The organism is Rahnella sp. PD12R (assembly GCF_019200965.1).
Lineage (GTDB): Bacteria > Pseudomonadota > Gammaproteobacteria > Enterobacterales > Enterobacteriaceae > Rahnella > Rahnella laticis.
The window spans coordinates 346,029-389,840 of the sequence record NZ_JAHTMS010000006.1 but is presented as its reverse complement, the minus strand read 5'-3'; the positions used below and the strand labels follow the sequence as shown (position 1 = coordinate 389,840).

Genomic DNA, 43,812 nt, shown 5'->3' with positions numbered 1-43,812 from the left:
CTGCTGGATCAGGCCAGTGGCTTAACCGGTCAGCTGGGAGGTCTGCTGTGATTACAGATATGACCATCGGCGCCGGTGCGCAGTTTGCGCCGGACTTCACGGTGACCGTCGGCGGTAAAGACATCACCCGGGACGTCAGCAACCGGCTGATTTCGCTGACGCTCACGGATAACCGTGGCTTTGAGGCTGACCAGCTCGACATCGAACTGAGCGACACCGACGGCCTGCTGGACATGCCGCCACGCGGCGCGGTGATTAATATCGCGCTCGGCTGGAAAGGTCAGGCGCTGACGAACAAAGGCGATTTCACGGTGGACGAGGTGGAGCATCGCGGAACGCCGGACACGCTGACTATCCGCGCCCGCAGTGCGGACTATCGCGGCAGCCTGAATTCCCGCCGCGACAACTCCTATCACGACACGACGCTGGAAGCGGTGGTGTCGGCAGTGGCGGCGCGCAATAACCTCAAGTCCGCCGTTGCGGAGCCGTTCAGGAATGTGCCGGTGTCGCATATCGATCAGACCCAGGAAACCGACGCGAAATTTATCACCCGCCTGGCGGAGCTGAACGGCGCGGTTGTTGCCATCAAGGCCGGTAATTTGCTGTTTATCAAACCAGGGGCGGCCAGGACGGCAAGCGGGAAGCCGATCCCACAGATGACGATTGTCCGCAGCGACGGCGACGGGCACACGTTTAATATTGCTGACCGTGGCGCGTATACCGGCGTGTCGGCAAGCTGGCTGCATACCAAAGACCCGAAGCCGAAAAAGGTTAAGGTTCAGCGGAAACCGAAAGTGCAGTACCTGCGCGCCCTGCAACACCCGAAGGCGAAGAAGGTCAGTACAAAGGCACAGAAAACGCCGGAGGCTAAGCAAGGGGATTATCTGGCGGGCAGCGATGAAAACGTATTTAACCTCACTACCATCTACGCTACGCAAAAGGCAGCCATGCGGGCAGCTCAGGCAAAATGGGACAAACTCCAGCGCGGGGTCGCCGAGTTTTCGATTTCCCTGGCGCGCGGGCGGGCTGATTTATTTCCTGAGACGCCGGTGGCCGTGTCGGGATTTAAATCCGTGATCGACGCGCAGCACTGGATAATCAGTAAGGTCACACACAGCCTGGGCGGCAGCGGATTTGTGACGACGCTGAATCTGGAAGTGTTGCTGTCGGATGTGAGTTATGAGGCGACGGAAAGTGGCGAAGTAAGCCAGTGAGAAGGGAGCCCCTGCTTTCTAATGCAGTATGCTCATAAATGCGAAAAGTATAAGTAAGCCACCACCCGCGACATTCACATATTTCTTCAAAGTCATGGTGTTCATCTTATTGGCAGAGAAAATGAGAACTTTGCTAATCGCGATTAGCCAAAGAGTCATAATAGCAATATGCACCGTGGCAAGGATCATGTAATGCCCGATCTCACCTTTGCTGCCAGCAAATTGTGAAACAACTGTGAGGTAAAACATGATGGCTTTTGGATTCAAAACATTAGCCAGCCATGCATCTTTCATGGTGACAGGAGCCCCACCAGAATCGAATACCATTTCACGCGCTTTCAGGCCACTTCGGATGAGCTGTATCCCCAACCAAAGCAGATAGGCTGTCCCGGCAATTTTCAATATATGAAAAAGTGCAGGCGATGCCACAAGCAAAGAAGTGATCCCAAGCCCGATAAGGATTGCATGTGTATAAATGCCAAGCGCCGTGCCGGTGAGTGTTTTTAGTAGCCCTCTTTGCCCGCCTGACAGCGCACTGTTCATCGCGAGCGTAAAGCTGGCTCCTGGGGAAAGTGCGATGGGAAGTAATGCAGGGATGAAACCTGATAAATTTATGTCCATATTTCAGATAATAATGCACATGAATGGTTGTTACTAGCGCATCGACAGCGTGGGAGAGAAGGCTCTGTAAATCAATGTAATACAGCGTGTATGATTTTCGAAATAACATACAATGACTGCATCTGATTAAAAATGATTACATGGTGATTATTATGATGCACTGCCCCAAATGCCAGCACGCCGCACACGCACGTTCCAGTCGTTATCTGAGCATCAATACCAAAGAGCGTTATCACCAGTGTCAGAACATCAATTGCAGTTGCACGTTTAAAACTCATGAGTCGATTGCTGACATCATTGTTGAGCCAGGAACAGTTCACGCTGTGCAGTTGCATCCTGACAAGCATCAGCAACAATCATTCCAGATGCACTGAAAATCATTAAAAACTAAAGCCCGCGAAAGCGGGTTTTTTGTTCTGATTTCTGTATAAATCTTTTTAAGAAAAAGTGGCAAAAAATCAACTCAATCAATTGATTTATAAGAATAATAAACTATTACTGATAGAGGGGCTCAGCAAAGGCGATCTTTAATAGCTGGAGACTTATCGGTACGCTAAGCGGAAGGGCTGGTGTCATTTTTATTGAGGAACATGTTTACTGGCTTCGGGTATGGGACATGGTTTGAATTTAAGTTGTCATGATAAGAGCACTCATAAAGATAATATTAGAAGAGGGTAATAATGTACTACTCAAGAAAAGGTATTGCTGCGATTTTTCTCGCTGGGATAGCAAGTATGATTTGGATAATGCCTACTGAGGTTCGTGCTGGTATAAAGACAGACAACAATAATGAATCAGGAATTTCCAAATATTTAAAAGCAGCCGAACAAGGTGATGCCAGCGCGCAGTTTAATTTAGGAGATGCATACGAAAACGGAAAGGGTGTGCGTAAAGATTATCAACAAGCGGCGAATTGGTATCTTAAAGCATCTGAGCAAGGATATGCCCCTGGTCAATATGCGCTTGGTCAAATGTACTCTTCAGGAAACGGTGTTCCTCAAAATGACATGATTGCATTGGAATTAGAACGAAAAGCGGCGGATCAGGGATATATTCCAGCACAATTAACCTTAGGGCTTAACTACGAACTTGGTTTTGGTACGACTGTTTTCCAAAAGGACTATCAACAAGCTTTTAATTGGTTCCAAAAGGCTGCTGAACAAGGTAGTGCTGATGGGCAATGCTCGTTGGGAGTCATGTATAAAGATGGAGAAGGTATGCTCCCTGACTATCAACAAGCAGTTAATTGGTACCAGAAGTCTGCTGAACAAGGCAATCCTTGTGGTCAAAATGGTTTAGCAACTATGTACGAAAATGGGAATGGCGTTCCGCAAAACTACAAAAAAGCGTTTGATTTATATAAAAAATCCGCTGAACAAGGTACTAACAATGCTCAATATAGGTTAGCTCTGATGTACAAGATGGGACATGGAACGGCGTCCGATTATAAGCAGGCTTATGCTTGGTTTTCTGTGGCAGCGGCTAGTGCCTATCCTATTGCGGATGCGAGTGTTCAAAGGGATGTGCTTGGTAGATTTTTGAAGCCAGAGGATCTTTCTAGCGCACAAGCATTGGCAGATGATTACTTCAAAAGCACAAAGAAGTAAAACGTACCGACACTTTATTGCCACTTGTAGGCCAAATGCAGCCGCTCATCCCTCCAGATGCACTAAAGAAAAAGCCCCGAATTAACGGGGCTTTTTTTGTCGATGTGGTCAATGCGTGGACACTGAAATGAAAAAATCCATTTAATTCATATAGTTAACATCGTTTTCAAAGGCACAAAAATGTGCCTTTTTTAGTGCTTTTTTCTGTACCCACTGACTTCAGAAAATGGCGAAAGCGGAAAGCCTGTTTCTATTCGTCCAGCATAACCACTTTGCCGACATACGGCAGATGGCGATAACGCTGGGCGTAGTCGATGCCGAAACCGACGACGAATTCGTCCGGGATCGCAAAACCGACGTATTCCACTTTAACTTCAACTTCACGGCGTTCTGGTTTATCGAGCAGGGTACAAATTGCCAGTGATTTCGGGCCGCGCAGTTGCAGGATTTCACGCACTTTGCTCAGCGTGTTGCCGGAGTCAATGATGTCTTCGACGATCAAAACGTCTTTGCCGCGGATGTCTTCGTCGAGATCTTTCAGGATTTTGACGTCACGGGTGGTGGACATACCGTTGCCGTAACTTGAGGCGGTCATGAAATCGACTTCATGCGGCACATCAATGGCGCGGCATAAATCGGCCATGAACATAAAGGAACCGCGCAGCAGCCCGACCAGTACCATTTCGCTGCCGCTGTCACGGTAGTGCCCGGTAATTTTACGGCCCAGCTCTTCAATTCGGTTTTTGATTTCCTGTTCGGAAATCATGACATCAACGCGATGTTTCATATAAAGACTAACCACCTGATTTAAGAATATTTATCGCCGTTTTTAGAAGAAACGGCGACCATATAGTGGAAGGGATTATATCAAAGAACCCGCCGATGAGTAACGCCGGTGCAGTTCAGCCATAAGCAACACGCGATAAAAGGCGGCTTACGCCGAAACCGTAAAGCCGAGCATCATGCCGGTGTCTTCGTGTTCCAGCAGATGACAGTGCGCCATGTACGCGTGCTGTTTGTCAGCCAGATGGCTGAAGCGGACGAGCACTTCGCTGCGGGCACCTTCGACGCGGACAATATCTTTCCAGCCCTGACGGTGCGGCGCGACCGGCTGGCCGTTTTCAGAAAGAATACGGAACTGTGTGCCGTGGATATGGAACGGATGCAGCATCATGTCGCCTTCGCCGGAAATCGTCCATTTCTCGTATTGCCCTTGTTTCACATCGAACGCAGGAACGTTCATGTCGTAGGCTTTGCCGTTGATTTTATTGCCCTGCATAAAATCGTAACTTCCGGCCGCTTTGCCCATATCCATTCCGGCCATACTGCCGTGGCCGTCATGACCTGAACCGGACATCCCCGGCATCGCCGCCATATCCATGTCACCGCCGCCGTGATCCATGCTCATTCCGGCCATCGCGTTGTGCCCGTAGCGTTTCATCAGCGCGGCCATGCCCTGCTGATCCAGCTGCGGATCCATCATCAGTTGCAACCAGCGCGCAGGCAAATTATCGACAGAAACCAGCGCGGGCAATTTGATCAGGGAATCCGGCAGCGTGCCGCCACTTTGCGTGAGCGTCGGCTGGATACGCAGCACCGGCAACGGTTTATCGAACGGTGCCAGCGTCATGCCCATTTGTTTCACCGGCAATGTGACCAGATCAAACGCTTTACCGTCGCTGCAATCAATCAGCACTTCAAAACGTTCACCCATCAGCAACGGTAAATCACTGACTTTTACCGGCTCGGAAAGAAAACCGCCGTCGCTGGCAATCACGTACATCGGCCGCTGGTCGCTGGTGGCGATGTGCAGCGAGCGCGCATTGCAGCCGTTGAGCAGACGAAAACGCACCCAGCCGCGCGAAATACCGTGCTGCGGATAAATCGCGCCGTTAGTCAGCATGTGCTCGCCGAACCAACCGATGGCGGCGGTCATCACGTCCATCTGGTAATCAATCTGTCCGGCGGCGTTGAGGCGTTTATCCTGCAAAATGACCGGAATATCATCCACGCCCCAACGTTTTGGGATCTGTAATGCATCGCTGCCTTCATCTTCAATCAGGACTAATCCGGCCAGGCCCATTGCCACCTGATAGCCGCTGGTCTGATGCGGATGCGGGTGAAACCAGCAGGTCGCGGCGGGCTGATCGAGCTGCAAACTCACGCTGCGGCTCTGGCCCGGCGCGATCAGCCCTTGCGGGCCGCCGTCAATGTCACCGGGAATTTCCAGCCCGTGCCAGTGAACGGTGCTCGCAACGTTCAGATTGTTTTTGACCGTGACATTGAGCGGTTTGCCCCGCCGCACGCGCAGCGCAGGCCCCAGCAGATTGCCGTTCACGCCCCAAGTTTGTGTATTCACCCCGGGCAAAAACTGGCTCTGACCACGTTGCAGGGAAAGCGAAATCGCGCTGCGGGCATCCGGTTCAAGCAGTGCGGGAATGGGCAACGCCGGGCGGTCAGCGGCCAGCGCAAACCGGCTCCAGCCAGGTAACGTACTGGCGGCGCCCAGGAGCGTTGTCCACTTCACGAAATCGCGACGGTTCATGTTCAGTCCTTATGATGGAAAATTGCCAGACGAACGGCATAAAACTGCCATAATAGTACGACAGCCTAAACCCTCCACTAAGGGGAAGGTCAAGTGGCGGGCACGCAGAAAAGAAATTTGGTGCCACTCATCGCAAATATGGTAACGTCATTTCGATTCGCTTTGAGCCAGGTTTTTCTAATCTTTCAATCTAAAAGAACAAGAACACTTCCATGAAAAGAACAACATTGTGTTTGCTGTTACTGTCGCTGCTCGGCTTCTCCTCCGCCAGTCAGGCGTTGAGTGAGTCAGAAGCGGAAGATCTGGCGGATCTGACCGCAGTCTTCGTCTATTTGAAAAATAACTGCGGCTACGAACAGCTGCCTAATACCCAAATCAAACGGGCGATTGTCTTTTTCGCACAGCAAAATCGCTGGGATCTGAGCAATTACAACAGCTTCAATATGCAGGCAATGGGCGAAGACAGCTATCGCGACCTGAGCGGCATCGCAGTACCGAAACCGACCAAATGCAAATCTCTGGCACGTGATTCACTGAGTCTGCTGGCTTATACCAACTAAATTTCCCCCGCAGTGCTCCGTCAGTCTGATGCCGGAGCGTTTCATTTCCCCTCTCCGGATCCGCGTCACACCTCACTCAGCTACAATTAAGCTAAATTTATCTGTTTGAAATTCAACCGTGCATGCGCAGGCAGAGTTAGCTATCATGTGCGCCCATTTTTATGGCTGCGAATGCTCAGGAGAAACAAAGACATGTCCCGGAACTCGTCACCCAAAGAAATATGGTATGAGACGCTGCACGCCCATTTTGGCCAGTACTTCAGCGTCGAAAAAGAGTTGTACCGTGAGAAAACTGAACACCAGGATCTGGTGATTTTTGAAAATGCGGCGCTGGGCCGCGTGATGGCGCTCGACGGCGTGGTGCAAACCACCGAACGTGATGAATTTATCTATCACGAGATGCTGACACACGTTCCGTTACTGGCGCACGGCGATGCCAAAAAAGTGCTGATCATCGGCGGTGGCGACGGCGGAATGCTGCGTGAGGTCTGCCGTCATAAAGGCGTGGAATCGGTCACGATGGTGGAAATTGATGCCGGCGTGGTGGAGTTTTGCCGCCAGTATCTGCCCAACCATAATGCCGGTGCTTACGACGATGCCCGTTTTAATCTGGTGATTGAAGACGGCGTGAATTTCGTGAATCAGACCGCTGAAACGTTTGATGTGATCATCTCAGACTGCACCGATCCGATCGGTCCGGGAGAAAGCCTGTTCACCTCGGCCTTCTACGAAGGTTGCGCGCGTTGCCTGAATCCGGGCGGCATTTTCGTGGCGCAAAACGGCGTCTGCTTCCTTCAGCAGGATGAAGCGGTCAACAGCCACACCAAACTGAGCCACTATTTCAGTGATGTCAGTTTCTATCAGGCCGCGATCCCGACCTATTACGGCGGCATCATGACCTTCGCCTGGGCGACCAATAACCCGGCTTACCGCCAGATCGACAGCCAGACATTGCAGGCGCGCTTCGACGCCGCTGGCATTACCTGTCGTTATTACAATCCGGCGATTCATCACGGCAGCTTTGCCTTGCCGCAGTATTTACTGAATGCCCTGTCAGCTGCGCGCTGATACTGCATCCGTAAGGGGGTGAACTAAATTGCAAAAACTAAAACTGCATGGCTTCAATAACCTGACCAAAAGCCTGAGTTTTTGTATCTACGATATCTGCTACGCCAAAAGCGCAGCCGATCGTGACGGCTATATTGCCTACATTGACAAAGAATATAACGCCAACCGCTTAACCGAGATCCTCACCGAAACCTGTTCGATTATTGGTGCAAACATTCTTAACGTTGCGCGGCAGGATTACGAACCACAGGGCGCCAGCGTCACGATTCTGGTGAGTGAAGAACCGATTGACCCCAGTGATGTCGATACCACCGAACATCCGGGCCCGCTGCCGAATTCCGTGGTCGCGCACCTCGATAAAAGCCACATCTGCGTGCATACCTATCCGGAAAGCCATCCTGAAGGCGGCCTGTGTACGTTCCGCGCCGACATCGAAGTCTCCACCTGTGGCGTGATTTCACCGCTGAAAGCGCTGAACTACCTCATCCACCAGCTGGAATCTGACATCGTCACCATCGATTATCGCGTCCGCGGTTTTACCCGTGACGTGAACGGCGTGAAGCACTACATCGACCACTCGATCAACTCAATTCAGAACTTTATGTCGCAGGACATGAAAGGGTTGTACAAGATGATGGACGTCAACGTGTATCAGGAAAATATCTTCCATACCAAGATGTTGCTGAAAGAATTCGATCTCAAGCATTACCTGTTTAATGCAAATCCGGAAGAACTGAGCGAGCAGGAACGCAAGGAAATCACCGATTTGCTGTACAAAGAAATGCAGGAAATTTACTACGGCCGGAATCTCCCTGCCGTCTGACCGGCGCATAAAAGAAAAGGCCGGGCATCGCGGGATGTCCGGCCTTTTTTGTTTTATCATATGTCATATTAACCCTGGTTATATAATGGAATTAAAACTCAATAAGCATTACTTAAGTAAAATATATTTACCGGATTAAAAACCGGCTATACTTCTTAAGGCAAATTAATAGTTAAACCACAATAAAATCCTTACTTAAACAAAATTATTCGATCAACGATCTGCGAATTAAGCTAAATTATAAAACTAATATACAGACTATAAATCAAATCAAACTTATATATCTCCATTAATTTGACTTACCGCAGATCAAAAGATCGCTATTTTCTTAAAAATCGATAAATTCCTTTATCTATCCCCCTCCGTTTATTAGCATCCCCCTATTGCTTACTAAGCAACCAGCTCCATCCACCAGAAAGCAGAAATAAAAAATGACAATGAGTAAATTAAAGACCGTATCCAGCCTGCTGGTCACGAGTTCTTTATTGGTTTCCGGGGTTTCCCGGGCCGGGGAAAGTTTGTTAAGCAATAATACTGAAGGGATGCGGCACTATGTCAGTTATGGTGCTGAATATTATAAGTGGGACGAATCCGTCGATAATATGGACGGTAAATATGTTGCTGAACATGGCCCGCGCCTGCGCGTTAATTTCGGATCCAATAATTATCTCGATGCCAGAGAAGGTTTATTAAAAGCCTGGGACATGAGTGTTATGTTCGGGATCGTTAATTACAGAGGCAGTACTCTGGACGATCAGGCCAATGTGCCGAACGGATCGCTCAAGGGGAAAACCTATTACACAGGCTACAGTGCGGATCTGACGCGCGGTTACCGTTACCGGGCGTCAGAGAACGTGTCTTTCGATATGAAAGGTGCGCTTGGCGGCCAGGTATGGTTGCGTAACATCCGCTCTGACAATGTCTACATCGCCAGCGAAGATCGTACGCGACGCTATACCGCGGTTGAAGTGTCTTTGCAGCCTTATGCCAAAGCTTCTTTAGGCGCTAACTGGCAGGTGACCGCCGACTCACGACTGAGCCTGGAAGGCGGTGCGCTGTATCCGATTAAAACCTGGACGCACAGCAATCAGGGCGCAGTCTGGCTGGAACCGAAATCAAAGCTTTCGCCGTTTACCAGCCTGACCTGGAATATCAACGACGACGTCTTTGTTAAAGCCAGCTACGTGCATCAGAAATACGGCAAATCGGACGAGAAACAGGGCGACCTGAACGGAAGCACCGTGGGTTATTACCAGCCTGCGACCACCACGTCCACACTCGGCCTCGAAGTCGGTTTCTACTTTTAATGCATTCTCCTAAAGAGCCTGTTAAGTCGATTGTTGCGGTTTCCACCAACGCAACAATCGCTTATCTTTAAAGCCTTCTTCTTCTGAGGCTTACCTTTCCGATGGATCGTTTCGCAACGCTGTTTGGCGTTCTTGCCATTTTGCTGTGGAGCATGAGTGTGGCGCTCACCCGCAGTCTGTCTGAATCGCTGGGGCCTTTTGGCGCCGCCGCATCAATTTATACCGTCAGCGGGATTATGGTCTGGATGGCGGGCGGAAGACCGTCGCTGCGCGGAGAATCTGCGTCATATCTGATTGTCTGCGGCCTGCTGTTTGTCTTTTATATGGTGGCGTTTTCACTGGCGATTGGCCTGGCCCATACCCGCCAGCAGACGCTGGAACTCGGGCTGATTAATTATCTCTGGCCGAGCCTGACGCTGCTTTTTGCCGTTCCGTTATTAAAACTGCGGGTGCGCTGGTGGATCTGGCCGGGCGTTGTGCTGGCTTTTACCGGTGTGTTGTGGGCGATCAGCGGCGGCCACGGGCTGGATATCCATCAGCTGATGCGTAACGTGCGCGGTAACCCGGTGGCCTACAGTCTGGCGCTGGGCGCGGCGGTATCGTGGGCGCTGTATTCCAATCTGGTGCGCGTGATGTGCAAGGGCAAAGGCGTTCTGCCGCTGTTTCTGCTGGCGACCGGTGCGGTGCTGTGGGCGCTGTACTTCACGTACTCTTCGAACCGGATCAGCCTGACGCTACCGGCCATTCTTGAGCTGCTGGCGATGGGTGCGGTGACGGCAATATCTTATCAGTGCTGGGATCTGGCGATGAAAAAAGGCAATGCGACACTGGTCGCGGCGCTGTCGTATTTCACGCCGCTGTCGTCGATTCTGATTGCCGGATTGTGGCTGCACACGCTGCCGGGCGCGAGTTTCTGGCCGGGTGTGCTGATGGTCGTCGGCGGTTCGTTACTGTGCTGGACCGCCTCGCGCGTGAAGTGAAACTTAGCGGTAAGTGGTCACAAAACTACGGTATTTGGCGAGGACTTGCAGAAAGTCCTCGACACCGCAAAACGCCAGGCTTTCTTCGTCGTAATAACTCATGCCTTCTTCAATTTCATCGCCGTCGAAATCCAGCTGATTTGCGCGGATCATCACTTCGTCATCGGCCAGCAGCAGCGTATATTCATGGCCGACCCGCTGGGTCTGGCGCTCGCTGCCTTTGAGCGCAGCCAGCTCGGCTTCGACAGCATCGAGTACGCTCAGATCGCCCTTCACTTCTTCATTCAGCCAGTGACCAAGCACTTCATGCCCCATCGAGAAGCGGACTTTGACCTCACCGGTGATATCGCGCAGAAAATCGTAATCCATGGTTCAGCCCTCTGGAAAAATGAAAATAAAAAAGGAGGCCGAAGCCTCCTTTCCGTCAATCGCGCAAATATAACGATTTAGACTGCGGTTTGGAAGATCACACCGTCAGCTTTATCCGTATATTCACTCAGCTTGTCGAAGTTCAGATAACGGTAAGTATCCACCGCGGTCTTATCCACTTCAGCCATGTAGCCGAGATATTCTTCTGGTGTCGGCAGGCGACCGAGCAGAGACGCGATGGCCGCCAGTTCAGCGGAGGCCAGATAAACATTGGCGCCGTTGCCCAGACGGTTCGGGAAGTTACGCGTTGAAGTAGAAACCACGGTAGAACCGTCGGCCACACGCGCCTGGTTACCCATGCACAGTGAACAGCCAGGGATTTCAACACGCGCACCGCTCTTACCAAAGACGCTGTAATAGCCCTCTTCGGTCAGCTGCGCGGCATCCATTTTGGTCGGTGGCGCAACCCACAGACGGGTTGGCAACGCGCCTTTATGGCTGTCGAGCAGTTTACCGGCAGCGCGGAAATGACCGATGTTGGTCATGCACGAACCGATGAACACTTCGTCGATTTTGCTGTTCTGAACAGAAGACAGCAGACGCGCATCGTCCGGATCGTTCGGTGCACAAAGGATCGGCTCTTTGATTTCAGCCAGATCGATTTCGATCACCGCAGCATATTCTGCATCAGCATCGGCTTCGAGCAGGCTCGGATTCGCCAGCCACTCTTCCATGCCTTTAATGCGGCGCTCGATGGTACGACGATCGCCGTAACCTTCAGAGATCATCCACTTCAGCAGCACGATGTTAGAGCTCAGGTATTCTTTGATTGGCGCCTGATCCAGTTTGATCGTACAACCGGCCGCCGAACGTTCTGCGGACGCATCCGCCAGTTCAAATGCCTGTTCAACTTTCAGTTCCGGCAAGCCTTCGATTTCCAGAATACGGCCAGAGAAGAGGTTTTTCTTACCCTTCTTCTCAACGGTCAGATGACCTTCCTGGATGGCGTAGTAAGGAATGGCATGAACCAGATCACGCAGGGTGATACCCGGCTGCATTTCACCTTTGAAACGCACCAGAACGGATTCTGGCATATCCAGCGGCATCACGCCGGTCGCTGCGGCAAACGCCACCAGACCGGAACCCGCAGGGAACGAAATCCCGATCGGGAAACGGGTATGGGAGTCACCGCCGGTACCGACAGTATCCGGCAACAGCATACGGTTCAGCCACGAGTGGATGATACCGTCGCCCGGACGCAGGGAAACACCGCCGCGGTTCATAATGAAGTCCGGCAGCGTGTGGTGCGTGGTCACGTCAACCGGCTTAGGATATGCGGCGGTATGACAGAATGACTGCATCACTAAATCAGCGGAGAAGCCCAGGCACGCCAGGTCTTTCAGCTCGTCGCGGGTCATCGGGCCGGTGGTGTCCTGAGAACCCACAGACGTCATTTTTGGTTCGCAATATTCGTTCGGACGAATACCGGCAACGCCACAGGCGCGGCCCACCATTTTCTGCGCCAGCGAGAAGCCTCTGTTGCTTTTAGCAACCGGCTTCGCGATGCGGAATACTTCGCTCTGAGGCAGTTTCAGCGATTCACGGGCTTTGGTGGTTAAACCACGGCCGATGATCAGCGGAATACGGCCACCGGCGCGAACTTCGTCCAGCAGAACGTCAGTTTTCAGTTCGAAAGTGGCAATCACTTCACCGGTTTCGTGTTTACGGACTTCACCTTTGTACGGATAGATGTCGATCACATCGCCCATATTCAGGTTAGAAACGTCCACTTCAATCGGCAACGCACCGGCATCTTCCATAGTGTTGAAGAAGATTGGCGCAATTTTGCCACCCAGCACGACGCCGCCGCCGCGTTTGTTCGGCACATGAGGGATATCGTCGCCCATGAACCACAGCACGGAGTTTGTCGCAGATTTACGGGAAGAACCGGTACCGACCACGTCACCGACATAGGCCAGCGGGAAGCCTTTTTTGTTCAGTTCTTCGATCTGTTTAATCGGGCCGACGCTGCCAGGTTGATCCGGATGGATACCTTCGCGTTCGTTTTTCAGCATGGCCAGCGCGTGCAACGGAATATCTGGACGGGACCAGGCATCCGGAGCCGGTGACAAATCATCGGTGTTGGTTTCGCCGGTCACCTTGAAGACGGTGACGGTGATTTTTTCAGCCAGCTGCGGGCGTGACAGATACCATTCAGCATCTGCCCAGGACTGCAAAATCTTCTTAGCGTGTTCGTTGCCTGCCTGCGCTTTTTCTTCCACATCGTAGAAGTTATCGAACATCAGCAGCGTATGGGACAACGCTTTGGCGGCAATCGGCGCCAGCGTTTCGTTTTCAAGTGCGTCGATCAGCGGATGAATGTTGTAGCCACCTTGCATGGTGCCTAACAGTTCAATGGCTTTTTCAGGAGTGACCAACGGGGAGGTAGTTTCGCCTTTGGCGACGGCAGCCAGGAACCCGGCTTTTACATAGGCGGCTTCGTCAACGCCCGGCGGAACACGATTAATCAGCAGGTCTAACAGAGTTTCTTCTTCGCCTTTTGGCGGATTTTTCAGTGACTCAACCAACGCTGCCATCTGTGAAGCATCAAGTGGCTTAGGGACGATGCCCTCTGCAGCACGCTCGGCTACGTGCTTACGGTATTCTTCTAGCACGACTTTCTCCTCGCTCTCATTGTCATTTATTATGCCTGGCTTCCATCATCAGCATCACGTCATGCCTGTAGGGACAGGGAAATTCAAGCTGTCTGATGAATCGGGGACACTGCGGGTAAGAGGGTTTCTTGATCGGAAACTTTACGTCCTGAACCTGAGCACAGTGCCCTTTAGCGCCGAAGCAGCATAGCAGGATTTTGCCCGCTTGTTAATTCGTTCACATAAAAGCAACATTAAATCTTTGCTGAATCGTTGAGCACAGACGGATCGGCTGTTCATCCCAATTCGCCTTCTAGATCATCACAACAACCTTATTGGCACAAGGGAATAAATGGCAGAAAAGGGAGAAAAAAGGCACAAAAAAACCGCCTCAAAGGACGGTCGATTTGTATTCCCAAAGTGTTAGCAGGCACCGGGGGAATCGGGACTATTAAGCGCTACAGAGCGATTGCATAGTGACCAAAAAACGCGTGAAAAACAATCCTAAAGATTGTCTTTGCGAGACGCTTTCCAATATAAAACTGAAAATCTTCAAATTGGCTGAATTTGCATTAGCATCTTTTCCGGGCTGCTTCGCCGGTTTAGCAGCCGGTCACCGGGCAGTTGGGAGCAGGTTCATCAATACCGCGGTTCAGGCGCTACAGAGCGCTTGTTTCACCGTTATTTTCCCGATGAGATGCCGGTGATCGTGGTCCGTTAAGGAATCACGCAATGAAAAGGACGTCAGTTTGTATCCTGCTCGTTGTACTGAGTAATGCGTTGGAGATGGGCAATAGCGGGTGGTCAGTTTCACACGTCAATGTTCAGATCAACGTACTTTCTCAGAACAAGTAACGCTAAAGGTCGCCTGAACGGGCGACCTTTTTGAAACCTGATTTTCAGACATAAAAAAACGGCACCTTTCGGCGCCGTTCTCAAACCGTTAAAGCTGAATTATTTCTTTTTCGCTTTCGGGTTTGGCAGGTCAGTGATGCTGCCTTCGTAGATTTCTGCTGCCAGACCCACGGACTCGTGCAGAGTCGGGTGAGCATGGATGGTCAGCGCGATATCTTCTGCATCACAACCCATTTCGATTGCCAGACCAATCTCGCCCAGCAGCTCGCCGCCGTTGGTACCGACAATCGCACCCCCGATAACACGGTGAGATTCTTTGTCGAAGATCAGTTTGGTCATACCGTCTGCACAATCGGAAGCGATAGCACGGCCTGAAGCTGCCCACGGGAAGGTGGCGGTTTCGTAGCTGATGCCTTTTTCTTTCGCTTCTTTCTCAGTCAGGCCAACCCAGGCAACTTCTGGCTCAGTGTAGGCAATTGACGGAATGACTTTCGGATCGAAGTAGTGTTTTTTGCCGGAGATAACTTCGGCTGCCACGTGACCTTCGTGAACACCTTTGTGCGCCAGCATTGGCTGACCGACGATGTCGCCGATAGCAAAGATGTGTGGCACGTTGGTACGCATTTGTTTGTCGACGTGGATGAAGCCACGGTCGTCAACTTCGATGCCCGCAGCGCCGGCTTCCAGCAGCTTACCGTTAGGTACGCGACCGATTGCCACCAGCACAGCGTCATAACGCTGCGGTTCGGCTGGCGCTTTTTTGCCTTCCATGGTGACGTAAATGCCATCTTCTTTGGCTTCTACGGCAGTCACTTTGGTTTCCAGCATCAGGTTGAATTGCTTGCTGATTTTCTTGGTGAAGACTTTCACCACGTCTTTATCAGCCGCAGGAATGACCTGATCAAACATTTCAACCACGTCAATCTGAGAACCCAGAGCGTGGTAAACGGTGCCCATTTCCAGACCGATGATGCCGCCGCCCATCACGAGCAGACGCTCAGGGACGGTTTTCAGTTCCAGTGCGTCGGTGGAATCCCATACGCGTGGATCATCATGAGGAATGAATGGCAGTTTGATTGGACGGGAACCCGCCGCAATGATTGCATTGTCGAAAGTGATGGTCGTTGGACCATTTTCGCCTTCAACAACCAGAGTATTTGCACCGGTAAATTTGCCCAAGCCGTTAACGACTTTGACTTTACGGCCTTTCGCCATACCTGCCAGACCACCGGTCAGCTGGTTGATGACTTTCTCTTTCCAGAGACGCACTTTGTCGATATCGGTTTTCGGCTCACCGAAAACAATACCGTGTTCTGCCAGAGCTTTTGCTTCAGAAATAACTTTAGCAACATGCAGCAGAGCTTTTGAAGGGATACAGCCTACGTTCAGGCACACGCCACCCAGGGTGGAATAACGTTCAACCAGAACTGTCTCAAGACCTAAATCAGCGCAACGGAAAGCAGCAGAATAGCCTGCAGGGCCCGCCCCAAGTACCACGACCTGAGTTTTAATTTCAGTACTCATCATGACCTCTTAATTTATTTCCGGCGGGTCAGACGTCATTTTTATGCTGCAACGCCCATCATCCACCGGGTCGTTCTATCCGCCCGCAGTTTACAAAATTGTTAACATATTTGAAACAACAAACGGCATACGATTTACGTTTTCCACCTGATAATCTCTGACGGCAGAAAGAGATTACCAGAAAAAAGCCGGCCGTTTGGCCGGCTTTTTGGCTTACATCACCAGGCGGCGAATGTCAGACAGTACGTTGTTGATGATGGTAATGAAGCGCGCACCATCCGCACCGTCGATTACACGGTGGTCGAAGGAGAGCGACATTGGCATCATCAGACGCGGAACGAATTCTTTACCGTTCCAGACCGGTTCCATCGCAGACTTGGAAACACCCAGGATAGCCACTTCAGGCGCATTGACGATTGGCGCAAAGTGGGTCGTCCCGATACCGCCAAGGCTGGAGATAGTGAAGCAACCGCCCTGCATTTCCGCAGCAGTCAGCTTACCGTCACGCGCTTTCTTGGAGATAGCCATCAGTTCACGGGACAGCTCAGCGATACCTTTCTTGTTCACATCTTTGAAGACAGGAACAACCAGGCCGTTAGGCGTATCAACCGCAACACCGACGTTGATGTATTTTTTCAGCGTCAGTTTCTGGCCATCTTCGGACAGAGAACTGTTGAAACGTGGCATCTGCTCAAGAGCAGCCGCAACGGCTTTCATGATGAAGACCACTGGCGTGAATTTCACATCCAGTTTGCGCTTCGCTGCTTCGTCATTTTGCTGTTTACGGAACGCTTCCAGCTCAGTGATATCGGTTTTGTCGAAGTGTGTAACGTGCGGGATCATCACCCAGTTACGGCTCAGGTTTGCACCGGAGATTTTCTGGATACGGCCCAGTTCCACTTCTTCGATTTCGCCGAACTTGCTGAAATCAACTTTCGGCCAAGGCAGCATGCCCGGAATACCGCCACCAGTGGCAGCAGCCGGAGCAGCTTCAGCGCGTTTGACCGCGTCTTTCACGTAAGTCTGAACGTCTTCGCGCAGGATGCGACCTTTACGGCCTGTCCCTTTCACTTTCGCCAGATTAACGCCGAATTCACGGGCCAGACGACGGATAACCGGCGTGGCGTGAACGTAAGCGTCATTCTCAGCGAATTCGCCTTTGCTTGCAGCCGGAGCAGCAGGCGCAGCGGCTTTTTGTTCCTGTTTCGCAGGGGCAGCAGCTTCTTCTTTCTTCGCCGCCGGAGCAGGCGCAGCGCCTTCAACTTCGAAGACCATGATCAGAGAGCCGGTGCTGACTTTGTCGCCCGCAGCGATTTTGATTTCTTTCACGGTACCCGCGAACGGAGCCGGGACTTCCATTGAAGCTTTGTCGCCTTCAACGGTAATCAGTGATTGTTCCGCACTGATTTTGTCGCCCACTTTAACCATGATTTCAGTGACTTCAACTTCGTCGCCACCGATATCAGGCACGTTCACTTCTTTGCTGCCAGTTTGTGCAGCAGCCGGAGCCGCTTCTGATTTGGCTTCTGCCGCTGCCGGTGCTGCTGCACCAGAACCTGCGACTTCGAAGACCATGATCAGAGAACCGGTGCTGACTTTGTCGCCCGCAGCGATTTTGATTTCTTTGACTTTGCCCGCGAACGGAGCAGGGACTTCCATAGAAGCTTTGTCGCCTTCTACGGTGATCAGCGATTGTTCAGCTGACACGGTGTCGCCCACTTTGACCATGATCTCGGTGACTTCAACTTCGTCGCCGCCGATATCTGGCACATTCACTTCTTTGCTTTCGCTGGAAGCAGGTGCGGCAGCAGCAGGTTTATCTTCTGCTTTCGTTTCCTGTTTCGCAGGTGCTGCATCAGCAGCACCGTCAGCGGCTTCGAAGATCATGATCAGTTTGCCGGTTTCGACGGTATCGCCGACCGCAACTTTAATTTCTTTGACCACGCCTGCTTGTGGAGAAGGCACTTCCATAGAAGCTTTATCGCCTTCAACGGTGATCAACGATTGTTCAACTTCAACTTTATCGCCCACCTTCACCATGATTTCGGTGACTTCCACTGCATCTGCACCGATGTCCGGTACGTTAATTTCAATAGCCATCTGTCTTTACCTCTTATGCCAGACGCGGGTTAACTTTTTCTGGATTGATATCGAATTTCTTAATGGCTTCAGCCACTACAGAAGTTTCGATTTCGCCGCGTTTAGCCAATTCACCCAGCGCAGCAACCACAACATAGGAAGCATCCACTTCGAAGTGGTGACGCAGGTTTTCGCGGCTGTCTGAACGACCGAAGCCATCCGTACCCAGAACGCGATAATCGCTGGCCGGAACGTAAGTACGAACCTGTTCAGCAAACAGTTTCATGTAGTCAGTAGACGCAACCGCTGGCGCGTCGCTCATCACCTGAGCGATGTACGGAACGCGTGGAGTTTCGGTTGGGTGCAGCATGTTCCAGCGCTCACAGTCCTGACCGTCACGGGCCAGTTCAGTGAAGGAAGTTACGCTGTAAACGTCAGAGCCTACGCCGTAGTCTTTGGACAGGATTTCAGCCGCTTCACGAACGTGACGCAGGATAGAACCGGAGCCCAGAAGCTGTACTTTACCTTTGCTACCGTCCAGAGTTTCTAACTTGTAGATACCCTTACGGATGCCTTCTTCAGCGCCTTCCGGCATTGCTGGCATGTGGTAGTTTTCGTTCAGCGTAGTGATGTAGTAATAAACGTTTTCCTGCGCGTCGCCGTACATACGAACCAGACCGTCATGCATGATGACTGCCACTTCGTACGCGTAAGACGGGTCGTAAGAAATACAGTTAGGGATAGTCAGAGACTGAATGTGGCTGTGACCATCTTCGTGCTGCAAACCTTCACCGTTCAGGGTAGTACGACCTGAAGTACCGCCGATCAGGAAGCCACGCGCCTGTTGGTCACCCGCTGCCCAGCACAGGTCGCCGATACGCTGGAAACCAAACATGGAGTAGTAGATGTAGAACGGGATCATTGGCAGATCGTTGGTGCTGTAAGAAGTCGCTGCGGCCAGCCATGAAGAAGCGGCGCCCAGTTCGTTGATACCTTCCTGCAGGATCTGACCTTTCTCGTCTTCTTTATAGTATGCAACCTGCTCACGGTCCTGCGGGGTGTACTGCTGGCCGTTCGGGCTGTAAATACCAATCTGACGGAACAGACCTTCCATACCGAATGTACGCGCTTCATCGGCGATGATCGGGACCAGACGGTCTTTGATGGAGTCGTTTTTCAGCATCACGTTCAGGGCACGAACGAAAGCGATGGTTGTGGAGATTTCTTTCTTCTGCTCTTCCAGCAGTTGAGCGAAATCAGACAACGCAGGCATTTCCAGTTTCTGAGTGAAGTTTGGCAGACGGGTCGGCAGGTAGCCTTTCAGCGCAGCGCGACGCTCATGCAGGTATTTGTATTCTGCAGAGTCTTTTTCCAGAGTGATATACGGCAGTTTTTCCAGATTTTCATCGGAAACCGGCACGCTGAAACGATCACGGATATAGCGCACGCCATCCATGTTCATTTTCTTCACCTGGTGAGCAATGTTTTTACCTTCGGCCGCATCACCCATGCCATAACCTTTGATGGTATGCGCAAGGATTACGGTAGGCTGGCCTTTGGTATTTGCCGCTTTGTTCAGTGCAGCAAAGACTTTCTTCGGATCATGACCACCACGGTTCAGTGCCCAGATCTCGTCGTCGGTCATGTCTTTGACCAGTGCCGCAGTTTCAGGGTATTTACCGAAGAAGTGTTCACGAACGTATTTACCGTCGCGGGACTTGAAGGTCTGGTAGTCGCCGTCCACGGTTTCGTTCATCAGCTGGATCAGTTTGCCGCTGGTATCTTTACGCAGCAGAGCATCCCAACGATCGCCCCAAATCACTTTGATCACGTTCCAGCCAGCGCCTGCAAAGATGCCGTCCAGTTCATTGATGATTTTGCCGTTGCCGGTAACCGGGCCATCAAGACGCTGCAAGTTACAGTTGATGATGAAGCACAGGTTGTCCAGTTTCTCACGGGTCGCAATGGTGATCGCGCCTTTGGATTCTGGTTCGTCCATTTCACCGTCGCCCAGGAACGCGTAAACACGCTGCGCGGAGGTGTCTTTCAGACCACGGTGTTCCAGGTACTTCAGGAATTTAGCCTGATAGATTGCACCGATCGGGCCCAGACCCATGGAAACGGTCGGGAACTGCCAGAATTCAGGCATCAGTTTAGGGTGCGGATAAGAAGACAGACCTTTACCGTGAACTTCCTGACGGAAATTGTTCATCTGGTCTTCGGTCAGGCGGCCTTCAAGGAAAGCACGCGCGTACACGCCCGGAGAGATGTGGCCCTGGAAGTACACCAGATCGCCGCCGTCATTCTCGTTACGTGCGCGGAAGAAGTGGTTGAAACACACTTCGTACACGGTCGCAGAAGACTGGAAGGAAGCCATGTGGCCGCCCAGTTCCAGGTCTTTCTTGGAAGCGCGCAGAACGGTCATGATGGCGTTCCAGCGGATTGCGGTACGAATATTACGTTCCAGCTCCAGGTTACCCGGGTATTGCGGTTCGTCTTCAACAGCGATGGTATTGACGTAGTTACGGCTGGCAGCACCAGCAGCGACGCTGACGCCGCCCTTACGCGCTTCACTCAGAACCTGATCGATCAGGAACTGCGCACGCTCAACACCTTCTTCACGGATGACCGATTCGATCGCTTGTAGCCAGTCGCGAGTTTCGATCGGATCCACGTCATTATTTACACGTTCTGACATGGTGCTTTTCCTTATCTGTATCTTATACGTTGGTTTATCTGGAGCCTGTCTTCCTGCGCTCTTGCTTCAAAAGCTCTTCATACTGAACAAAACGCACGAAGACAGGCCCGTCATGTAGTTGCCGTGAGCCCTCAAATGAAGGCTCTCAAAATTAACCCCGAAGGTTAACTTTCATCTTTTCGTTGCTGGAGCCGTCGTAAAGACCGATCCCGCCGGGTGTGTTCCCTGCTGAGATCCAGCAAAACTTCTTCAATGAACGCCAGGTGACGGTGAGATGCGGCACGCGCTATTTCAGGTTCCCGTGCAACAATCGCCTCGAAAATACTGGCGCGGTGGTTGCTTACCGTGGCCAGCATTTCCCGGCGTGAGTAAAGCAATTCAAAGTTCTGTCGAACGTTCTTCTCGAGCATCGGTCCCATACAACGAACCAGATGCAGCAGCACAACATTATGCGCTGCTTCTGTTACAGCGACCTGATACTGCATAACCGCATCGGCTTCTGCGTCCAGATCTCCGCTGTCCTGTGCGGTCTGAATGACCACGTGACAATCGCGAATGCGCTGCAAATCTTCCTCTGTGCCACGAAGCGCCGCGTAATACGCAGCGATCCCTTCAAGGGCATGTCGTGTTTCAAGGAGATCGAATTGTGATTCAGGATGGTCGGCCAGTAACTCAGCCAGCGGATCACTCACGCTTTGCCACAGATTACTTTGGACGAAAGTACCACCACCCTGGCGGCGCAGGAGCAGTCCCTTCCCTTCCAGGCTTTGGATAGCCTCTCTGAGAGAAGGTCGCGAAACATCAAACTGTTTGGCCAGTTCGCGCTCTGGCGGAAGCTTTTCCCCGGGTCTCAAGGTGCCTTCGAGGATCAGGAACTCAAGTTGCTGCTCGATCACATCGGATAACTTAGGCTGTCTGATTTTGCTGTAAGCCATAATATGTGTTGTTCTCTGCGAGTAGCGACTCTGTAAGTTGCCGGAGTCAATTGGTAATACCAATTTAAAAAACGTGGCCGTAAAGTAACAAAGTATTCACCTTGTGTCCATATGGTGACCCAGTAAATGCGTCGCCCTCGCACAATTTAACAAATTCTTATCATCTCTCGATTTTTCTCTGCGTCAGATCACATTTTTTAGATCCTGAACAAATTTCCAGTCAATTTGGCTATTTGTTATGCAGACGGTGCATAAACCCCGTGCAAACTTTTGCGCATAACACTATTCTTGCCCGAACGGTAGATGATGCTGCTTTTTAGGCACAATCCAGCCGTAAATAATTAAATACAAAAAGTGTAATTATCGCCTTACATTCTTTCTAACACGCAGAATGTTATGGGTTTTGCCCCAATGACAGAGGACAGGTAAATGGTTGATCAACAACAAGGCGATGAGCTGAAGCGCGGCCTGAAAAACCGTCATATTCAGTTGATCGCGCTGGGTGGGGCTGTCGGGACAGGTCTGTTTCTGGGCAGCGCCTCCGTCATCCAGTCTGCGGGCCCCGGGATTATTCTCGGCTACGCAATCGCTGGTTTTATTGCGTTTTTAATTATGCGCCAGTTAGGTGAGATGGTCGTTGAAGAGCCGGTTGCCGGGTCATTCAGCCATTTTGCCTATAAATACTGGGGTGGATTTGCCGGTTTTGCTTCCGGCTGGAACTACTGGGTGCTTTACGTTCTGGTCGCGATGGCCGAACTGACGGCAGTCGGTAAATATATTCAGTTCTGGTGGCCGGAGATCCCAACCTGGGCTTCAGCGGCGGTCTTCTTCGTGGTGATTAACGCCATCAACCTGACCAACGTCAAAGTGTTCGGGGAAATGGAGTTCTGGTTTGCCATCATTAAAGTGGTTGCTGTTGTGGCCATGATTCTGTTCGGCGGCTGGTTATTGTTTAGCGACACTGCAGGCCCGCAAGCGACTGTCCGTAACCTGTGGGAGCAAGGCGGTTTCCTGCCTCACGGCATGACCGGGCTGGTGATGATGATGGCAATCATCATGTTCTCATTCGGCGGTCTTGAGCTGGTCGGTATTACCGCGGCAGAAGCGGATAATCCTGAAGTCAGCATTCCGAAAGCAACCAACCAGGTTATCTACCGCATCCTGATTTTCTATGTGGGCTCACTGGCAGTTCTGCTTTCCCTGATGCCATGGACCCGCGTCGGGCCGGATACCAGCCCGTTTGTCCTGATCTTCCATGATCTTGGTGATGCGCTGGTCGCTAACGCGCTGAACGTCGTGATCCTGACGGCAGCATTGTCGGTCTATAACAGCTGCGTTTACTGCAACAGCCGCATGCTGTTTGGTCTGGCTCAGCAAGGCAACGCGCCAAAAGCCTTGCTCAATGTCGACAAGCGCGGCGTTCCGGTGGCATCAATCCTCGTGTCTGCCGTGACCACTGCACTTTGCGTACTGATTAACTACCTGATGCCGGGTGAAGCTTTCGGCCTGCTGATGGCATTGGTGGTTTCTGCACTGGTGATCAACTGGGCGATGATCAGCCTTGCGCACATCAAATTCCGCAAGGCGATGCACCGCAAAGGGATCGAAACCAAGTTCAAAGCGCTGCTTTATCCGGTAGGTAACTACATCTGCCTGCTGTTCATGGCCGCAATTCTTGTGATTATGGCTATCACGCCGGGCATGGCGATTTCCGTCTGGCTGATCCCGGTCTGGCTGGTGATCCTGGGCGTTGGCTACTGGATTAAAAATCAGCAAAGTGGCAAATCGGTTAACGCGTAAGCCCCCGGTTTATCATTGCTAAAAACGTAAAGCGCCCCGGCTAAGTTTCACTTACCGGGGCGCTTTGTTATATGCGTCACAGTTTGTCCGACATGACCAAATCGTCCATCTTCATGACTCTTACCTCCTGACTCCTCTTCGCCTCTCCAGCCAATACTCAACGCTATCAAACAGTTTTTTAACAACTTACCTTTTTAACCAATAGCCGGAGAACATCCATGAAGGAAGGCGCGCTGTCGTTCAAAGAGAAAGTAGCGTACGGAATGGGAGATGCGGGCTGCAATATGATTGGCGGCGCCATCATGCTGTTTCTCAATTATTTTTATACTGACGTTTTCGGCCTTGCCCCGGCGCTGGTCGGCATATTGCTGTTGTCGGTGCGGATTATCGACGCCGTTACTGACCCGATAATGGGGGCGATTGCTGACCGCACCACCACCCGCTGGGGCAGGTTCCGTCCGTATTTGTTATGGATATCGGTGCCCTACGTTCTGTTCAGCGTACTGATGTTCACCACGCCGGAATGGAGCTACAACAGCAAAGTTATCTATGCTTTCATCACCTATTTCCTGATGTCGCTGACTTATACCGCCATCAATATTCCGTACTGCTCGCTCGGCGGCGTAATCACCGCCGACCCGCATGAACGCGTCGCCTGCCAGTCTTACCGCTTCTTTATGGTCGGTATTGCCACACTGATTTTGTCGTCTACCCTGCTGCCCATGGCCGATTTCTTCGGCGGCGCGAACAAAGCTAAGGGCTACCAGATGTCGATGGGCGTGATGGCAATCATCGCGCTGTTTATGTTCCTGTTCTGTTTCAGTTCAGTGAAAGAACGCATACAGCCTGCTGTGCCGTCCAAACACGCCCTAAAATCCGACCTGAAAGACGTGTGGAAAAACGACCAGTGGGTTCGCATTCTGCTACTGACTTTTTGTAATGTCTGCCCCGGCTTCATCCGCATGGCCGCCACCATGTATTACGTTACCTGGGTGATGGAAAAATCGACGTCATTCGCCAGTATGTTTATCAGCCTCGGCGTGGTCGGCATGATGATTGGCAGCGCCCTGGCGAAACCGCTGACGGACAAATACTGCAAACTGAAAGTCTTCTTCTGGGCCAATATCATCCTGACAATTTTCTCCTGCGGGTTCTATTTCCTCGACCCGCACGCCACGACGCTGATCCTGGTGGCTTACTTTGTCCTTAACATCATGCATCAGCTCCCTTCGCCGTTGCACTGGTCGCTGATGGCCGACGTGGATGACTACGGCGAATGGAAAACGGGTAAACGCGTCACCGGGATCAGCTTCTCCGGCAACCTGTTCTTCCTGAAATGCGGGCTGGCCGTAGCAGGTGCGATGGTCGGATTCCTGCTCTCCGCTTACGGCTACAACGCCGGTGCGGCGCAACAAAGTGACCACGCCATCAACGGGATTGTGCTGCTGTTTACCGTCATTCCCGGCGTCGGTTATCTCATTACGGCGGGGGTTGTACGCCTGCTGAAAGTGGATCGCGAAACCATGCGGACAATTCAGACTGATCTGGAAATTCGCCGTCGCAACTACCGCGAACTCAATGAATATCATGATGAAAAACAGGCGCAAGAACTTGCCTCTGCCCCCCTTCACAGCAAGGAGCTGAAACATGAGTAATTACCCGAATCCGCTGATTGAACAGCGCGCGGATCCTCACATCTGGCTGCACAGCGATGGCCACTATTACTTTATTGCCTCAGTTCCGGAATACGACCGGCTCGAAATCCGGCGTTCGTCAACGCTGACGGGGCTGGCCGACTCACCTGCCACTGTGGTCTGGCATAAACCCGATACCGGCCCGATGAGCGCACTGATTTGGGCGCCTGAACTGCATTTCATTGACGGGAAATGGGTAATTTATTACGCCGCTGCGCCCTCGCAGGACATCGTTGATGGACTATTCCAGCACCGCATGTATGCGCTGGTGTGTGAAAATGCCGATCCGCTCACGGGAAAATGGGAGGGGAAAGGCCGGATCCAGACGCCAATCGACAGTTTCTCGCTTGATGCAACGCACTTTGAACATCAGGGAAAAAGCTATTATCTGTGGGCGCAAAAAGACCCGGCTATTCGGGGTAACTCTAATTTGTACATTGCCGAAATGGAGAATCCGTGGACGCTGAAATCACCGCCCGTCATGCTCAGCAAACCTGAACTGGACTGGGAAATTATCGGCTTTTGGGTAAATGAAGGCCCGGCAGTGATTAAGCACGGCGATAAAATTTTCATTACTTATTCCGCCAGCGCGACCGATGAAAATTACTGTATCGGGCTGCTCTCGGCAGACACCGGCAGCAATCTGCTCGACGCAGCTGCATGGCATAAATCGCCACGACCGGTATTCACCACACATAAGCAGAACAGGCAGTTTGGCCCCGGTCACAACAGCTTTACGCGCAACGAACAGGGCGAAGACGTGCTGGTTTATCATGCCCGAAATTACACTGAAATTGAGGGCGACCCGCTGTATGACCCGAACCGTCATACCCGGATTAAAACCTTCGTCTGGGATGAAAACGGACTGCCGGACTTTGGTGTTCCCGCCCCGGACAACCGGCCACTGACGTTGCAAAAAAACACGGCGCAATAAAAACAAAAAGCCCGGCAACAGAAATGTGCCGGGCTTTTTTAATGCGTACTTTTACTTTGCGATAAGCAGGCCTTAAATCAGCGCGCCGTAAATCGTCAGAACCGCGACCACAACCAGAATAATCATGGTGACCTTGCGCGCCAGACCCACTGCGGCGCGAGGCGTCTGAACGGGATCCAGATGCGGATCACGCGCCAATGAGAACTGCGCCAGCCGTGTCAGCACCTGATACTGCGAGGAATGAATATCGCCGAGCGAGGCAAACCACGCTGGTAACGCTTTCTCACCGTGCCCGAGCAGCGCATACGCCGCACCGGCAAGACGAACGGGGATCCAGTCAAGAACATGCAACAGGCTGTCGATGCCGGACTGCGAACGTTTGAGTGGCGTCATGTGACGCGCCAGCCAGGTCTGATAACCCCGCAGAACGGCATATCCGCCCAGCGCAACAGGTCCGTAAGGCCCGCAGACCACAAACCAGAACAACGGCCCGAGATAATAACGGTAGTTTATCCACAAGAGCGCATTTTGCAGTTCTCGCAAACGGGCTTCTTCCGTGCAGTCACTCGGCAAACCGTGGATCAGCGCCAGCTCTTCCGCCATCTCTTTACAGGCGTCCGCATCTCCCTGACGGGCAGATTTCAAATAGGCGCGGTAATGTTTGCGTTTGATGCCTGCGCCGATGCACAGCAGACACAAAATCACCCAGATAACGAGGGAAGGCACACCAAAGAATAACCCGTGGAGGGCACGTAAAATGGCCCAGATAATCGCCATCCAGACAATCATAATCGCCAGCGTTTTGACTAAAGAAGTCTGCCGCCCGCGACGGAAAATGAACTCAAACCGATGATCCAACTGCCAGTGTTCACCCAGTTTGAACAACCGCTCCCAAGCCAGCACCAGCAGCAAAGTAAATAACGTCATCGACTATCACTCTCTCTCTCTACACATTCTTAAAACAAAAAAACCGGCGGCCTTTTCACTCACTGGTCAGAAGACTCATTTTGCACTACCGGCGATGCCAACAGCTTGCGATAAAATGCCCAGTCGAACTCAGGGCCGGGATCTGTTTTACGCCCCGGAGCAATATCGCTGTGCCCGGTAATGGCGTCCAGACTAATCGGATAGTGCTTAATTAACAAGCCGGTAACGTCCGCAAGGCTGCGATACTGCGCCTGCGTAAAGGGCACAAAATCGGTGCCTTCCAGCTCAATACCAATCGAGAAATCATTGCAGCGCTCACGCCCGCGCCAGCTGGAAACACCGGCATGCCACGCGCGTTTATCAAATGGAACATACTGAACAATCTCGCCATCTCGTCGGATCAGGCAATGTGCCGCTACGCGCAGCTGGTGGATCCCTTCAAAGTAAGGATCATCCTGCGGATCCAGCGTACCGGTAAACAACTGATCAATATAAGGACCACCAAACTTTCCAGGTGGCAGGCTGATGTTATGGACGACCAGCAAAGAAGGGATCTCGTCGTCAGGACGGAGATCAAAATGAGGGGAAACGACCTGCCGGGCTCCGGCAATCCAGCCATGTTCTAAGTGCATCAAAGGCCTCAATGATGTGCTTGTGTGGTACTTATCACAGCAACAGGGTAGCATGTTTTTTTGTCCTTCTTATCCGCCATTTCGGAGTATTTGTATGTCTACACGCAGCTACAGCCCTGAAAGTCGCCGCGCACAGTTACTCGAACGTATTCAGCATGATATCCCCGCCATTGTGACTCAGGCGCTTGGCGAAGACCTCGGGGGCGAGGCCAACGCTAACAACGACTTAACCGCACAACTTCTGCCGCAGGATAAAGAGGCGAGCGCGACGATCATCACCCGCGAAGCCGGTATTTTTTGCGGACAACGCTGGCTGGATGAAGTCTTCCACCAACTGGCCGGTGATAAAGTTTCTGTAAAATGGCACGTCAAAGACGGCGATGTTGTTTCTGAAAATCAGAAACTGTGTGAGCTGACCGGCTCTGCGCGTATGTTGCTGACCGGCGAACGCACCGCACTAAATTTCGTCCAGACACTCTCGGGCGTGGCTACCGAAGTAAATCACTACGTAAAAATCCTCGAAGGCACCAAAACCCGGTTGCTGGACACGCGCAAAACCTTGCCGGGTCTGCGTACAGCGCTGAAATATGCCGTCCTGTGCGGTGGCGGAAGCAACCATCGTCTCGGCCTGGCCGATGCATTTCTTATTAAAGAAAACCACATTATTGCCTGTGGCTCGATTAAAGCTGCCGTTGAACGCGCATTGTGGATCCACGCAGATGTTCCTGTTGAAGTGGAAGTGGAATCACTCGACGAACTTCAGCAGGCGCTGGATGCCGGCGCTGACATTATTATGCTCGATAACTTCACCGTTCCGATGATGCGTGAAGGCGTTGCCCTGACCGCTGGCCGCGCGCTGCTAGAAGTCTCCGGTAACGTCACAGAGAAAACGCTGCGTGAATTTGCCGAAACGGGTGTGGATTACATCTCCGTGGGTGCCCTGACCAAGCATGTCCGCGCAATGGATCTCTCAATGCGTTTTAGCTGAGCATTTTGCGCTGTTGCCCCTGAATTCCATTTCAGGGGCAACACGACTTCCCTTCGGTCTATTTCATCTTGCCGCAATACCCTCCCACTCAATACTTCTGACCGCCAGCCTCTTTTTCATTTGTCTTTCATTGCTGAGAGACATGCCGCAAAAGTTTTGACGCGTTTGTCGTCTCCGGTAAAGACCGTGGAAGGCATCCTGGAAAACTCACCAAAGGCACTGGCAGAAATTTTCTTCCCCATTTAGTTTGCTGCCGAGCAACAACCCAGCAGCCTCACAAATGGAGAACGCCATGCAACGGCAACAAGGATTTACCCTCATTGAACTGATGGTCGTGATCGCAATTATTGCGATTCTGAGCGCCATTGGTATTCCCGCTTACCAAAGTTACATCCAGAAAGCCGCAATGACCGACATGCTGCAAACCATGGTGCCGTATAAAACCGGCGTCGAGCTGTGCGTCATTGATACCGGCTCATTAAGCAGCTGCAACGCAGGCAGCGAAGGCATCCCGGCAGCCGCCACCAGCCGTTATGTCAGTAAAACACAGGTCACTGCTGGCGTGATTTCACTGACCGGCCAGCAGGCACTCAACGGGCTAAGCGTCGTCATGACCCCATCCGTGGATGCTCAGGCCGGCGGTATTATCTGGAACCGCACCTGCACCAGCGCCGGCAATGCCGCGATGGTGGAAGCCTGCGAAAGCGTTTTCCGCTTTGATACCACGGGAGCCGTAAAATGACCGATACCCCGCTCAATCCTGTTTCACCCACAGATAGCGAAAGGCAGCACAGCGACGCCTCGCTGGACGCCCTATGTCAGCGTTACAAAGCCGTCATTGTGCATCGCGATAAACAGACGATCCGCGTTGCCTGTCATGAAGCGGAAGCTGAGACAGAAACGCTGAGTAACGTGCTGCGCTTTGCCAGCGGATTAAAAGTTCAGGTGGAACGCTGGCCGCAGGCCAGAATGGAACAACACAAGGAAAAGAGCCCGACGCAAATGAAGCAGGAATCCGCCACCGGGGGACAATCCCCGTCATCTGGTGGTCCTGAAGATAACGCGCTGAATGACCAAAGCGATGCGCCGGTGGTAAACGTCCTCAACCAGATTCTGCGGCAGGCAATCAACCGCAGGGCGTCGGATATCCATTTTGAACCCTACGAAAACAGTTTCCGCGTACGGGTGAGAATTGACGGCGTGTTGCAGGAAATCCCCGGTCCTGAATTCTCGATGGCAGCGGGTGTTTGCGCGCGGCTGAAAATCATGGGGCAACTTAACGTCGCCGAGCGTCGCTTGCCGCAGGACGGCCAGCTTTCCGTCATGCTGCAAAATCAGCGTTATTCAATGCGCGTCTCTTCCCTGCCTACCCTGCATGGTGAAAAAATCGTTCTGAGGATCCTGCACATGACCCAGCAGGATCTGGCGATGTCTCAGTTAGGCTTCACGCTGCGCGATTTGGAATACTTTAAAGCCGCGCTCAAGCACCCGCAGGGGCTGATCCTCGTGACAGGGCCGACAGGCAGCGGCAAAACGGTGACGCTTTACAGCGGATTGCGCCATCTCAACGCCATCTCACGCAATATCAGCAGCGTTGAAGATCCGGTTGAAATCCCGGTCAGTGGCATCAATCAAACGCAGATCAACAGCAAGACGGATCTGAGTTTTGCCAGCGTTCTGCGTGCATTGTTGCGACAGGATCCGGATGTGATCATGGTCGGCGAAATTCGTGACAGAGAAACGGCTGAGATTGCCGTTAAAGCCGCGCAGACCGGTCATCTGGTGCTTTCCACGCTGCATACCAACTCAACGTGCGAAACACTGACCCGGCTACGGCAGATGGGCATTGAAGGTTTCCATATCGCAGCCAGTTTGCGTCTGGTCATTGCCCAAAGGTTGGTGCGAAAACTGTGCCCGCACTGCCGGAAGCCACATCTGTCTCTGGTCGTAAACGGGCCGGACGGCAACAGCGGGCCCGCGCCAATGTGGCGGGCAGCGGGCTGCAATCAATGCTTTTCCGGCTATTACGGCAGGATGGGGATTTACGAAATACTGAACATCACTCCCCGCCTCCAGCAGGCACTGGTGGCCGATGCCAGTGTCAGCGAGCTGAGTAAAATCGCCCGTGAACAGGGACAAAAGACATTACAGGAAGCGGGAATGTTGCTGGTTGAACAAGGTATCACCTCACTTGAAGAGCTTTATCGGGTGACCGGCGAAGGTCATTGCGCATGAGTGAAACGCCAGTGATCGCTCCAAAATGGCGGCTTTTTCACTGGCAGGCTATTGATACTCTGGGAAGCATCCAGCAAGGCGATGTCATTGAGATAAACAAAGACAGCATTTATCAGCAACTTTTCGTTGCGGGTTTGCAACCAATGAAGATCACAATGATCCGGCGCCTGACGGCCGGTTATTGGAAAAACCAGGAGCGTATTTCCGTTGTCAGGCAACTCGCCACACTGCTACAGGCCGGATTGCCGCTGGTCAGCAGCCTGGCGCTGCTGGCAAACGAACATCCGAAACCCGCCTGGCACTGTGTTTTGCATAACGTGGCGAAAGGCGTCAGGGAAGGTAAACCGTTATCGGCAATGTTAAGTGCTTACCCTGACGTTTTCCCGCCGATTTACCGGCAACTCGTTTCTATCGGCGAGCTGACCGGTCAGTTAGACCAATGCTGTTTGCAGCTGGCGGCGCAACAGGAACAACAGGCGCAACTGAAAGCGAAAGTGAAAAAGGCGCTGCGCTATCCGCTGATCGTCAGCGTCATCGCCACCTTCGTCACGTTGTTAATGCTGACGCTGGTTCTGCCGGAATTTGCGAAGATCTATGCCACCTTCGATGCGCAGCTGCCCTGGTTTACCCGAATGCTGATAGGCGTATCCGACGTGCTGGTCAGCTCAGGGCCATGGCTGACCGGCATTGTCTCGTGTTGCTGTTTTGGCTATCAGCAAAAGTTGCATCCACACATTCGCTGGAAGTTGCGCGAGCAAAAGCTGCTTCTGCGATTACCGCTGACTTCTCGGCTGGTCACTGACAGTTGCCTCAGTCAGGTTTTTCAAACGCTGGCGATGACACAACGCGCAGGAATGACGCTGATTGCCGGGCTGGCTGCCGCGTCAGCATCTGTGTCAAACTTGCATTTCCAGACAGCACTTGACGTGATTCGCGAAAAAATTATGCAGGGGACGCCTTTGCATAAAGCATTTCAGGATTCACCGTTATTTCCTGCGTTATGTCAGCAGTTGATAAAAATCGGTGAGGAATCCGGAACGCTCGATGAGCTGTTACTTAAACTGGCACAGTTGCATAACAACAAAGCAAATTCGCTGGCGGATACGTTATCTCAAACGATTGAGCCGGTACTGATGGCAGTGATGGGCGTGATTGTTGGCGGATTAGTAATTGCGATGTACTTGCCCATTTTTCAGCTGGGTTCGGTGATGGGATAACGATGGGCGGGGAAAATAATTGCGGCGAAAACGTGTTTCGCCGCAGATAATTTACCGGTTTATTTGCTGCCGAACAGGCGGTTTTCCTGCTCTGCGACACGAATAAAGGTAGTACGTTTGGTCAGTTCTTTGAGACGTTCTGCGCCGACATAGGTGCAGGCAGAACGCAGGCCGCCAAGAACGTCGCGCACGGTATTTTCGACCGGGCCACGCAAAGGCAGTTTTACAGTTTTGCCTTCCGCAGCACGATATTCAGCGACACCGCCAACGTGGCGTTTCATAGCCGATTCTGAGCTCATTCCGTAAAAGAGCATGAATTTCTCGCCATTTTCTTCAACGACGGTGCCTTCACATTCTTCGTGTGCTGCCAGCATACCGCCAAGCATCACGAAGTCTGCACCGCCGCCGAAAGCTTTAGCAACATCGCCAGGAACGGCGCAACCGCCATCACTGACGATCTGCCCGCCCAGCCCGTGAGCGGCATCTGCGCATTCGATAACGGCAGAAAGTTGCGGATAGCCCACACCGGTTTTTACACGCGTGGTACACACAGAACCCGGGCCGATACCGACTTTAACGATATCAGCGCCAGAAAGAATCAGCTCTTCGACCATTTCGCCTGTGACCACGTTACCGGCGCAAATAACCTTGTCCGGGCAGGCTTCACGGACGCGTTGAAGGAAACCGACGAAGTGTTCGGAATAACCGTTAGCCACGTCAAGGCAGACAAATTTCAGCAGCGGAGAAAGCGCGAGGATTTGCAGTGTTTTAACAAAATCAGCTTCAGACGTGCCGGTCGACACCATCACATTTTTTAAAACTGACTCGTCAGCGGAGGTGATGAAAGCCTGCCATTGCTCAACGCTGTAATGCTTATGCACCGCCGTCAGCAAACCAAAAGACGCCAGCACCGTTGCCATGCGGAAAGTACCCACTGTGTCCATATTGGCAGCAATAATCGGCGTGCCTGACCAGCTGATACCAGAGTGTTTGAATGTGAACGTGCGCTCCAGTTCGACTTCGGAACGGCTTTTGAGGGTAGAACGTTTAGGGCGGATGAGAACGTCTTTAAAACCTAACTTCAAATCTTCTTCAATACGCATGACGGCTTTGTCCTGGTTTGGCGACGGATCGCTAGGGCGTACAACAAATTTTAGACACCCTTTCCAGTGGTTTTATCATACACAGGAAAATGACAACGGCAAGGAAGCTTTTAGAACATACATCACAGACTTTTGATTGGGCTGGTGAATAATTTTTCGCATCAAAACCAAGACGACGGCGGCTTGCACTTACTCATAATCTCTTTATCATTTACCTAACTAATTTTATCAGAGCGCCAATATGAGCTACGTCGTTGCATTGACCGGAGGTATCGGAAGCGGCAAAAGTACCGTTGCCGAAAGCTTCAGCCGTCATGGCATAAGCATTGTCGATGCAGATATTATTGCCCGCCAGGTTGTAGCGGCAGGTGAGCAGGCGCTGGAAGAACTGGGCAAACGATTTGGCAAAAGTATTATTCTTGCCGATGGCTCGCTGAATCGCCCGGCGTTACGGGAGCGTATTTTTAGTAATCCGCTTGAAAAAGAATGGGTTAATAAATTATTACACCCTATTATTCACGCCCGGACACAGCACCTTATTGCGCAGGCCGATACGCCTTATGTGCTTTGGGTGGTGCCGTTACTGATTGAAAACGGATTGCAAACGCAGGCTGATCGCGTTCTGGTGGTGGACGTCGAGCCACAAATTCAGCTTTCCCGCACCATGTTGCGCGACGGCGTTGACCGCCATCAGGCTGAAAGTATTATTGCCGCGCAGGTGAGCCGTGAAAAACGCCTGGCCTGCGCGGATGACATTATTGATAACAGCGGAGATCCTCAAACGATCGAACCGCGTGTTGCCCAATTACATCGCTGCTATCTGAAACTGGCAGCGGGCGAAAACAGACAGGATATTGCCAAGCATGACTGATGTAGCTGCAACCGTTCTTTTTGAACATCCTCTGAATGAAAAAATGCGTACCTGGTTGCGTATCGAATTCCTGCTACAGCAGATGCACGCGAATGCACAAATTACTGCTGCGGCTTCCGCCCTGCTGTTCTTTCGCACCGCGTCTGATTTACTGGACGTGCTGGAGCGCGGAGAAGTCCGTACTGATTTGCTGAAAGAGCTGGAACGCCAGCAACAGAAATTATCCCAATGGCAGGATGTTCCGGGGGTAGATGCGTCGCGGATCGACGGATTGCGTGCCGAACTGAAACAGTGCGCTTCCGTATTGATGAAAGCACCGCGAATAGGTCAGGCTCTTAAAGAAGATCGTCTGATTGCTTTGGTTCGCCAGCGTCAGAGTATTCCCGGCGGTTGCTGTAGTTTTGATTTGCCGACGCTGCATATCTGGCTGCATCTGGCACAATCTCAGCGCGACAGCGAAGTCCAGAACTGGCTTGAAACACTGGCGCCGCTCAACAACTCACTCACGATGGTGCTGGGTTTAATTCGCCAGTCCGGCGCTTTTCGTAATCAAATCAGCCTGAATGGTTTTTTCCAGGATAACGCAGAAGGTGCAGATCTGTTACGCTTGCGCCTCTCGTTGGAAAACCTGCTTTACCCGCAAGTTTCCGGGCACAAAACCCGTTATGCCATCCGCTTCTTACCGCTGGACAGCGAACATGGCGTGGTTCCGGCACGACTGAATTTTGAACTTGCCTGCTGCTAGGAGTTGCAAATGGATCCCGAAATTATTGAAGTAAATTGCCCGACGTGTAACAAGACGGTGGTCTGGGGCGAAGAAAGCCCTTATCGTCCTTTTTGTTCCAAGCGCTGCCAGCTTATCGATCTCGGTGAGTGGGCCGACGAAGAGAAACGCATTCCGAGTAAAGGGGATGTGAATGATCTGGATGACTGGAGTGAAGAAGAGATTTCACACTGACATCCGGCAGATGTCGCAGACACTAAAGTTTAAAAAGGGGCATAGCCCCCTTTTTTGTGGGCGCTCTGATGCCCGGAAAATCAGAATTCGTTGTTTTTCAGGGCGTTTACGACAGCTTCGTTGGCCGGAGGAAATTCCTCCGCTTTCAGGTCTGACTGTTTAACCCACCGCTTTGGTTGCCCTTCTTTTCCATATGGCTCGCCCTGCCAATCTTCCACCAGAAAGAAGTAAAGCGTGATAATGCGATCCGGGAACCGGTGCTCAAGCGTTTTCAGTAAAACAGGGGCTTTCGCCTCAATGCCCACTTCTTCCTGCAACTCACGAATGACAGCCTGCTCAGGCGTTTCACCCGCTTCTATTTTACCGCCCGGAAATTCCCAGAACCCTGCCATGTGGGAAGACGCATCACGTTGAGTAATAAAGATTTCTTTACCGGAATTCCGGATAATACCGGCTGCGATATTCAGTTGTTTAAGCGTCACTTTTCCACCTATTGACTGACTATAATGACTGTCTTATATAAGGATTTTTAGAAAAAAATAAAGGCGGTGATTAGCCGCCTTTAAGATTAACACGATGACTTAGCCTGAGATCTTACTTTTGCAGGCGGCCATGGCATTGTTTGTATTTCTTACCGGAACCACATGGGCAGAGATCGTTACGGCCGACTTTACGCTCGCCGGATGCGGCAAGGCGTGCAGCTTCAGCCACTTCAATCTCCTGCTGATCCTGATGGCTCAGCTGCTGCTGACGGGCCAGATGCTCGGCTTCTTCGCGGCGCTGAATTTCCATTGCTTCAATTTCTTCAGGCATACGAACCTGAACTTTGCTCAGCACGCTGACCACTTCATATTTCAGTGATTCCAGCATGGCGGCAAACATAGCAAAGGATTCGCGTTTGTATTCCTGCTTAGGATCTTTCTGCGCATAACCCCGTAAATGGATGCCCTGACGCAGGTAGTCCATTGCGGCCAGATGCTCTTTCCACAAGGAATCAAGCGTTTGCAGCATCACCCCTTTCTCGAAGTTACGCATCATTTCTGCGCCAACCACTTCTTCTTTGCGGGCGTAAGATTCTTTAGCGATTTCCATAATACGTTCGCGCAGGGTTTCTTCATGCAATTCAGGCTCTTTATCCAGCCATTCTGCAATCGGCATTTCCAGCTCGAAATCTTGTTTCAGGCGATCCTGAAGCCCCTGAACATCCCACATTTCTTCCAGAGATTGCGGCGGAATGTAGCTGTCGATAGTCGCCTTGAACACGTCCTCACGGATGCTGGCGATGGTTTCGCTGACATCAGACACGTCCAGCAATTCGTTACGCTGGCTGTAGATCGCACGGCGCTGATCGCTGGCGACATCATCGTATTCCAGCAATTGCTTACGAATATCAAAGTTACGGCTTTCAACTTTACGCTGAGCATTGGCAATCGCTTTGGTCACCCAAGGGTGCTCAATCGCTTCGCCCGGTTTCATACCCAGTTTACGCATCATGCTCGACACACGGTCAGACGCAAAGATACGCATCAGGGCATCTTCCATAGACAGATAGAAGCGTGATGAACCGGCGTCACCCTGACGACCTGCACGGCCGCGCAGCTGGTTATCGATACGGCGTGATTCGTGACGCTCAGTACCGATAATGTGCAAACCACCGGAAGCCAGAACCGCATCGTGGCGAATCTGCCAGGCTGCTTTGATTTCTGCGATTTTTTCGTCGGTCGCTTCTTCGCCGAGGTTTTCAACTTCGACCTGCCAGCTGCCGCCCAGCACGATATCGGTACCACGACCGGCCATGTTAGTTGCGATGGTTACCGCGCTTGGCTGACCAGCCTGTGCGACGATATCTGCTTCTTTTGCGTGGAACTTGGCGTTCAGAACGCTGTGCGCGATGCCCGCTTTAGTCAGTTCATTGGAAACAACTTCGGATTTCTCAATCGAAATGGTACCCACCAGAACCGGCTGGCCTTTGGCAGTACACTGACGGATATCTTCGATAATCGCGCCAATTTTTTCCATTTCAGTCATGTACACCAAATCGGCCATGTCTTTACGCACCATAGGGCGGTTCGTTGGCACAACGATGGTATCCAGTTTGTAAATGGAGCTGAATTCGAACGCTTCAGTATCCGCAGTACCGGTCATACCGGCCAGTTTTTCATACAGACGGAAGTAGTTCTGGAAAGTAATTGAAGCCAGCGTCTGGTTTTCGTTTTGAATATCAACGCCTTCTTTCGCTTCAACTGCCTGATGCAAACCATCAGACCAGCGACGCCCCTGCATGGTACGACCGGTGTGTTCGTCAACGATGATAACTTCACCGTCTTTCACGATGTAATCGACATCGCGGGTGAACAGCACGTGTGCACGCAGCGCAGCGGTAACGTGGTGCATCAGCATAATGTTGGTCGGGGAATACAGAGATTCCCCCTCTTCCATAATGCCTGCTTCGACCAGCATTTCTTCGATCAGAACCAGACCGCGTTCGGTCAGATGAACCTGACGTGCTTTCTCATCCACGGAGAAGTGGCCTTCACCCTGGAAGGTGTCGGAATCTTCTTTTTCCTGACGGATCAGTTTAGGGATCAGTTTGTCCACGCGGGTGTACATCTCTGAGCTGTCTTCTGCCGGACCGGAAATGATCAGCGGAGTACGAGCTTCATCGATCAGGATGGAGTCAACCTCATCCACCAGCGCGTAGTGCAGTTTGCGCTGAACGCGTTCTTCAGGGCTGAAAGCCATGTTGTCGCGCAGGTAGTCAAAGCCGTATTCGTTGTTTGTACCGTAAGTGATGTCGGCAGCGTAAGCAGCGCGTTTAGCCGGAGAAGGCATACCCGGCAGGTTAATACCGATGCTCAGACCGAGGAACTCAAACAATGGACGGTTATTTTCGGCGTCACGCTGGGCTAAGTAGTCGTTGACGGTTACAACGTGAACGCCTTTACCGCTCAATGCGTTCAGGTAAGCCGGCAGCGTTGCGGTCAGCGTTTTACCTTCACCGGTACGCATTTCCGCGATGCAGCGCTCGTTCAGCACCATACCGCCGAGTAACTGAACGTCAAAGTGGCGCATACCGAAGACACGTTTACTGGATTCGCGAACCACCGCAAAGGCTTCCGGGATCAGAGTCTCCAGGACTTCGCCCTTTGCCAGACGCTCACGGAACTCATCGGTTTTAGCTCTCAGTTGCTCGTCGGTCAGCTTCTGAATTTCAGGTTCCATGCGGCCGATAAGGTCCACAACTTTACGCATACGGCGCAGTGTACGATCGTTACGGCTACCAAAAACTTTGGTCAATAATTTGATTAACATGATGCTTAATATCTCTTGGAGGCCACTAAATGCAGCCACTAATTTATTGATTTATAGATATATTTTAAATTTACAGTCTGTTAAATCAGGAAGGCCGGGCCGGCACGAATGCCTTGCACCTGTGCTAACCACAGTCCGGTTTGATGCGATGAAGAGAAATTCAGGAAAGGTTGTTGCGTATGACGAATGATAACCGGTGGTTTGGATTCATGCGTCAGTAATGCATTCAGGGTCACCAGCAGCGCAAGTTGCTGTACGTGAAGAGGTTCTGCTTCCTGCGCGACAATTTCAGGTTGAGCTGCGGTGTAAACCACCTGCGGCGCCAGCGCAAAAGAAAGATGACGGATGACCGTGCGCAGTGCATGCTGCTGCCAGTAATCCACACCGAAAGACGGGCGGCGATTTGCCTGTAGCAACGCGAGGTTACTCAGTCCTGTACTGCCGATGTTAAGTCGGTTTAGACTTGAGGACGTATTGGGAACCGCAGGCAGTTCCGTTTGCGAGAGGTTCGTTGACACGCCAAGGCTCGCCGCGACCATCCCCAACAGGAGATGCGGCCAAAAATACCTTCTGCCAAATTGTCGCCAACGATTTAGAATACCAATCACAAGTTTACAATCCGCCGGAGCCCATCATGCGCGATAGCCGCCCACAATTATTAGATATCCTGTTCGATGATGCCTCTTCCACAGAGCAGAGCCCGCTGCGTATTGTTCAACAGCGTGCGGCGGCGTTATTAAAACTTAACCGCGCAGTGAAAGGTCTGTTACCGGCGCCCATGCAACCATGGTGTCGTGTCGGTAATTATCGACAGGGAGTTTTAGTACTTGAGATAGCTAATGCCAGCTGGATGATGCGCTTACGCTATGAACAACCCGCATTGCTCTCTGCACTTCGAGCGCAAATTCTACCATCATTGTCGTCAATCGACATCAGGATTAATCCTTCGCTCATGGCGAAAATGGAAAATGCGTCGCAGATTGCGGTTAAAAATAAAGCGATCGCATCTGAATCCATGCCGGTCAGACATTTGAGTGCGCAGAGTGCGGAAGAATTACGGGGACTGGCGAGCCGTAGCCCGGAAAAACTCAGAAAGGCATTAGAACGACTGGCTGAATTGGCCGGAGAGGGTGCCAAAACAACCAGTCGTAATAAGTAATGATATCAGTACCGATTACGCCAATACTGTGGAAGGTGCTTTAAAAGCCAGAGGCATTTCAGCTTCATCCTGGAAGGTAACTAATTCCCAGGCTTCCTGCTTAGCCAGTACCGCTTGCAATAACTTGTTGTTCAACGCATGGCCAGACTTGAATGCGGTAAACGCACCAATGATGTTATGCCCACACATGAACAGGTCACCGATAGCATCAAGCATTTTGTGACGAACGAATTCATCTTCAAAACGCAGGCCATCTTCGTTAAGCACACGGTAATCATCCACAACAATCGCGCAATCAAAGCTGCCACCCAGGCACAAACCACGTGACTGCAGGTATTCGATATCACGCATGAAACCAAAAGTACGTGCGCGGCTGATTTGGCGAACAAATGCTTCTGCGGAGAAGTTCATTTTGTAACGCTGTGAACTGGAATCAATCGCCGGGTGATTGAAGTCGATAGTGAAGTCCAGAGAGAAACCATTGAATGGTTTGAACTCTGCCCACTTATCACCGTCTTCAACACGCACAGTTTCTTTGATGCGCAGAAATTTCTTCGCGCTGTTCAGTTCTTCGATCCCAGCGTCCATCAACAGATAGACGAAAGGCGCGGCGCTACCGTCCATAATCGGCACTTCAGGCGCATCGACTTCGATAACAATGTTATCAATGCCCAGGCCAGCGAGTGCCGCATTAAGGTGTTCAACCGTAGAAATGCGTACGTCATGCTCATTGACCAGGCAAGTACAGAGCATGGTATCACGCACGGATTTTGCATCTGCCGGGAAATCAACCGGTGGATTCAAGTCAGTGCGACGATAGATGACCCCGGTATTTGCCGGTGCAGGACGCAGAGTCAGGGTGACTTTCTTGCCGGTATGCAAACCGACGCCCGTCGCCTGAACGATACGTTTTAATGTACGTTGTTTGATCATCGTATTTATCTCGCAATGTTATCCATCCAACCGACCTAAGCTTACCTTAAGATCGGTGGGACAGTTTAGCACAAAGAGCGGAGATCCTACAATTCGGACTAGTCTGCCTGCTTACGCAGGAAGGCCGGGATGTCCAAATAGTCGGGCTCTTTATTGGATTGCGCGCTTTGATCATTCACCACTTTAGCCGCTGGCTTGGTTTCCTGCGGCAACGGAGACATCCCGTGCTGCTGGTAACGGTGATCCATCACTGGCTGGCTGGCTGGCTTATTGGTCACTAAAGTGATCTCAGGACGTTTGTCCATGCCGATGCCGGTCGCAACCACGGTAACACGCAGTTCGTCATTCATTTCCGGGTCAAGGGAAGTACCGATAACCACGGTCGCGTTGTCAGAAGCGAAAGCACGGATAGTGTTACCCACGGTTTCGAATTCATCCAGACGCAGGTCGAAGCCCGCTGTAATGTTGACCAGAACGCCGCGCGCACCAGACAAGTCGATGTCTTCCAGCAACGGGCTGGAGATCGCCATTTCAGCCGCTTCTTCAGCACGGTCTTCACCACATGCCACGCCGGAACCCATCATGGCATAACCCATTTCGGACATTACGGTGCGCACGTCAGCAAAGTCGACGTTCATCAGACCCGGACGGGTGATCAGCTCAGCGATACCCTGCACCGCGCCTTTCAGCACGTCGTTGGCCGCACCGAAGGCGTCCAGCAGAGAGATACCGCGACCCAGAACTTTCAACAGTTTGTCGTTCGGGATAGTGATCAGGGAGTCCACATGTTTGGACAGTTCAGCGATACCCTGCTCCGCGAATGCCATACGCTTCTTGCCTTCAAAGTTGAAAGGCTTAGTCACGACAGCAACGGTCAGAATACCCAAATCTTTTGCAACTTCAGCTACCACTGGCGCAGCACCGGTACCGGTACCGCCGCCCATGCCCGCTGCGATAAAGACCATGTCAGCACCTTCAAGCGCAGCGCGCAGGGCTTCACGGTCTTCTTCTGCAGAATTGCGACCCACTTCAGGGTTCGCGCCAGCACCCAGACCTTTGGTAATACCGCTACCGATCTGAATTGTCTGGCCTACAGCCGTTTTACGCAACGCCTGGGCGTCTGTGTTAACGGCAAAGAATTCAACACCTTCGATGCGTTCACGCACCATGTGTTCGACAGCGTTACCGCCGCCACCGCCGACGCCGATGACTTTAATCACCGCGTCGTTGGTCAGTTCCATAGGTTCAAACATAGTTTCTCTCCGTTTTGTGCCTGTCGCGTCGGGATCAAAAGCCATAACAGCATGATCCCGTTGTTAAAACATTAAAACTCTTTTCTCAGCCAGCTGTTGATTCGTTTGAACCAGTTGCCCACCGAGGCGCGTTTTTCCACTTCGGCCTCACCGCTCAGGTGAGACTCTTTTCCATAGTGCAGCAGCCCTACCGCAGTTGAGTAGTAAGGTTCCTGCGCATAATCTGTCAGCCCTGTGATGTTCAGAGGTTGCCCGATACGCACCTGGGTATGGAATACCCGCTGCGCACAAGCTGCCAGACCATCAATTTGTGCTGCGCCGCCTGTCAAAACAATACCTGCGGCCAGATGATGTTTTACGCCTTGCTGACGTAACTGCTCCTGCAATTGCAAAATTTCGTCGTTCACTAGATTCAGCAATTCTGTATAACGAGGCTCGATGACTTCAGCCAGTGTCTGACGTTGCAGACTGCGTGGCGGGCGTCCGCCTACGCTCGGCACTTCGACGTTTTCGTCTTTGCCGACAATCGAACCTAATGCACAACCGTGGCGAACCTTGATGGCTTCGGCATCAGTCGGTGGCGTTCCAAACGCATAAGCGATGTCGCTGGTGACCACGTTCCCTGCATAAGGGATAACCTTAGTATGACGTAGTGCGCCGCCGGTATAAACCGCGATATCCATGGTTCCACCACCAATATCGACGACACAGACCCCTAATTCGCGCTCATCTTCGGTCAGAACCGCATAACTGGCCGCCAGACCGGCAAAAATTAGCTGGTCAACTTTCAAGCCACAGCGTTCAACCGCTTTCACAATGTTTTTCGCCATATCGTTATGGCAGGTAATCAGGTGAACTTTTGCCTGCATACGCACGCCGGAAAGTCCGACAGGGTTTTTGATCCCTTCCTGATAATCAATGGCATATTCCTGAGGGATCACATGCAGAACACGATGTTCATCACGTACGCGGACCGACTTCGCGGTATGCACAACGTTCTCTACATCTTCCTGCGTGACTTCCTCTTCTGAAATAGGAACCATCCCTATTTCATTCTGGCAACTGATATGTTTACCGGACAAAGCAAGGTAAACAGAGGAAATCTGGCAATCCGCCATCAGTTCAGCCTGATCGATGGCGCGCTGTACGCACTTCACCACCGATTCCAGATCATTCACGCCACCCTTGTCCATGCCCCGGGACGGGCAACTGCCCACACCGATAATATTGACCATGCCATCGGGCAGAACTTCCCCCACCAATGCGGCGACTTTTGCCGTACCGATTTCCAGCCCAACTACCAGTTTTCTGTCCGTCGACTTGATCATTGTTGTTTAGCCTGTGCCTGATTCTGTTGCTGATTACTGTTTTGCTGGTCAATAAACTCCGGAGCCCAACCTACCGACGCACCGCTGTCATAACGTAAATCGACATACGTAATGCGTTTTTTATCGGCTTCAGCCTGTTGCTGGAATCGCGGGTAAAGCTCGATAAAACGTTGTAAACGCCCCATCCGGTCATCTCTTCCCAATTCCAGCCGGACGTCGCTATCCAGAGTTAACTGCCACGAGTGACGCGCACTCATTGCTACTGCCTTCAGCGTGAATTTCCCGGCGGCCAGCGCCTGGCTCATCGTTTGAAAGCCCTGCAAAACATCCTGTTCGCTGCCTTCCGGACCGTAAAGCAACGGCATTTTCTGTTTGACCACACGTTCAGCGGGTATGCTGAATGATTTGCCATCGGCATCAACCATATGCAGATCATTCCAGTGTGCGACCGGTACATACTCCACCAGGTGTATCTTCAATTCATTCGGCCATTGCTTGCGGACGCTGACCTGTTTTATCCAGGGTAAACGTTCAATCTGCTGCTGAATGACGTTTACATCCTGCGTCATGAACGTTCCCGGTGCCCCTAAGGACAGAATCGCCTGACGAATATCATCGTTGGTCGTGTA

At 51.8% G+C, this 43,812-nt stretch carries 38 protein-coding genes (1 of these 38 cut by a window edge); 19 read left to right on the top strand and 19 right to left on the bottom strand.

Features of this window, described 5'->3' with window-relative positions:
- Positions 1–47: 47 nt before the first annotated feature.
- Entirely contained in the window at positions 48–1,214 is a 1,167-nt protein-coding gene (locus KWG64_RS14635) for a phage late control D family protein (protein WP_218522275.1), read from the top strand.
- An 18-nt stretch (positions 1,215–1,232) separates the two neighbouring features.
- On the opposite strand, the gene KWG64_RS14630 is transcribed toward KWG64_RS14635, so the two are convergent.
- Positions 1,233–1,835: a LysE family translocator gene (locus KWG64_RS14630; RefSeq protein WP_218522274.1), complete on the bottom strand. Its 603-nt coding sequence runs from the start codon at positions 1,833–1,835 to the stop codon at positions 1,233–1,235.
- 152 nt (positions 1,836–1,987) lie between these two features.
- On the opposite strand from KWG64_RS14630, the gene KWG64_RS14625 reads away from it, so the two are divergent.
- A complete protein-coding gene (locus tag KWG64_RS14625; protein WP_071823644.1) occupies positions 1,988–2,209 on the top strand; it encodes a DNA-binding transcriptional regulator in 222 nt (73 codons plus the stop codon).
- A 306-nt stretch (positions 2,210–2,515) separates the two neighbouring features.
- Entirely contained in the window at positions 2,516–3,442 is a 927-nt protein-coding gene (locus KWG64_RS14620) for a tetratricopeptide repeat protein (protein ID WP_218522273.1), read from the top strand.
- A 250-nt stretch (positions 3,443–3,692) separates the two neighbouring features.
- Here KWG64_RS14620 and hpt read toward each other — a convergent pair whose 3' ends face one another.
- Together hpt and cueO are read right to left on the bottom strand one after the other, a co-directional pair.
- Positions 3,693–4,229 (bottom strand): hypoxanthine phosphoribosyltransferase, encoded by a 537-nt coding sequence (gene hpt / locus KWG64_RS14615; RefSeq protein WP_195813751.1) that lies wholly within the window; start codon positions 4,227–4,229, stop codon positions 3,693–3,695.
- Between the two features lie 147 nt (positions 4,230–4,376).
- A complete protein-coding gene (gene cueO / locus KWG64_RS14610; RefSeq protein ID WP_218522272.1) occupies positions 4,377–5,987 on the bottom strand; it encodes a multicopper oxidase CueO in 1,611 nt (536 codons plus the stop codon).
- Positions 5,988–6,199: 212 nt separating this feature from the next.
- Between cueO and KWG64_RS14605 the strand changes: the two genes are divergently transcribed.
- From KWG64_RS14605 to yddG, 5 genes are all read left to right on the top strand, one after another.
- Positions 6,200–6,547, top strand: a complete 348-nt coding sequence (locus tag KWG64_RS14605; RefSeq protein WP_195813749.1) for a YacC family pilotin-like protein — start codon at positions 6,200–6,202, stop codon at positions 6,545–6,547.
- A 192-nt stretch (positions 6,548–6,739) separates the two neighbouring features.
- Positions 6,740–7,615: a polyamine aminopropyltransferase gene (speE, locus tag KWG64_RS14600; RefSeq protein WP_195813748.1), complete on the top strand. Its 876-nt coding sequence runs from the start codon at positions 6,740–6,742 to the stop codon at positions 7,613–7,615.
- A 28-nt stretch (positions 7,616–7,643) separates the two neighbouring features.
- The gene (gene speD / locus KWG64_RS14595; RefSeq protein WP_195813747.1) at positions 7,644–8,438 is read left to right on the top strand and encodes an adenosylmethionine decarboxylase; all 795 of its coding nucleotides are present in this window, start codon (positions 7,644–7,646) and stop codon (positions 8,436–8,438) included.
- A gap of 437 nt (positions 8,439–8,875) precedes the next feature.
- Complete coding sequence (locus tag KWG64_RS14590; protein WP_255562183.1) at positions 8,876–9,745, top strand: hypothetical protein; 870 nt, start codon at positions 8,876–8,878, stop codon at positions 9,743–9,745.
- A gap of 101 nt (positions 9,746–9,846) precedes the next feature.
- Positions 9,847–10,725 carry an aromatic amino acid DMT transporter YddG gene (gene yddG / locus KWG64_RS14585; RefSeq protein WP_218522270.1) on the top strand — a complete coding sequence of 293 codons (879 nt, stop codon included), beginning with the start codon at positions 9,847–9,849 and terminating at the stop codon, positions 10,723–10,725.
- Positions 10,726–10,728: 3 nt separating this feature from the next.
- Here yddG and yacL read toward each other — a convergent pair whose 3' ends face one another.
- From yacL to pdhR, 6 genes are all read right to left on the bottom strand, one after another.
- A complete protein-coding gene (gene yacL, locus KWG64_RS14580; RefSeq protein WP_104923310.1) occupies positions 10,729–11,094 on the bottom strand; it encodes a protein YacL in 366 nt (121 codons plus the stop codon).
- Positions 11,095–11,171: 77 nt separating this feature from the next.
- Complete coding sequence (acnB, locus tag KWG64_RS14575) at positions 11,172–13,769, bottom strand: bifunctional aconitate hydratase 2/2-methylisocitrate dehydratase (protein ID WP_195813742.1); 2,598 nt, start codon at positions 13,767–13,769, stop codon at positions 11,172–11,174.
- A gap of 933 nt (positions 13,770–14,702) precedes the next feature.
- Positions 14,703–16,127: a dihydrolipoyl dehydrogenase gene (lpdA, locus tag KWG64_RS14570; RefSeq protein WP_165059027.1), complete on the bottom strand. Its 1,425-nt coding sequence runs from the start codon at positions 16,125–16,127 to the stop codon at positions 14,703–14,705.
- A gap of 213 nt (positions 16,128–16,340) precedes the next feature.
- Positions 16,341–18,227, bottom strand: a complete 1,887-nt coding sequence (aceF, locus tag KWG64_RS14565; RefSeq protein ID WP_218522269.1) for a pyruvate dehydrogenase complex dihydrolipoyllysine-residue acetyltransferase — start codon at positions 18,225–18,227, stop codon at positions 16,341–16,343.
- Between the two features lie 13 nt (positions 18,228–18,240).
- Positions 18,241–20,904: a pyruvate dehydrogenase (acetyl-transferring), homodimeric type gene (gene aceE, locus KWG64_RS14560; RefSeq protein WP_218522268.1), complete on the bottom strand. Its 2,664-nt coding sequence runs from the start codon at positions 20,902–20,904 to the stop codon at positions 18,241–18,243.
- A gap of 164 nt (positions 20,905–21,068) precedes the next feature.
- A complete protein-coding gene (pdhR, locus tag KWG64_RS14555) occupies positions 21,069–21,839 on the bottom strand; it encodes a pyruvate dehydrogenase complex transcriptional repressor PdhR (RefSeq protein WP_013576986.1) in 771 nt (256 codons plus the stop codon).
- A 429-nt stretch (positions 21,840–22,268) separates the two neighbouring features.
- Here pdhR and aroP point away from each other — a divergent pair, with 429 nt between their 5' ends.
- The 3 genes from aroP to KWG64_RS14540 all read left to right on the top strand — a co-directional run bounded on the left by aroP (position 22,269) and on the right by KWG64_RS14540 (position 26,267).
- Positions 22,269–23,639 (top strand): aromatic amino acid transporter AroP, encoded by a 1,371-nt coding sequence (gene aroP, locus KWG64_RS14550; protein WP_195813739.1) that lies wholly within the window; start codon positions 22,269–22,271, stop codon positions 23,637–23,639.
- A gap of 218 nt (positions 23,640–23,857) precedes the next feature.
- The gene (locus KWG64_RS14545; RefSeq protein ID WP_218522267.1) at positions 23,858–25,294 is read left to right on the top strand and encodes an MFS transporter; all 1,437 of its coding nucleotides are present in this window, start codon (positions 23,858–23,860) and stop codon (positions 25,292–25,294) included.
- Positions 25,287–26,267 (top strand): family 43 glycosylhydrolase, encoded by a 981-nt coding sequence (locus KWG64_RS14540; RefSeq protein ID WP_218522266.1) that lies wholly within the window; start codon positions 25,287–25,289, stop codon positions 26,265–26,267. The genes KWG64_RS14545 and KWG64_RS14540 overlap by 8 nt, the downstream gene beginning before the upstream one ends.
- Positions 26,268–26,339: 72 nt before the next feature.
- On the opposite strand, the gene ampE is transcribed toward KWG64_RS14540, so the two are convergent.
- Together ampE and ampD are read right to left on the bottom strand one after the other, a co-directional pair.
- The gene (gene ampE, locus KWG64_RS14535; RefSeq protein ID WP_195823824.1) at positions 26,340–27,194 is read right to left on the bottom strand and encodes a beta-lactamase regulator AmpE; all 855 of its coding nucleotides are present in this window, start codon (positions 27,192–27,194) and stop codon (positions 26,340–26,342) included.
- Between the two features lie 59 nt (positions 27,195–27,253).
- Positions 27,254–27,826: a 1,6-anhydro-N-acetylmuramyl-L-alanine amidase AmpD gene (gene ampD / locus KWG64_RS14530; RefSeq protein WP_218522265.1), complete on the bottom strand. Its 573-nt coding sequence runs from the start codon at positions 27,824–27,826 to the stop codon at positions 27,254–27,256.
- A gap of 94 nt (positions 27,827–27,920) precedes the next feature.
- Here ampD and nadC point away from each other — a divergent pair, with 94 nt between their 5' ends.
- The 4 genes from nadC (at position 27,921) to hofC (ending at position 32,266) form a co-directional block, all read left to right on the top strand.
- On the top strand, positions 27,921–28,814 hold the full coding sequence (gene nadC / locus KWG64_RS14525) for a carboxylating nicotinate-nucleotide diphosphorylase (protein WP_218522264.1): 894 nt from the start codon (positions 27,921–27,923) through the stop codon (positions 28,812–28,814).
- A gap of 292 nt (positions 28,815–29,106) precedes the next feature.
- Entirely contained in the window at positions 29,107–29,556 is a 450-nt protein-coding gene (gene ppdD / locus KWG64_RS14520; RefSeq protein WP_218522263.1) for a prepilin peptidase-dependent pilin, read from the top strand.
- Entirely contained in the window at positions 29,553–31,049 is a 1,497-nt protein-coding gene (gene gspE / locus KWG64_RS14515) for a type II secretion system protein GspE (protein WP_218522262.1), read from the top strand. The genes ppdD and gspE overlap by 4 nt, the downstream gene beginning before the upstream one ends.
- Positions 31,046–32,266 carry a protein transport protein HofC gene (hofC, locus tag KWG64_RS14510; protein ID WP_218522261.1) on the top strand — a complete coding sequence of 407 codons (1,221 nt, stop codon included), beginning with the start codon at positions 31,046–31,048 and terminating at the stop codon, positions 32,264–32,266. The genes gspE and hofC overlap by 4 nt, the downstream gene beginning before the upstream one ends.
- A gap of 59 nt (positions 32,267–32,325) precedes the next feature.
- On the opposite strand, the gene KWG64_RS14505 is transcribed toward hofC, so the two are convergent.
- Complete coding sequence (locus KWG64_RS14505) at positions 32,326–33,369, bottom strand: GMP reductase (RefSeq protein ID WP_218522260.1); 1,044 nt, start codon at positions 33,367–33,369, stop codon at positions 32,326–32,328.
- A gap of 241 nt (positions 33,370–33,610) precedes the next feature.
- Here KWG64_RS14505 and coaE point away from each other — a divergent pair, with 241 nt between their 5' ends.
- From coaE to yacG, 3 genes are read left to right on the top strand one after another with little or no spacing between them, the layout of a single operon-like run.
- Positions 33,611–34,240, top strand: coding sequence for a dephospho-CoA kinase (gene coaE / locus KWG64_RS14500; RefSeq protein ID WP_218522259.1), 630 nt, complete (start codon positions 33,611–33,613; stop codon positions 34,238–34,240).
- Positions 34,233–34,985, top strand: a complete 753-nt coding sequence (gene zapD, locus KWG64_RS14495; RefSeq protein WP_152325119.1) for a cell division protein ZapD — start codon at positions 34,233–34,235, stop codon at positions 34,983–34,985. Before coaE ends, zapD begins: the two co-directional genes overlap by 8 nt.
- A 9-nt stretch (positions 34,986–34,994) precedes the next feature.
- Complete coding sequence (gene yacG / locus KWG64_RS14490) at positions 34,995–35,198, top strand: DNA gyrase inhibitor YacG (protein ID WP_152325120.1); 204 nt, start codon at positions 34,995–34,997, stop codon at positions 35,196–35,198.
- 80 nt (positions 35,199–35,278) lie between these two features.
- Here yacG and mutT read toward each other — a convergent pair whose 3' ends face one another.
- The 3 genes from mutT to secM form a co-directional block, all read right to left on the bottom strand.
- Positions 35,279–35,680: an 8-oxo-dGTP diphosphatase MutT gene (mutT, locus tag KWG64_RS14485; RefSeq protein ID WP_195813728.1), complete on the bottom strand. Its 402-nt coding sequence runs from the start codon at positions 35,678–35,680 to the stop codon at positions 35,279–35,281.
- A gap of 112 nt (positions 35,681–35,792) precedes the next feature.
- Positions 35,793–38,510 (bottom strand): preprotein translocase subunit SecA, encoded by a 2,718-nt coding sequence (secA, locus tag KWG64_RS14480; RefSeq protein WP_195813727.1) that lies wholly within the window; start codon positions 38,508–38,510, stop codon positions 35,793–35,795.
- Positions 38,511–38,590: 80 nt separating this feature from the next.
- A complete protein-coding gene (gene secM / locus KWG64_RS14475) occupies positions 38,591–39,118 on the bottom strand; it encodes a secA translation cis-regulator SecM (protein WP_195813726.1) in 528 nt (175 codons plus the stop codon).
- A 26-nt stretch (positions 39,119–39,144) separates the two neighbouring features.
- Here secM and KWG64_RS14470 point away from each other — a divergent pair, with 26 nt between their 5' ends.
- Positions 39,145–39,669, top strand: a complete 525-nt coding sequence (locus tag KWG64_RS14470) for a DUF721 domain-containing protein (protein WP_152325124.1) — start codon at positions 39,145–39,147, stop codon at positions 39,667–39,669.
- Between the two features lie 15 nt (positions 39,670–39,684).
- Here KWG64_RS14470 and lpxC read toward each other — a convergent pair whose 3' ends face one another.
- The 4 genes from lpxC to ftsQ form a co-directional block, all read right to left on the bottom strand.
- Complete coding sequence (gene lpxC, locus KWG64_RS14465) at positions 39,685–40,602, bottom strand: UDP-3-O-acyl-N-acetylglucosamine deacetylase (RefSeq protein ID WP_152325125.1); 918 nt, start codon at positions 40,600–40,602, stop codon at positions 39,685–39,687.
- Positions 40,603–40,700: 98 nt separating this feature from the next.
- Positions 40,701–41,855 carry a cell division protein FtsZ gene (ftsZ, locus tag KWG64_RS14460; RefSeq protein ID WP_013577005.1) on the bottom strand — a complete coding sequence of 385 codons (1,155 nt, stop codon included), beginning with the start codon at positions 41,853–41,855 and terminating at the stop codon, positions 40,701–40,703.
- 71 nt (positions 41,856–41,926) lie between these two features.
- Positions 41,927–43,183 (bottom strand): cell division protein FtsA, encoded by a 1,257-nt coding sequence (ftsA, locus tag KWG64_RS14455; protein ID WP_009634688.1) that lies wholly within the window; start codon positions 43,181–43,183, stop codon positions 41,927–41,929.
- Positions 43,180–43,812 carry the 3' portion of a cell division protein FtsQ gene (ftsQ, locus tag KWG64_RS14450; RefSeq protein ID WP_152325126.1) on the bottom strand. 207 nt of this gene lie beyond the right edge of the window, so 633 of the gene's 840 nt are visible here — the last part of the coding sequence; the start codon falls outside the window, past its right edge; the stop codon is at positions 43,180–43,182. Before ftsQ ends, ftsA begins: the two co-directional genes overlap by 4 nt.

Coding starts and splice junctions, on each gene's coding strand:
- KWG64_RS14505 (WP_218522260.1), bottom strand. CDS start 33,369: ATGCGTATTGAAGAAGATTTGAAGTTAGGTTTTAAAGACGTTCTCATC.
- aceF (WP_218522269.1), bottom strand. CDS start 18,227: ATGGCTATTGAAATTAACGTACCGGACATCGGTGCAGATGCAGTGGAA.
- cueO (WP_218522272.1), bottom strand. CDS start 5,987: ATGAACCGTCGCGATTTCGTGAAGTGGACAACGCTCCTGGGCGCCGCC.
- gspE (WP_218522262.1), top strand. CDS start 29,553: ATGACCGATACCCCGCTCAATCCTGTTTCACCCACAGATAGCGAAAGG.
- KWG64_RS14625 (WP_071823644.1), top strand. CDS start 1,988: ATGATGCACTGCCCCAAATGCCAGCACGCCGCACACGCACGTTCCAGT.
- ppdD (WP_218522263.1), top strand. CDS start 29,107: ATGCAACGGCAACAAGGATTTACCCTCATTGAACTGATGGTCGTGATC.
- KWG64_RS14605 (WP_195813749.1), top strand. CDS start 6,200: ATGAAAAGAACAACATTGTGTTTGCTGTTACTGTCGCTGCTCGGCTTC.
- hpt (WP_195813751.1), bottom strand. CDS start 4,229: ATGAAACATCGCGTTGATGTCATGATTTCCGAACAGGAAATCAAAAAC.
- ftsA (WP_009634688.1), bottom strand. CDS start 43,183: ATGATCAAGTCGACGGACAGAAAACTGGTAGTTGGGCTGGAAATCGGT.
- lpxC (WP_152325125.1), bottom strand. CDS start 40,602: ATGATCAAACAACGTACATTAAAACGTATCGTTCAGGCGACGGGCGTC.
- yddG (WP_218522270.1), top strand. CDS start 9,847: ATGGATCGTTTCGCAACGCTGTTTGGCGTTCTTGCCATTTTGCTGTGG.
- KWG64_RS14540 (WP_218522266.1), top strand. CDS start 25,287: ATGAGTAATTACCCGAATCCGCTGATTGAACAGCGCGCGGATCCTCAC.
- aceE (WP_218522268.1), bottom strand. CDS start 20,904: ATGTCAGAACGTGTAAATAATGACGTGGATCCGATCGAAACTCGCGAC.
- lpdA (WP_165059027.1), bottom strand. CDS start 16,127: ATGAGTACTGAAATTAAAACTCAGGTCGTGGTACTTGGGGCGGGCCCT.
- ampE (WP_195823824.1), bottom strand. CDS start 27,194: ATGACGTTATTTACTTTGCTGCTGGTGCTGGCTTGGGAGCGGTTGTTC.
- ftsZ (WP_013577005.1), bottom strand. CDS start 41,855: ATGTTTGAACCTATGGAACTGACCAACGACGCGGTGATTAAAGTCATC.
- KWG64_RS14630 (WP_218522274.1), bottom strand. CDS start 1,835: ATGGACATAAATTTATCAGGTTTCATCCCTGCATTACTTCCCATCGCA.
- coaE (WP_218522259.1), top strand. CDS start 33,611: ATGAGCTACGTCGTTGCATTGACCGGAGGTATCGGAAGCGGCAAAAGT.
- ampD (WP_218522265.1), bottom strand. CDS start 27,826: ATGCACTTAGAACATGGCTGGATTGCCGGAGCCCGGCAGGTCGTTTCC.
- KWG64_RS14590 (WP_255562183.1), top strand. CDS start 8,876: ATGAGTAAATTAAAGACCGTATCCAGCCTGCTGGTCACGAGTTCTTTA.
- yacL (WP_104923310.1), bottom strand. CDS start 11,094: ATGGATTACGATTTTCTGCGCGATATCACCGGTGAGGTCAAAGTCCGC.
- secA (WP_195813727.1), bottom strand. CDS start 38,510: ATGTTAATCAAATTATTGACCAAAGTTTTTGGTAGCCGTAACGATCGT.
- nadC (WP_218522264.1), top strand. CDS start 27,921: ATGTCTACACGCAGCTACAGCCCTGAAAGTCGCCGCGCACAGTTACTC.
- pdhR (WP_013576986.1), bottom strand. CDS start 21,839: ATGGCTTACAGCAAAATCAGACAGCCTAAGTTATCCGATGTGATCGAG.
- KWG64_RS14545 (WP_218522267.1), top strand. CDS start 23,858: ATGAAGGAAGGCGCGCTGTCGTTCAAAGAGAAAGTAGCGTACGGAATG.
- KWG64_RS14620 (WP_218522273.1), top strand. CDS start 2,516: ATGTACTACTCAAGAAAAGGTATTGCTGCGATTTTTCTCGCTGGGATA.
- aroP (WP_195813739.1), top strand. CDS start 22,269: ATGGTTGATCAACAACAAGGCGATGAGCTGAAGCGCGGCCTGAAAAAC.
- speE (WP_195813748.1), top strand. CDS start 6,740: ATGTCCCGGAACTCGTCACCCAAAGAAATATGGTATGAGACGCTGCAC.
- yacG (WP_152325120.1), top strand. CDS start 34,995: ATGGATCCCGAAATTATTGAAGTAAATTGCCCGACGTGTAACAAGACG.
- KWG64_RS14470 (WP_152325124.1), top strand. CDS start 39,145: ATGCGCGATAGCCGCCCACAATTATTAGATATCCTGTTCGATGATGCC.
- zapD (WP_152325119.1), top strand. CDS start 34,233: ATGACTGATGTAGCTGCAACCGTTCTTTTTGAACATCCTCTGAATGAA.
- hofC (WP_218522261.1), top strand. CDS start 31,046: ATGAGTGAAACGCCAGTGATCGCTCCAAAATGGCGGCTTTTTCACTGG.